At 73.7% G+C, this 56818-nt stretch carries 49 protein-coding genes and 1 tRNA gene (2 of these 50 cut by a window edge); 28 read left to right on the top strand and 22 right to left on the bottom strand.

Annotation, left to right across the window (positions count from 1 at the left end):
* Positions 1-175 carry the 5' end (the start) of a YfjP family GTPase gene (locus ACFV9J_RS04980; protein WP_385349916.1) on the bottom strand. It extends 1829 nt beyond the left edge of the window, so only the first 175 of its 2004 coding nucleotides appear in the window; it begins with the start codon at positions 173-175; the stop codon falls past the left edge of the window.
* Positions 176-814: 639 nt separating this feature from the next.
* Positions 815-2422: a dynamin family protein gene (locus tag ACFV9J_RS04975; RefSeq protein WP_385349914.1), complete on the bottom strand. Its 1608-nt coding sequence runs from the start codon at positions 2420-2422 to the stop codon at positions 815-817.
* Between the two features lie 331 nt (positions 2423-2753).
* On the opposite strand from ACFV9J_RS04975, the gene ACFV9J_RS04970 reads away from it, so the two are divergent.
* Positions 2754-2826: transfer RNA gene (locus ACFV9J_RS04970), tRNA-Arg, on the top strand.
* 69 nt (positions 2827-2895) lie between these two features.
* Here the strand turns inward: ACFV9J_RS04970 and ACFV9J_RS04965 are convergent.
* On the bottom strand, positions 2896-3792 hold the full coding sequence (locus tag ACFV9J_RS04965; RefSeq protein WP_385349911.1) for a LuxR C-terminal-related transcriptional regulator: 897 nt from the start codon (positions 3790-3792) through the stop codon (positions 2896-2898).
* 264 nt (positions 3793-4056) lie between these two features.
* Here ACFV9J_RS04965 and ACFV9J_RS04960 point away from each other — a divergent pair, with 264 nt between their 5' ends.
* The 11 genes from ACFV9J_RS04960 to ACFV9J_RS04910 all read left to right on the top strand — a co-directional run bounded on the left by ACFV9J_RS04960 (position 4057) and on the right by ACFV9J_RS04910 (position 15295).
* Positions 4057-4218, top strand: a complete 162-nt coding sequence (locus tag ACFV9J_RS04960) for a hypothetical protein (protein WP_385349909.1) — start codon at positions 4057-4059, stop codon at positions 4216-4218.
* Between the two features lie 2 nt (positions 4219-4220).
* The gene (gene ribA, locus ACFV9J_RS04955) at positions 4221-4865 is read left to right on the top strand and encodes a GTP cyclohydrolase II (RefSeq protein ID WP_385349906.1); all 645 of its coding nucleotides are present in this window, start codon (positions 4221-4223) and stop codon (positions 4863-4865) included.
* A gap of 55 nt (positions 4866-4920) precedes the next feature.
* Positions 4921-6063, top strand: coding sequence for a bifunctional diaminohydroxyphosphoribosylaminopyrimidine deaminase/5-amino-6-(5-phosphoribosylamino)uracil reductase RibD (gene ribD / locus ACFV9J_RS04950; protein WP_385350119.1), 1143 nt, complete (start codon positions 4921-4923; stop codon positions 6061-6063).
* 13 nt (positions 6064-6076) lie between these two features.
* A complete protein-coding gene (locus ACFV9J_RS04945) occupies positions 6077-7204 on the top strand; it encodes a glycosyltransferase (RefSeq protein WP_385349903.1) in 1128 nt (375 codons plus the stop codon).
* The gene (locus tag ACFV9J_RS04940) at positions 7201-8571 is read left to right on the top strand and encodes an MDR family MFS transporter (RefSeq protein WP_385349901.1); all 1371 of its coding nucleotides are present in this window, start codon (positions 7201-7203) and stop codon (positions 8569-8571) included. Before ACFV9J_RS04945 ends, ACFV9J_RS04940 begins: the two co-directional genes overlap by 4 nt.
* The gene (locus tag ACFV9J_RS04935) at positions 8568-9725 is read left to right on the top strand and encodes a hypothetical protein (protein ID WP_385349898.1); all 1158 of its coding nucleotides are present in this window, start codon (positions 8568-8570) and stop codon (positions 9723-9725) included. Before ACFV9J_RS04940 ends, ACFV9J_RS04935 begins: the two co-directional genes overlap by 4 nt.
* A gap of 121 nt (positions 9726-9846) precedes the next feature.
* Positions 9847-11727 carry a WD40 repeat domain-containing protein gene (locus ACFV9J_RS04930; RefSeq protein WP_385349895.1) on the top strand — a complete coding sequence of 627 codons (1881 nt, stop codon included), beginning with the start codon at positions 9847-9849 and terminating at the stop codon, positions 11725-11727.
* Positions 11724-12725 carry a clavaminate synthase family protein gene (locus ACFV9J_RS04925; RefSeq protein WP_385349892.1) on the top strand — a complete coding sequence of 334 codons (1002 nt, stop codon included), beginning with the start codon at positions 11724-11726 and terminating at the stop codon, positions 12723-12725. The genes ACFV9J_RS04930 and ACFV9J_RS04925 overlap by 4 nt, the downstream gene beginning before the upstream one ends.
* 28 nt (positions 12726-12753) lie before the next feature.
* A complete protein-coding gene (locus ACFV9J_RS04920) occupies positions 12754-13299 on the top strand; it encodes a hypothetical protein (protein ID WP_385349889.1) in 546 nt (181 codons plus the stop codon).
* A 158-nt stretch (positions 13300-13457) separates the two neighbouring features.
* Complete coding sequence (locus ACFV9J_RS04915; RefSeq protein WP_385349887.1) at positions 13458-14246, top strand: formylglycine-generating enzyme family protein; 789 nt, start codon at positions 13458-13460, stop codon at positions 14244-14246.
* Positions 14247-14302: 56 nt separating this feature from the next.
* Complete coding sequence (locus tag ACFV9J_RS04910) at positions 14303-15295, top strand: D-2-hydroxyacid dehydrogenase family protein (RefSeq protein ID WP_385349884.1); 993 nt, start codon at positions 14303-14305, stop codon at positions 15293-15295.
* Between the two features lie 16 nt (positions 15296-15311).
* On the opposite strand, the gene ACFV9J_RS04905 is transcribed toward ACFV9J_RS04910, so the two are convergent.
* Positions 15312-15890 carry a DUF2087 domain-containing protein gene (locus ACFV9J_RS04905; RefSeq protein WP_385350116.1) on the bottom strand — a complete coding sequence of 193 codons (579 nt, stop codon included), beginning with the start codon at positions 15888-15890 and terminating at the stop codon, positions 15312-15314.
* A gap of 292 nt (positions 15891-16182) precedes the next feature.
* Between ACFV9J_RS04905 and chpF the strand changes: the two genes are divergently transcribed.
* Positions 16183-16455, top strand: coding sequence for a chaplin ChpF (gene chpF, locus ACFV9J_RS04900; RefSeq protein WP_385349881.1), 273 nt, complete (start codon positions 16183-16185; stop codon positions 16453-16455).
* 58 nt (positions 16456-16513) lie between these two features.
* Here the strand turns inward: chpF and ACFV9J_RS04895 are convergent, their stop codons facing one another.
* The 6 genes from ACFV9J_RS04895 to chpG form a co-directional block, all read right to left on the bottom strand.
* Positions 16514-17380, bottom strand: coding sequence for a tyrosinase family protein (locus ACFV9J_RS04895; RefSeq protein WP_385349878.1), 867 nt, complete (start codon positions 17378-17380; stop codon positions 16514-16516).
* Positions 17364-17942: a tyrosinase family oxidase copper chaperone gene (locus tag ACFV9J_RS04890; protein ID WP_385349875.1), complete on the bottom strand. Its 579-nt coding sequence runs from the start codon at positions 17940-17942 to the stop codon at positions 17364-17366. The genes ACFV9J_RS04895 and ACFV9J_RS04890 overlap by 17 nt, the downstream gene beginning before the upstream one ends.
* 118 nt (positions 17943-18060) lie before the next feature.
* Positions 18061-18576 carry a hypothetical protein gene (locus ACFV9J_RS04885; RefSeq protein ID WP_385349872.1) on the bottom strand — a complete coding sequence of 172 codons (516 nt, stop codon included), beginning with the start codon at positions 18574-18576 and terminating at the stop codon, positions 18061-18063.
* A gap of 110 nt (positions 18577-18686) precedes the next feature.
* The gene (locus tag ACFV9J_RS04880; RefSeq protein WP_385349870.1) at positions 18687-18995 is read right to left on the bottom strand and encodes a hypothetical protein; all 309 of its coding nucleotides are present in this window, start codon (positions 18993-18995) and stop codon (positions 18687-18689) included.
* Between the two features lie 177 nt (positions 18996-19172).
* Entirely contained in the window at positions 19173-19919 is a 747-nt protein-coding gene (locus ACFV9J_RS04875; RefSeq protein ID WP_385349867.1) for a hypothetical protein, read from the bottom strand.
* 275 nt (positions 19920-20194) lie between these two features.
* A complete protein-coding gene (gene chpG / locus ACFV9J_RS04870) occupies positions 20195-20434 on the bottom strand; it encodes a chaplin ChpG (protein ID WP_007449696.1) in 240 nt (79 codons plus the stop codon).
* 267 nt (positions 20435-20701) lie between these two features.
* On the opposite strand from chpG, the gene ACFV9J_RS04865 reads away from it, so the two are divergent.
* From ACFV9J_RS04865 to ACFV9J_RS04830, 8 genes are all read left to right on the top strand, one after another.
* Complete coding sequence (locus ACFV9J_RS04865) at positions 20702-21991, top strand: glycosyltransferase (RefSeq protein WP_385349864.1); 1290 nt, start codon at positions 20702-20704, stop codon at positions 21989-21991.
* Complete coding sequence (locus ACFV9J_RS04860; RefSeq protein ID WP_385349861.1) at positions 21988-23442, top strand: sugar transferase; 1455 nt, start codon at positions 21988-21990, stop codon at positions 23440-23442. The genes ACFV9J_RS04865 and ACFV9J_RS04860 overlap by 4 nt, the downstream gene beginning before the upstream one ends.
* Before the next feature lie 5 nt (positions 23443-23447).
* Positions 23448-24770, top strand: a complete 1323-nt coding sequence (locus ACFV9J_RS04855; RefSeq protein ID WP_385349858.1) for an O-antigen ligase family protein — start codon at positions 23448-23450, stop codon at positions 24768-24770.
* 695 nt (positions 24771-25465) lie between these two features.
* Positions 25466-27091 carry a murein biosynthesis integral membrane protein MurJ gene (murJ, locus tag ACFV9J_RS04850; RefSeq protein WP_385350113.1) on the top strand — a complete coding sequence of 542 codons (1626 nt, stop codon included), beginning with the start codon at positions 25466-25468 and terminating at the stop codon, positions 27089-27091.
* 31 nt (positions 27092-27122) lie between these two features.
* A complete protein-coding gene (locus tag ACFV9J_RS04845; RefSeq protein ID WP_385349856.1) occupies positions 27123-27812 on the top strand; it encodes a polysaccharide deacetylase family protein in 690 nt (229 codons plus the stop codon).
* Between the two features lie 10 nt (positions 27813-27822).
* Positions 27823-29025: a glycosyltransferase gene (locus ACFV9J_RS04840; RefSeq protein ID WP_385350110.1), complete on the top strand. Its 1203-nt coding sequence runs from the start codon at positions 27823-27825 to the stop codon at positions 29023-29025.
* On the top strand, positions 29022-29741 hold the full coding sequence (locus ACFV9J_RS04835; protein WP_385349853.1) for a lipopolysaccharide biosynthesis protein: 720 nt from the start codon (positions 29022-29024) through the stop codon (positions 29739-29741). Before ACFV9J_RS04840 ends, ACFV9J_RS04835 begins: the two co-directional genes overlap by 4 nt.
* The gene (locus ACFV9J_RS04830) at positions 29738-30886 is read left to right on the top strand and encodes a GNAT family N-acetyltransferase (RefSeq protein ID WP_385349850.1); all 1149 of its coding nucleotides are present in this window, start codon (positions 29738-29740) and stop codon (positions 30884-30886) included. The genes ACFV9J_RS04835 and ACFV9J_RS04830 overlap by 4 nt, the downstream gene beginning before the upstream one ends.
* Before the next feature lie 37 nt (positions 30887-30923).
* On the opposite strand, the gene ACFV9J_RS04825 is transcribed toward ACFV9J_RS04830, so the two are convergent.
* Positions 30924-32192, bottom strand: coding sequence for a glycoside hydrolase family 26 protein (locus ACFV9J_RS04825; RefSeq protein ID WP_385349847.1), 1269 nt, complete (start codon positions 32190-32192; stop codon positions 30924-30926).
* Between the two features lie 155 nt (positions 32193-32347).
* On the opposite strand from ACFV9J_RS04825, the gene ACFV9J_RS04820 reads away from it, so the two are divergent.
* A complete protein-coding gene (locus ACFV9J_RS04820; RefSeq protein ID WP_385349844.1) occupies positions 32348-33658 on the top strand; it encodes an ATP-grasp domain-containing protein in 1311 nt (436 codons plus the stop codon).
* An 87-nt stretch (positions 33659-33745) separates the two neighbouring features.
* Here ACFV9J_RS04820 and chpA read toward each other — a convergent pair whose 3' ends face one another.
* The 3 genes from chpA to rdlA form a co-directional block, all read right to left on the bottom strand.
* Positions 33746-34555 (bottom strand): LAXTG-anchored chaplin ChpA, encoded by an 810-nt coding sequence (chpA, locus tag ACFV9J_RS04815; RefSeq protein ID WP_385349842.1) that lies wholly within the window; start codon positions 34553-34555, stop codon positions 33746-33748.
* A gap of 155 nt (positions 34556-34710) precedes the next feature.
* The gene (gene chpD, locus ACFV9J_RS04810) at positions 34711-34938 is read right to left on the bottom strand and encodes a chaplin ChpD (RefSeq protein WP_302180929.1); all 228 of its coding nucleotides are present in this window, start codon (positions 34936-34938) and stop codon (positions 34711-34713) included.
* A 287-nt stretch (positions 34939-35225) separates the two neighbouring features.
* Positions 35226-35621: a rodlin RdlA gene (gene rdlA, locus ACFV9J_RS04805; RefSeq protein WP_385349839.1), complete on the bottom strand. Its 396-nt coding sequence runs from the start codon at positions 35619-35621 to the stop codon at positions 35226-35228.
* A gap of 261 nt (positions 35622-35882) precedes the next feature.
* Here rdlA and rdlB point away from each other — a divergent pair, with 261 nt between their 5' ends.
* Positions 35883-36275, top strand: a complete 393-nt coding sequence (gene rdlB / locus ACFV9J_RS04800; RefSeq protein ID WP_164271876.1) for a rodlin RdlB — start codon at positions 35883-35885, stop codon at positions 36273-36275.
* A gap of 102 nt (positions 36276-36377) precedes the next feature.
* Here rdlB and ACFV9J_RS04795 read toward each other — a convergent pair whose 3' ends face one another.
* From ACFV9J_RS04795 to ACFV9J_RS04775, 5 genes are all read right to left on the bottom strand, one after another.
* Positions 36378-38306 carry an AMP-dependent synthetase/ligase gene (locus tag ACFV9J_RS04795; RefSeq protein ID WP_385349836.1) on the bottom strand — a complete coding sequence of 643 codons (1929 nt, stop codon included), beginning with the start codon at positions 38304-38306 and terminating at the stop codon, positions 36378-36380.
* Positions 38307-38436: 130 nt separating this feature from the next.
* Positions 38437-40026: a von Willebrand factor type A domain-containing protein gene (locus ACFV9J_RS04790; protein WP_385349833.1), complete on the bottom strand. Its 1590-nt coding sequence runs from the start codon at positions 40024-40026 to the stop codon at positions 38437-38439.
* Between the two features lie 168 nt (positions 40027-40194).
* Positions 40195-41094, bottom strand: coding sequence for an ABC transporter permease (locus ACFV9J_RS04785; protein WP_385349830.1), 900 nt, complete (start codon positions 41092-41094; stop codon positions 40195-40197).
* Positions 41091-43742 (bottom strand): CocE/NonD family hydrolase, encoded by a 2652-nt coding sequence (locus ACFV9J_RS04780; protein ID WP_385349828.1) that lies wholly within the window; start codon positions 43740-43742, stop codon positions 41091-41093. The genes ACFV9J_RS04785 and ACFV9J_RS04780 overlap by 4 nt, the downstream gene beginning before the upstream one ends.
* A 414-nt stretch (positions 43743-44156) precedes the next feature.
* On the bottom strand, positions 44157-45581 hold the full coding sequence (locus ACFV9J_RS04775; protein WP_385349825.1) for an APC family permease: 1425 nt from the start codon (positions 45579-45581) through the stop codon (positions 44157-44159).
* Between the two features lie 344 nt (positions 45582-45925).
* Between ACFV9J_RS04775 and ACFV9J_RS04770 the strand changes: the two genes are divergently transcribed.
* Positions 45926-46843, top strand: a complete 918-nt coding sequence (locus tag ACFV9J_RS04770; protein ID WP_385349822.1) for a hypothetical protein — start codon at positions 45926-45928, stop codon at positions 46841-46843.
* 103 nt (positions 46844-46946) lie between these two features.
* On the opposite strand, the gene mmsA is transcribed toward ACFV9J_RS04770, so the two are convergent.
* Entirely contained in the window at positions 46947-48449 is a 1503-nt protein-coding gene (mmsA, locus tag ACFV9J_RS04765; RefSeq protein ID WP_385349819.1) for a CoA-acylating methylmalonate-semialdehyde dehydrogenase, read from the bottom strand.
* Positions 48450-49256: 807 nt separating this feature from the next.
* Between mmsA and ACFV9J_RS04760 the strand changes: the two genes are divergently transcribed.
* From ACFV9J_RS04760 to ACFV9J_RS04745, 4 genes are all read left to right on the top strand, one after another.
* Positions 49257-49448: an AlpA family transcriptional regulator gene (locus ACFV9J_RS04760; protein ID WP_016326277.1), complete on the top strand. Its 192-nt coding sequence runs from the start codon at positions 49257-49259 to the stop codon at positions 49446-49448.
* 60 nt (positions 49449-49508) lie between these two features.
* Positions 49509-50096 (top strand): GNAT family N-acetyltransferase, encoded by a 588-nt coding sequence (locus ACFV9J_RS04755; RefSeq protein WP_385349816.1) that lies wholly within the window; start codon positions 49509-49511, stop codon positions 50094-50096.
* A gap of 100 nt (positions 50097-50196) precedes the next feature.
* Complete coding sequence (locus tag ACFV9J_RS04750) at positions 50197-50439, top strand: heavy-metal-associated domain-containing protein (RefSeq protein ID WP_016326279.1); 243 nt, start codon at positions 50197-50199, stop codon at positions 50437-50439.
* A 35-nt stretch (positions 50440-50474) separates the two neighbouring features.
* Positions 50475-52805 carry a heavy metal translocating P-type ATPase gene (locus ACFV9J_RS04745; protein ID WP_385349812.1) on the top strand — a complete coding sequence of 777 codons (2331 nt, stop codon included), beginning with the start codon at positions 50475-50477 and terminating at the stop codon, positions 52803-52805.
* A gap of 820 nt (positions 52806-53625) precedes the next feature.
* Here ACFV9J_RS04745 and ACFV9J_RS04740 read toward each other — a convergent pair.
* Positions 53626-54924, bottom strand: a complete 1299-nt coding sequence (locus ACFV9J_RS04740) for a citrate synthase (protein ID WP_385349809.1) — start codon at positions 54922-54924, stop codon at positions 53626-53628.
* 237 nt (positions 54925-55161) lie between these two features.
* Positions 55162-56818: the 3' portion of an ATP-dependent RecD-like DNA helicase gene (locus ACFV9J_RS04735; protein ID WP_385349806.1), read on the bottom strand. The gene runs 605 nt beyond the window's last position; the window shows 1657 of its 2262 coding nt (coding positions 606-2262); its start codon lies beyond the right edge, outside the window; the stop codon is at positions 55162-55164.

Here is a 56818-nt window from a genome sequence, read left to right as displayed (position 1 = left end):
CGCGGCGGTGCGCCCCGGTGAGGTCGTCCGGCACGCGCGCGTGGGAGCCGTCGCCGGAGCGCTCGCTCCCGCGATCCCGCGGACGCGCCCCACGCCCGGCGTCCCCGGCATCCGGGACGTCTCCGGTCGCGTGCTCCCGGCCGACGCGTTTCCACCCGGCACGCTCGCGGAGCACCGCCTTCTCGGCGAGACCCTCCTCGCCCCGACCGTCCCGACCGTCCCGGCGCTCTCGGCGGTCCCGGTCATCCCGTTCGGCTCGGCGGTCCCGGAGGTCCCGGTCATCCCGTTCGGCTCGGCGGTCCCGGAGGTCCCGGTCATCCCGGCTGCCCTGACCATCCCCGCGGTCCCGACTGTCCCGACTGTCCTGACCGCCCCGGCCGTCCCGCCCGTCTCGGCGGTCCCGGCTGCCTCGGCGGCCCCGGTCATCTCGTGGGTCGCGCTGGTCGGTACTACCCTGCGAGCCCCGTCCCTCCCGGTCGCCCTGCTCCTTCTGGGCCTCCCGCTCTTCCCGGCTTCCCCGGCGGCCTCGACGGCCCCGACCGCGCCGGTCATGCCCATCGCCCCGGTCGTCCCCCACGTCCCAGTCATCCCGGTCGCCCCGGCGGCCCCGATCGTCCGGGTCGTCCCCGTCGCCCCGGTCGCCCCGGCCGCTCTGTTCATCCCGGTCGCCCCCGCGATCCCCGCGATCCCGGTCGTCCCGGTCGTCCCGGTCGTCCCAGTCGTTCCGGGGTTCCGAGTCGCCGGTACGGTCCGCCCGCGCCGGCTCCTTCGTCGTGTGCTCGGTGGGGTCCTGGTCAGTGACGGCGGTCACCGGTCACCTCTCCTTCTGCAGTACGGACAGCGCGGCGATGAGCTCTGCCTGCGGCTCGGGGTGCACCTCGAGACCGTCGAGCGGCGCCAGCCTGCGCTCGCGCTCGACGTGCATGACCCGGTCGACGTGTTCCTCGATCAGCCGCCCGCCCCGGTCGCGCAGCCGCAGCGCGCCGTGGGCGCCGATCCGCTCGGCGAGCCGTTCCCCGGCGACGCGTGCGCGCCGCCCGCCGAGCAGCACGGTGGCGACCAGGCCGGCCACCACCCCGGGGTCCGGGGCCAGGTTCCGGTCCAGCTCGCGCACCTCGTCCTCGGCGTACTCCTCCAGCTCGCGCCGCCAGCGCCGTACGGCCACCCCGATGCGTTGCTCGGCGCTCTCCGGCGCGGGAAAGTGGTCCGCGAGTTCGGGGGCGCCCGCGGCCGGTTCGTGCCGCCAGACCTCGTCGACGCTCTCGTCGGCGGCCGTGACGGCGCACAGCAGCAGGGCGCTCAGGCTCTCCACCAGCGAGTCGAGGAGCTCGTCCGGCGAGCAGTCGAGGGGGAAGGCCCGCCAGCGTTTCAGCGCGTCCCCGGCGAGTACGGCGCCCGCCTGCAACCGGCCCCGCACGCGCGCGTGCTCACCGTCGTAGGCGCCCTCGACGGCGGCGGTGAGCCGCAGCGCGGCGGCGTACTGCGCGGCGGTGGCACCGGCCAGCTCGGGCATCCGGGACCTGAGCGAGTCCAGGATGCCGTGCGCCGTGCGGGCCATGGCGTGGTGCCGGGCGTCGAGTTCCTGCGCCCGGTGGACGAGCCAGGACCGCAGCGGTGCCACGGCGCTGGCCGGCAGCAGGCCGCCGCCCCAGGCCGACTCGGGCAGTTCCGGGACCGTGAAGCGGGGGACGTCGCCGAGGCCTGCCTTGGTGAGCAGGGCCCCGTACTGCCGCGACACCTCGGACACCACCTGGTGGGGCACCCGGTCGAGCACGGTGACCAGGGTGGCGTCGTACTCCTTGGCGGTGCGCAGCAGGTGCCAGGGCACCGCGTCGGCGTACCGCGCGGCCGTGGTGACCATCACCCAGATGTCGGCGGCGCAGATCAGTTCGGCCGCCAGGACGCGGTTGTCGGCGACGAGGGAGTCGACGTCGGGCGCGTCCAGGAGGGCGATGCCGGGCGGCAGGGTGTCGGCGGTCTCTACCCGCAGCACACGCGCGGGGTTCTCGCCGGGCAGCAGCAGGTCGTCGTCCGGGTCCCGGTGCGGCACCCACACGCGCGTGAGGTCGGGCAGCACCCGCATGCCGCTGAACCAGTGGTGGTCCTCCGGGTGGCAGACCAGGACCGGCGTGCGGGTCGTGGGCCGCAGCACACCCGCCTCGCTGACCCGGCGTCCCACCAGGGAGTTCACCAGGGTCGACTTTCCGGCGCCGGTGGATCCGCCCACCACGGCCAGCAACGGCGCTTCGGGCTCCTTCAGGCGGGGCACCAGGTAGTCGTCGAGCTGTGCGAGCAGTTCGTCACGGTTGGCACGCGCGCGTGGGGCCCCCGCGAGGGGCAGCGGGAAGCGTGCGGCCGCGACACGGTCGCGCAGGGCGGAGAGTGCGTCGAGCAGCTGAGGCCGTACGTCCAAGGTCACCACATGGGAAGAATGCCCAATTTTGAGGGAATTCTGAAGCATATGAGCATGATGAGCATGTCTGCGCGCCGACCGGACACTCCGGACGGAAGGGACTACTGGGACGCGAGGACAGTCCAGGCATAACGAGTGGACAACACCCGATGCGCGAGACGCCAAAAGCGATGCACGATTCGTAACTGCCTGCGATTATCGGGATCGCTTCACCGAACCTCCACATCGAGCCACGGAGGGGAAGCGTCCGGGACATGGAGCCGGGAGCCCTATCCTTGTCCCCGGCGAGGTCACGGACCGGCCCACACCCGGGCACGCACGACCGAGGCCGCCACACCAGGCCCCCGTAGCTCAGTGGATAGAGCAGGCGCCTTCTAAGCGCTTGGCCGCAGGTTCGAGTCCTGCCGGGGGCGCCGGGACACCCCTCCCTCCAGGAGGGCACCTCCTCCGGCGCGGACTGCGCCTCGCTCCATCGGCGCGGGTCAGTCGGCCGCGAGGGCCGACGGGTCGTCACCCGGCCGCACGGGCCCTTCGTCGAGCACGCCGGTCTTGGCGATGAGGAAGGCCAACTGCGCGCGGCTGCGACTGCCGAAGGCCTCCGACGCCTTGCGCACATGGGTGGCCACGGTCCTCACGCTCATACCGAGCCGCCCGGCGATGGCCTCGTCGGTGTAGCCGTTCACCATCAGCTGCAGGACGGACCGGCGAGTCTCGTCGGCCAGCAGGGGCGGGCGGTGCGCTCCGGGGGAGTACCGGAGCGGGGTAGCCCGCTCCCAGGCGTGCTCGAACATGCCGACGAGGTAGCGGATGAGACCCGGGTGCTCTATCGCCAGGGCGGTCTGGCTCCGCCGTTCACCAGGGTCGGGGACGAAGGCGATGCGCTGGTCGCAGACGATGATCCGGTCGAAGACCTCGTCCAGCGTACGGACTTCCGCCCCGGCGGCGGAGATCTGCTCGACGTAGAAGAGGGTGGGATTGTGGGTGCGGATGGTGTGCTGGTAGATCGTGCGCTGCCGCACCCCGCGCCGGAGCGCCGGCAGGTCGCTGGCGAGGGCTTTGGCCAGGAGTTCCTGCGGCCGGCCGCCGCCGGGCTGGGCGGTGAGGAGTTCCTCCTGGCAGGAGTCCACGGCGGAGGCGAGGGTGGTGCTGATGACGTCCGCTCCGCTGATGACCCGCGCGGCCTGCACCCCGTCCTCGCGGTAGCTGTCGCGGTAGACCTGCTCGGCGCGGTGGATCGACGCGTGGACCGCGTCGAGCGCGTGCTGCTGACGGCCGATGGCCGCCTCCAGGGGCCGTACGATGCCGCCGGCGGCCAGCCCCGGCGGAACGGCGACCATCCCGCCGTCGGGCGCCCGCCGCAGAAGACCCAGACTCGTCAAGCACTCCGGGATTTCCTGATTTATTGAGCGTCCTTTCAAAATTCGCGCATAGAAGTTCAACCCCTTCTGGCAGATCTCAAGCACCTGAATATTGTTCGGTATGTCCAGTTTCACACACATCTGTACATCCTTCAGATTCCGGCAATGCATGATCATGCCACATTTTCCTCTTGGCACAAGGCCGGAGCGGGACGCAAGATCTCCAGCAGACATCACGGCAACTCGACCCGGCATTGACGGCGGGCGAAAACAGGGGGCAGCTGTATGTTCAAGACCGCGCCTTTACGCACGGCGATCGCCGCGTTCACCCTTTCCGCGTTCCTTTCTCTGGGAGCGTTCGCCGCATTTTCTGACACAGCGCAGCACGAATCGCAGTTCGATATCTCTGCCTTCACCGACTCGACGGACGACTCGCAGTGGGGATGACCATGCGCACCGAAGAGAACGAAGACGTGATCGTCGCCCCCTCCCCCGCCGTGCAGGTGAGGGCCCGGGTGGAGGTTCCCATCGATGTCCCCGGCCTGGGACGCCGGGCGAGCACCATGGTCAGTTTCGACGGGCTGCACGACGGCCGCGAACACGTCGCGCTCCTTATGCCGGGCTGGGAAAGGAAGAGCGATCCGCTGGTGCGGGTACATTCCGAATGCCTCACCGGTGACGTCTTCGGATCTCAGCGCTGCGACTGCGGTCCACAACTTCACGAGGCACTCGCCATGTGCTCCCACGAAGGCGGCATCATCCTGTATCTGCGACAGGAGGGGCGCGGTATCGGGCTGTACAACAAGTTTGACGCCTACCTGCTGCAGGACGGGGGTCTGGACACCTTCGAAGCGAATGCAGTGCTCAATTTCGGCCATGATCTGCGGGACTACCGGGTGGCGGCCGAGATGCTGAGCGCCCTGGGCGTGCCCAGAATCCGCCTGCTGTCCAACAACCCGGAGAAGGGAAACCAGCTGCGTTCGCACGGCGTTGTCATATCGGACGTCGTCACGACGGGGACCTTTGTCAATGAGAACAATCAGGCCTACCTGACGGCCAAGCGCGAACGAGCCGGTCATGCACTCGAGGTCTGAGGGACGCGGCCGGCCCGAGGAGCCGACCCCGGTCACCCCGCGGGAACTGGCCGCCATGCGCCGTGCGCTGGAGCTGGCCGGGGCCGAGGTGGGATCGACCGGTTCCAATCCCGCGGTCGGCTGCGTACTGCTCGACGCGCAGGGCACGACGGTCGCGACCGGTGTCCACCGGGGGCCGGGCACCCCGCACGCGGAGGTCGACGCGCTGCGGCGGGCACAGGGGCGGCAACGCGGGACCACCGCCGTGGTCACCCTCGAACCCTGCGACCACCAGGGCCGCACCGGCCCCTGCTCCAGGGCCTTGATCGAGGCAGGGGTCCGCCGCGTCCTGTTCGCGGTGGCGGACCCGAACCGGGTCGCGGCCGGCGGCGCGAGACGGCTGGCCGACGCCGGGGTCGAGGTCGTCGGCGGGGTCCTCCGGGCCGAGGCCGAGGCCGTACTGGAGATGTGGCTCACCGCCGTACGCGCCGGACGGCCCTTCGTCACCTGGAAGTTCGCCGCGACCCTGGACGGCCGCAGCGCCGCCGCCGACGGCTCCGCCCGCTGGATCAGCTCGGCCGAGTCCCGGGCGGACGCCCACGAACTGCGCGCCCGGCACGACGCGGTCCTCGTCGGCTCGGGAACCTGGCGGTACGACGATCCCCGGCTCGACCTGCGTCACGGCGTCGTGGGACACCCTCCCCTGCGGATCGCGCTGGACGCCCGCGGTGAGCTGCCGCCGGACTCCCGGCTGCTGGACGGTGCGGCCCCGACGCTCGTGGTGACCGATCCGGCCACCGGAACCGCCGACCACGGCGAAAACGACAGCGACAGCGACCGCGACCGCGACAACAGCACCAGCACGAGCACCAGCACCAGCACCAGCGGCACCGACGTATTGCGTCTGAAGACCGACGCGCGCGGGCACTTCCCGCCTCTCGACCTGCTCGCCGCGCTGGACGGCCGGGGAGTGCGGTCCGTGCTGGTCGAAGGGGGCCCCGCGCTCGCCGCCTCCTTCGTCCGCGCCGGGCTCGTCGACCGTGTCGTCGCCTATGTCGCGCCCCTCCTCCTGGGCTCCGAGGGAGTCAGCGCCACCGGACCGCTGGGGATCGGGTCGATCCGCGAGGCACACCGGTTCCGCATCGCCTCGGTGGACCGGATCGGACCCGACCTGCGGGTCGAACTACGGCCTCCCGCCAGGACCGGAGTGACACAGTGACCGGAGGGACACAGTGACCGGATTTCTCCTCCCCAACGCCCGTCTCACACCCCGGGAACACCCAGGGGCCGCCACGTCGGCGCTCCCCCCGGTCACGGTCCTCGTCCCCTTCTACCGGGAGACCCCCGCGATCCTGCGGCGCTCCGCCGACATGCTCCGGTCGCTGGACTACCCGCACGACAGGCTGTCCGTGTGCTGGCTCGTCGACGCCCGGTACCCCGAGGACGTGGCGGCCGCCGAGAGCGTCGCCGCGTCGGCGCGGGCGGACTTCGGCGGCGGGCTGCGGGTCGTGCCGGTGCCCTCGATGACGCCGAAGGCCAAGGCCCTGAACCACGCGCTGCGTTCGGTCGACGACCCGTTCGTCGCCCTGTACGACGCGGACACGGTCCCGGACCCGCGCCAGCTGCGGCAGGCCGTGGCCGCGCTCGACGCCCGCGGCCTGGACGTCGTCGACGCCATCGAGCTGCCCGAGGCGGGCGGTGACCTGGTCAACCGGATCACGCTCGCGCAGTCGGCGGCGTTCTTCGGCGCCATGGAGTACGTCAATCGCCGAACCGGCATGCACATGCTTCTCGGCAGTTCGATCTACTTCCGCCGTACGGCCCTGAGCGAGGTCGGGCCGCTGAGCGAGGACGGCGTCGAGGAGCTGTACGAGTGGGCGGTGCGGGCCGCCGCCGCCGGAGTGCGCATGGGGCGCATCGTCTCCTTCTCGTACGGGACCCGCACCTCGGTGGTCGGGCCCGCGCTGCGGCAGCGCACCCGATGGATCCGCGGCCAACTGGACATCGGGGCCCGCTTCCTGCGCGGAAGGCCACTGCCGGCCCGGCCGCGGACCGCCGTGGCGCTGATGACCCTCAGCCTGCTCGGCCAGCTCGGCGTGCTGCCGGTGACGGCCGCGGCCGTGCGCTACCGCGCGCTGCGCCTGCCCGCCGCCGCACTGCTCCTCGGCGAGGCACTGCGCGTCCGCAGCGTCTCGCGCGACCCGGTGTGGGAGGTGCTGCGGATCGGCTCGGGCTGGGCCCTGCTGCTGCCGTTCGAGCTCCTGGAGTCGACGTCGGCCTGGCGCGCGGTCTGGGAGCTGGCGACCGGCCGCGACACCTGGCACAAGGTGCGGCCCGAGACCGGGGAGGGCACGACGTGATCAGTCTGGGCCTGCCCCGCATCCCGCAGCGCGGCCGCATCTTCTCCTCCGTCTTCATCGACACCTTCGGCTGGGGCCTGTTCGCTCCGCTGGCGTTCCTCTACTTCTCCTACAACACCGGGCTGTCCTTCTCGGCCATCGGTTCGGCGGTCAGCGCCGGCACACTCGCCGCCCTGCCGACGGCCCTGCTGGCCGGCTGGCTGGTCGACCGGTTCTCCCCGAAGGCCGTGCTGGTCTCCAGCAACCTGGTCACGGCGCTGGGCTACGGCCTGTACCCGTTCGCCTCCGAGTGGACGCTGATCGCGGTGGCGACGTTCCTGGTCATGGCCGGTGACCGTCTGTACTGGGCGAGTTGGCCGGTGATCGTGGTGGATCTGGCCTCGGGCCGCAAGCTCGACGCCACCTATGCCGCGGTCGGGACCATCAAGAACTTCACCGTGGCCACCGGAGCCCTGGCCAGCTCGGGACTGACCGTCGTCTTCGGCCACGGGGCGGCCGACCTGGTGCTGGCCCTGAACGTGGTCACGTCACTCGTCGCCGCGGTGCTGCTGGCCGGAGTCCGGATCCCGGCGACCCGGCCGGGCCAGAAGCCCGGGGCCACGGAGGAAGAGGAGCAGGAGGAGAACCCCGGCCGGCCGGCCCCCGGCTGGCGGGACGCCTTCACGGATCACGCGTTCACCGGGTTCTGCTTCTTCTTCATGCTCCTCACCTTCGCCTGGGCCCTGCCCTCGACGATCCTGCCGGCCTACGCCGTGGAGATCATGGAGCTGCCCGACTGGACACCGGCCCTCTTCCTCGGGATCAACAGCGTCGCCATCATGCTGGCGCAGATGCCGGTGACGGCGAGGGTGTCCCACGTTCCGCGGCAGCGGCTGATCGTGCGCGCCGGGCTGATCTTCGTCGTGGTCTTCACCGGCCTCTATCTGGTGACCAAGGTGCCCGCCACCACGGCGATCGTGGTGCTCGTCCCCGTGATGCTGACCTTCACGCTGGGCGAGATGATCAGCCTGCCCGCGGCCAACGCGCTGGTGGCGAGCAGCGCTCCGGCGGCGATCCGCGGCCGTTACATGTCGCTCTTCCAGCTCTCCTGGGCAGTCTCCGGCCTCTTCATCCCGCTGCTCGCCGGGTTCGTGCTGGACCGCGGGGCGCTGTGGGTGTGCGCCGCGTTCGGTGGGATCGCCCTGCTCGCGGCGATCGGCATCCAGGCCACCGCGTACCGGATCGCGCCCGCCGACCGGCCCGGCCCCACTCCCCGGGGAGCGAAGACCGGGGCTCCCCCGCCGGACCACCCGAGTGACGAAGCGGCGTCCCTCGACCTGGGGCCGGGCCAGAGCACCCGCCCCGTGTCCACCAAGGATGTGACATGACGCAGACCTCGGCCGGTACCCACGGCCTCTCCCCCGCTCCCGCCCGTACCACCCCCCGCCTCCCCGGCATCAGGGTCATGGCCCACCCCCGGCGACGGGACCAGGCGGAGGCCCTGCTCGCCCGACTGCACGGCGACGACCGCGCGCTCGTCCTCGACCCGGACCCGGAGGGGCCGCCGAGCCCCCTGCGCACCGCGGCCGCCGCGTGGGCCGGCCCGTACGGCGAGGCGCGTCACCGGCTCGTGCTCCAGGACGACGTGGTGCCCGCCGAGAACTTCCTGGACCTGGTGGCGGAGGCCGTCCGCGGCCGCCCGGACGATCCGATCGCCTTCTACAGCAACTGGAACCACTGGAACGGCTCCGCCGTACGGCTCGCCGCACTCAGTGGCGCCGGCTGGGCCCGGGCCATCCCGGACGAGTACGCGCCCTCGCTGGCCGTGGTCCTCCCCCGCGCCCTGGCCGCCGGCTTCGCCGACCACGCACGGCGGCTGCTCGCGCACGGCACGCCCCCGGACGACGAGGCCCTGAGCGCGTTCCTGCGGGAACGCGGCCGAGCGCTCTTCATCGCCGTCCCCAACCTGGTGGAGCACCGGGGCGGTGACAGCCTCGTGGGCAACGACGTGCAGGGGCCCAGGTTCTCGCCGTGCTTCGCGGACGACGCGCCCGGGGGCCACACGGGTTCGTCCACCCTCCAGGCGCTGGACTTCTACCCCCACTTCTTCAAGGGGCACGTCTACGGAATCGTCCCGACGGGCCCCGGCGGCGGCCACACCAAGGCCTACTGGGACGAGACCGTCCAACGGACGGGCGTCGATCCGGTCCTGGTCCGGGAGGCGGCCCGGCGCGAACCGACGCCCGCGGCGCTGCTGCGCGACCTCGCGGGCGCCGGGCTGCACATCCACCACGCGACCGCGGCGTGGACGGCGGCCGTCCTGTACGGCATCACCCTGGAACGCCTTCCCGCCCCCACGGGCGCCGCTTCCCGGGGCCCGGACCCCGCGGTCCGCGCGCGGGCCGTGGAGACCATCCCGCTGGGCGGTCTGGCCCAGGTCGTGGGGCTTCCTCTGCTGCACCGGGTCATGGAGCCGCTGCGCAGGCTGACCGAGGAGGGCCTGCGCGCGGGAGCGGAACTGGCCGCGGCCACCCGCGCCTGACACGGCGGCACACCCCGCCCCTCCCGCCCCCTCTCTCTGCTCTCTCTGCTCTCTCTGCTCTCTCTGTTCCTTCTGTTCCTTCTGTTCCTTCCAACTGCTCTGTCAGGAGTTCGAGAAGACCATGCGGACAGTCGACGTGTTCCACCCGCAGGCCGCGAGCAACAGCGCGGCCGTCCACGCCTCTCCCCAGACCACCGTGGCGTTCAGCCCCGACGGCGCCCACTACGCCAGTGCGGGGTACGACGGCCGGGTGGTCCTGTGGGACCGCTCCGGTACGTCCCCCCGCTGGGTCGGCCGTCACTCACGGCTGGTCAACGGGGTGCGGTTCTCCCCCTCGGGCCGGCTGCTCGCCAGCGGGTCGGCCGACAAGACCTGCCGTGTCTGGGAGGTGGCCACGGGCCGTCAGGTCCAGCTGCTCGCCCGGCAGCCCGACGACCTGAACGCACTGGCCTGGCTGGACGAGAACCGCCTGGTCACCGTCTCGCAGGACGGTACGGGCCGGATCTGGGACATCCGGACCGGTGTGCTCCAGGAGGGCGTCATCTTCCACGCCGACCACTGCATGTCGGTCGACGCCGCGCCCACGGGTGTCCTGGCCAGCTGCGGCGAGGACGCCACCATCCGCCTCTGGGACACCGACGGCTCCCTGCTGCGCGACCTGCCCCAGGCCGGTCACGCGGAGATGTGCCGCTGGTCCCCCGACGGAACCCTGCTCGCCGCCAGCTGCGACGACGGCTTCGTGCACATCGTGCGCACCGACGGCGAGCTGGTCACCAAGGTCGGCCCGTACACCGCCGCCGTGAAGTCGGTCGCCTGGTCCCAGGACGGCTCGCGGATCGTCATCGGCGCCTACGACAGCACGATCACCCTCTGGGACATCGCCGACTGCCGCCCGCTGGTGCGCTGGTACGGCGCGCACCTGTGGCCCCGCGCGGTGGACTGGTCCGCGGACGGCAGGACCGTGGTCGCGGGCACCTTCTCGGCCCGGCCCGCGGTGATCGACGTGCCCGAGATCCCCGCGGACGCCCTGCCCGACGAGGTGCGGGAGATCACGCTGGAGGCGTCGGTGCCCACGCACGGCGTCAATCACGTCTCGGCCGCCGGCGAGGTGCTGGCGGCGGGCGGCGACAACGGCACGATCCGCGTCTGGAGCCACCGCGGCGCCACCGCGACCGAGGTACCGGTGGGCAACGGCAGCCTGGTCAACACGGTCGCCGTCTCGGCCGAGCTGCCGGGGCTCGTCGCCTACGGATCGTTCTCCGGGCGGGTGGGCGTGGCCGATGCCGTGACCGGCCGCGACGTCGCCGCCGTCCAGCGCGAGCACCCGGTGAACCGGGCCGCGTGGTCGCCGGACGGGAAGCGGCTGGCGGTCGCCGACTACGAGGGCGGGCTCGACCTGTACGCCTGGACGGGGCGCGAGCTGGTTCCCGGAGTGCACTACGCGGGCCACGACGGCGCCATCAAGGACGTCTCCTGGGTGGACGCGGACCGGCTGGTCACCTACTCGACCGACCGCCGGGCCCACCTCATCACCACCGAGGGCACACTGATCCGCTCCTTCGGCGGCCACGGCGAGCTGATCAACGGCGGGTCCGTGACCACCGTGGCGGGCAGGGCGCTGCTCGCCACGGTCTCCCGCGACCGCACCAGCCGCATCTACGACCTGGAGAGCGGGGAACTGCTCCAGGTGCTGGTCGGCCATGACGAGTCGGCCAAGTGCGCGGCCTGGCACCCGGGCGGCGAGCCCCTGCTCGTCACGGGCTCCTACGACTTCACCGGCCGGTTGTGGGTCCTCGACCCGAAGACGCTGGCCCCGCTCCACCAGCACGTGCTGGAGGGACACGGCAGCGCGGTGAGCGCGGTCTGCTGGCTCGGCGACGACGCGGTCACCGCCTCCTGGGACAGCAAGGTGTTCACCTGGACGCCGGACGCCGACCCCGCCCGGCCGCCGGCCCCGGCCGAGCCCGCCACGGACTGGCGGGTCCGGGAGGGTTCCCGATGACCTCCCTGAGCCCTTCCCTGAGCCTGCCGGTCGGCACCCCCGCGTCGCTCGCCCTGATCGAGGCCGAGACGGCGGTGGTACGGCATGTCGCGGAGCGCGTGTGCCGCGCCGCGGGCGGCGGCCTCGACGACCCGGAGACGACCGCCGCGGCCCGCGAAGGGTGGGAGGAGCTGCCGGCCCGCCTACGAGCGGCCGTCCGTGCCTTCCGCAGGAACTCGGGCGAGTGCGGGGTGACGCTGGTCACCGGCCTTCCGGTGGACGAGGCGCTGCTTCCGCCCACCCCGACGGCGGACGGCTCCGTCCGCCGGGAGGCGACGGTGCCGGCCGCCACCCTGCTGATGACCGCGGCCGGTGGTCTGGGCGACCCGGCCGCCTACGCCCCGGAGAAGTCCGGCGCGCTGGTGCAGGACGTGGTGCCGGTGCCGGGCAAGGAGGACTTCGAGGGCAACGCGGGCTCCACGCTGCTCTCCTTCCACGTGGAGAACGCCTTCCACGTGCACCGCCCGGACTTCGTGATGCTGCTGTGCCTGCGCGCCGACCACGACGGGGCGGCGGGACTGCGCACCGGTTCGATACGCCAGGCGCTGCCCGTGCTGTCGGAGCGGACCCGGGAGGCGCTGTTCCGCCCGGAGTTCAGCACCCAGCCGCCGCCCTCCTTCGGGACGGCGGCCGGGACCACGCCGCCACGCCCGGTGCTGACCGGCGACCCGGAGGACCCGGACCTGCGGGTGGACTTCTCCGCCACCACGGCTGTGACGCCCGAGGCGCGCCGGGCGCTCGTCGAGTTGGAGGCGGCCGTCGACACCGCGTCCCACACGGTGCGGCTGACGCCGGGAGACCTCGCCATCGTGGACAACCGGGTGACCACGCACGGCAGGACGGCCTTCCGGCCACGCTACGACGGGGGCGACCGCTGGCTGCTGCGCACCTTCGCGGTGGCCGACCTGCGACGCTCGCGTGACCATCGCCCCGGCGACGGTCACGTGCTGAGTCACTGAGCACCGCCGCCGACCGGGAGCCGAGGGCATGTCACCACCCTTGATCACGGGGCTGCACATCAACGCCGTAGCTCTCGGGGGCTCCTGCCGGATCTGCGCGATCTGGCGGGTGAGCAGGCCGGCCGGCCCGCGGCCGGCCTGCGAGCCCGTCTTCGCGCTCCTGCTGCCCCGTCGGGGCACGGAGCAGGACTGGGCCGCCGAGACCGCTCTGCGCGCGCTCGGGGAACACCGGCTGGGCGACGGTCCGGTCTGCGTCGACCTCGCCACCACGGTGGACGGCATCGCCGTGGACGCACTGCGGCCGGGTCTGTGCGAGCCGGGCCTGCTGGAGGCGTCCCGCGCGGCGCTGGGCGAAGGGCACCAGGAGTGGGCCGAGTTGGCGCGCGGGAATCCGTCGGCCTTCCACGCCGCGGCGTCCGACGGCTATGTGCTGCTGCGCCATGCCGCGGTGGTGACCGAATGCGACCCGGCGGGTCCGGGCGGCGGCCGCGTCCCCGTCGTCCACGTGCGGGAGCACCGGGTCCTGCGGGCCTACGGGGCGGCGCTCCTCGCCCACGCGGGGGCGGGGTCCTAGTGCCGAAGTCCCGGTCGGTCTCCGTCCACGGCCGGGTCCGCCCCCGGCGGACAGGGTGGATCATGATGGTCGCGCAGGACGGTTGGGCGTTTGGACGCTTGGACTTTGGGCGTTGGACGGCTGGACGGTTGGACGGTTGGACGGGCCGAGGAGGAGCGATGCGGATCGAACCGGTGGACTGGGTGGAGATCCCGGCGGGGGTGGTGCGCCGGGGCACCCCGGCGGACGACATTCCGCTGGTGGCCGAGCGTTACGCCGACACCGGGGTGCCGGTCGAGTGGTACCTCAAGGAGGCGCCGAGCACGGAGATCCGCCTTCCGGCCTTCCGGCTCGCCCGCACCCCGGTCACGGTCGGCCAGTGGTCCGTCTTCGCCGCGGCCACCGGCCGGCCGGCGCCAACGGCTCCGTACGACCATCCGGTCACCGGCGTCAGCTGGGAGGCGGCGTCGGCCTACTGCCGGTGGCTCGGCGAACGGAGCGGCGATGCGGGCGTCAGGCTCCCCACCGAGGACGAGTGGGAGCGCGCGGCCCGCGGCGACGACGGCCGGGAGTTCCCGTGGGGCGACGAGTACCGCACGGGCCTGGCCAACCTGGTGGACCTCGGTATCGGCACGACCACCCCGGTCGGCTCGTTCCCGGACGGGGCGGGCCCGTTCGGCGTGCTGGACATGGCGGGCAACGTGGACGAGTGGACCTCCACGCTGTACGCCCCGTACCCCGGCGCCCCCACCGGCGTCCCCCTGGTCGAGGACTGGGCCTTCGACCCCCACATCACCCGCGGTGGCGCCTTCCGGCACGACCGCGACCTGGCCAGGTGCGCCCGCCGTCACAGCGCGTACGAGGAGGACCTGGCGGCCATCGGCGTCGGGCTGCGCCTGGCGGCACCGGCCGCCGGGACCGCCTCGGCCTCCGCCTCCCCCTCGGCCTCCGCCTCCGCCTCCGCCTGAGGCCTCGGTAGACTCGGCGGCCGCCACTGCCCCTTCGGCGAGAGGGACCACCCACCGTGCGACTGCGCTGCGCCGTACTCGACGACTATCAGGGGGTGGCGACCGAGGCGGCCGACTGGTCGCCGGTCGCCGACCGGGTGGAGGTCGTGTCCCACGGCACCCACTTCCCGGACGAGGACGCCCTCGCCGCGGCGCTCGCGGACGCCGACATCGTGGTCACGCTGCGCGAACGCGTGCCGTTCCCCGGCTCGTTGATCGCCCGGCTGCCGCGGCTGAAGCTGCTGGTCGCCTCCGGCATGCGCAACAGCGTGATCGACTACGCCGCCGCCGACGCGCACGGCGTGACCGTCTGCGGTACGGCCTCCTCCTCGACCCCGCCCGTCGAGCTGACCTGGGCCCTGCTGCTGGGCCTCGCCCGCGGCATCGTCCAGGAGGGCAACGGACTGCGCGAGGGCGGCCCCTGGCAGCAGACGGTGGGCGCCGACCTGCACGGCCGCCGGCTCGGGCTGCTGGGCCTGGGCAAGATCGGCGGGCGGGTGGCCCGGATCGGCCTGGCCTTCGGCATGCGGGTGAGCGCCTGGAGCCAGAACCTGACCCGGGAACGCACCGACGAGGTCGGCGTCGAACTGGCCTCCTCCAAGGAGGAGTTGCTGCGGACCGCCGACTTCGTCTCCGTCCACCTGGCGCTGGGCGAGCGCACCCGCGGCCTGCTCGGCCCCGCCGAACTGGCCCTGCTCAAACCGACCGCCTACCTGGTCAACACCTCGCGCGCGGCGATCGTCGACCAGGAGGCGCTGCTCGCCGCGCTGCACGAGGGCCGCATCGCGGGTGCGGGCGTGGACGTCTTCGACACCGAGCCGCTGCCCGCCGGCCACCCGATGCGCACGGCCCCGCGGCTGCTCGCGACACCCCACCTGGGCTATGTCTCGCGCGCCAACTACGCCACGTACTACGGCCAGGCCGTCGAGGCGATCGGGGCCTACCTCGCGGGCTCCCCCGTACGGCGGCTGCCCGTCGGGTCCCCGCCGCCGGTCCCGAACCGGGCGTAGGCGGGCTCAGGCGGGCTCAGGCGGTGCCCGTCCGGGCGGAGTCCGCCGGGCGCACGTAGACGCCGTCGCTCCGACGCAGGTGACCGAAGTCCACCAGGTGGCGCCGGAGCGTCACATGGTCGACCTCGCCGTCCTCGCACCACGCGCGCAGCTTCTCGTCGACGGTGCGCTCCGGGTACTCCACGCCGGGTGCGAAGGTCTGCTCGGCGATGTGCCGCAGCACCACCTTCTTGCGCGTCCAGCGTGCGGGGAGACGCACCAGCCGGCCGTTCCTGACGAAGGTCCGCACGATCATGTCGCCCGGTCCGTCGCCGCCCGCCGCGGCGGTGTCCCGGGGCGCCCGCGACTCCGCACGGCCGACGCGGGCCAGCTCCCGGAAACGGCCGTGGGCGACGACGAGTCCGCCGTCGTCCCCGGACGTCACCACGCCCTGCTCCCGCAGTCGGCGCAGCGCGCCGGCCGTCTCCTTCGCGGAGAGGCCGGCCGCCCCGGCCACCTGCGCGGCGTCGCCCGCGCCCAGCGCCACGGCCGCGAAGGCCCGCACCCGGCTCTCCTCGGCGAACAGGGCGGGCAGTGCCGCCAGGGCGGACGGCATGGACGAAGACCGCGAGGTTTCGGCGGCCTCGGTGGACGAGTCGGCTCGGTCGTTCGGCATGCCGGGAGGCTAGTGGACACACCGGTGCGCACGGGAACGGTTTTCCGCCGGAGCCGCCGCTCCGGTCCACGCGTGGACCACGTGTGGACCTCGCGTGGACCTCGCATGGACCGCGTGTTCAAAAAGGGTGATCCACACATTCCCCCCGTGACCCGCTGCGGCCGGATGCGTTGAACCGGCAGTGCGGCGGCGCGTCCTGCCGCCGCGCTCCCCGAGTCAGAAGGAGAACGTGATGTCTCGCATCGCGAAGGCCGCCGGTGTCGCCCTGGGCGCCGGAGCCGTGGTGCTCAGCGGCACCGGCATGGCCATGGCGGACGCGGGCGCGGCGGGCGCGGCCGTCGGCTCGCCCGGTGTCCTGTCCGGCAACGTCGTCCAGATCCCGGTGCACGTGCCGGTCAACGTCTGCGGCAACACCATCGACGTGATCGGCCTGCTGAACCCGGCCTTCGGCAACGCCTGCGAAAACGGCGACGACGACGACAAGAGCGGCGGCTACGGCGGCTGAGTCCGCAAGACGCCCGAGGAGCCCCGGCCTTCCCGGCCGGGGCTCCTCCCGTATTGGCCTAGGCGTAGCGGTAGATCCGGCCGACGTCCTCCAGTTCGTCCGGTGTCACGTCCCACGGCGGCAGCTTCTCGTGCCGTGCGACGATCCGCCCGCGCTGTGCGCTGCCCCGGCCGGGCGGCTCGGCGGGCAGGTAGCGGGCGCCGCGGTGGCGGGCCTGCCAGCGGGACCACTGGAGGTCGATGAAGGCGTGGTGCAGCCAGAACACCGGGTCGTTGACGGAGGCGCCGCCGACCATGGCCCCGCCGACCCAGCGGTGGACCCGGTTGTGGTTGCGCCAGGACACGCTGCCGCGGCCCGCCCCCCACCCCTCCAGCTTGTTGCGGAACCCCTCGCGGACCGTGGAGTCGTAGGGCGAGGTGTCGTACTTCGCATCGTCCAGCGCCCACTCCAGGTCGCTCCTGGAGGGCAGGCCGAGGGGGTCGGCGGAGCGTCCGAGGTCCCGGGTGAGGTACTCGGTGTCGGTGACGTTCTCCCTGATGGTCCAGTTGCCCCCGGCGTGGGCGAAGGGGCCGGTGGTCACCCGGTGGTCGGACCGCCGCCCGGTGCCGCCGAGGAGGTCGGCGGTCCAGGGCGCCGACTTGGCGCTGCGGTCCTTGGTCCAGTCCCAGTACGGCACCGTGACCGACGGGTCGACCCGGCGCAGCGCCTCCTCCAGGTCCAGCAGGAACCGGCGGTGCCAGGGCAGGAAGGACGGCGCCATGTGCGCCGTACGCAGGCCGTTCTCGCCGTCGGAGACGTAGTACTCGATGTGGGTGCGCACGAACTCGTCGTACTCCCCGCGTCGCTTGATCTCCAGCAGCGCGTCGACGAACCGCCGCTTCTCGGTGCGGGTCAGCGTGCTGACGTCCTTACGCGTGTACGCCATGCCGCCCCCCGGAGTGCCGGCCGTGGTCCGTGGACGGGGTGTCGCGCAGGTGCTCGCCGGGGCCGAGTTCGTCGACGGCGCCGCGGGCCGCGGCGAGCGGGGTGGGGTACGACCGGTAGTGGTCGACCATGCTCAGCCAGCTGCCGTCCGCGCGGCGCATCAGGTGCAGCGGCCGGCCGTCCACGGTGACCTGCCAGCTACCGGCGCCCACCGCCCGCCCCGCGGCCGAGCGGATACCCCGGATGCGCCGCCCGCGGTAGGTCTCGTCGAAGGCGCCGCCCTCGGCCCCCTCGGCTGCCCCTTCAACGGACTCGGCGGACTCGGCGGACTCGGCGGCGTGCGGCCCGGGGTGGGCGGAACGCCGTCCGGTGGTGGCGGCCTCCGCGGCCCCGGAGGGTCGTGAGGCGGCGATCAGGGGCGCCAGACCGACGGCGAGGGCCGGGGCGAGCAGCCCCCGCATCACCTGCCGTCGGGTCCCGGACCCCGGCCCGCCTCTCGCCGCGTCCTCCGCCGTGTACTCCCGCTCGGCGCCGTTCGCCGTCGCGCCCGCGTTGCCGACCATGGCTCACTCCTCTTCCGGTTCGGTTGGTCCGCACCGCTAACCGAACGGCGGGCCCCGCGGTCACCGCCCGCAGGGCCACTCGGAGCACGACCTCTCCGGGAGCGAGGCCGTCGGGGGGCTACAGACCCGGTCCGACGCCCAGGTCGGCCACCGGAACCGTCTGGACCACCGGGGCGAGCACGCCGACCTCGGGAAGCTTGGGCGCCGGCAGGCCGAGGGCCTCGGGGTTCGGCGCGGTGAGCGGGGCGTCCAGGGACAGTCCCGGCGCCAGGGTGCGCAGCCCGGCGGCGGGGGCGTCGACACCGGCGTGGTCGAAGTCGTCGCCGAGGACGTGCGGCAGCGGCTGGCGCACGTCGACGCCGGGCAGCCCGCCGCGCACCGGCAGTTGCGGCAGCGTCCGCTCCGGCAGCAGCCGGCCCTCGACGTACCGCGGGCCCTTGGGCGCGCCCGCCGTAGGCACCGGCAGCTCGCCGGCCACCTCGGGCAACTCCATGCCGAGGGCCGTCTCCGCGCCGCCCAGCGGCACCGGCACGGGAACCGCGCGGGCCGCGGCGGCGGGGGTCGCGGCTACGCCGACGGCGGCGGCCACACCGGTGACCACGGCGGCCAGGGTTCGTCTGGTGGTCGGCTTCATGACAGGCACGGTCCCTTTCGAGAAGGCGGGAGGTTCGGCTTCGGGAGGGCGGGAGGTACGGCTTCGGGAAGGCGGAGGCAGGACGGGAGCGGGAGCGGGGGCGGGGTGGTTCAGCCGCCCAGCGGAAGGCCGCCCAGCAGGCCGTTCGCGGAGTTCAGCTTCGTGGTGGCGCCCTTCACGGTGTGCAGGACGGAGTCCTTGTTCTCGGTGTCCAGCGCGTCGGACCGCGCTTCCGACTGGTGCTTGATCGGCATGACGTCGATGGGCTCCGCGGTCAGCGCGTTCACGGCGCCGTTGAGGCTGGTGGGCGTGAGCGCGGCGGCGTCGGAGGCGTCGTAGGCGAACGCGGGCACGGCGGAACCGGCGGCGGCCAGGGAACCGGCGACGACGGCGGCGGCCTTGAGGGACTTCGACTTCATCGTGTTCCTTTCTTCGGCGACCCGTGTCACCGGAGGGTGTGCTGACGCCCTCCCTAACGACCTGCGCCGGGCCCGGAAACTCCGCCGTCCGGAAGACATATGAGATCTCCGGGCACGGAAAGGGCCGCCGCGCCTCCGAATGGGGGAGGCGCGACGGCCCGGGACGCCGTGGGGGCGTCAGGAGGGGTTCGCCGGTGCGGCGGCCTCCGGAGCGGCCGCCTCCGGCGTCGTGGCCTCGGGCGCGGTCGGTACGCCGGGCAGGCCGGCCAGGTCCGCGGCGGGCAGCCCGTTGCCGACCATGGTGGCGGCGACGACGTTGACGATGCCGGTCATCAGGTCATTGACGGCCGGGGTCACCTGCTCGGCGGTGCCGGAGGTGGTGGCCTTGACCAGGGCGTCGATCTGCTTCTGCAGCGCGGCGTTCGCGCTCGCGGTCAGGTCGGAGGCCGCCGCCGTCCCGTCGTCGCCCGGCGCCGAGACGGGCGCCGTGACGGGCGCCGGCAGCGTGACCGGGGTGTCGGTCCCGGCCTCCGGCGCGGTCACGGCCGGCGGCTGGGCCGGGGTGGCCGTGCCGGGGGTGGTCGCCGCGTCGTCGGCGTCCGTGTCCGCCGCGTCCGCCTTGGCGAGGGCGTCCTTGACGGCGGCGGAGAGCTTGTCGGCGTCCGTGGCGGAGAGCTGGCCGTCGTCGGCCTTGAGGACGGCGGTGAGCATGTCGGTGACGGGCGTGAGCACGCCGCCCAGAGCGGCCAGGCTGCCGACCTGGCTCTGCAGTTCCTCGGCGTCGGGGAGGGGTGCGCGGGACGCCGCGTGGGTGCGTTCCCGGACCGAGTCGCCGTCGGCCGCCATCACCGCCGGACCGGAGATACCGATCAGCAGGCCGGCGCAGAGAGCGGAGGTGGCGATTCGCCGTGCGGGCAGACGCATGGGGGTTCCTTTCGGTGGTGCGTCGGATGTTGTGCCCACCGTGGAAGCGCCCTCGGCGCTCTGCAACGCAGGCGGCGGCCCGGGGCGCCCGCCCGCCCTTCTCAGGGGTCGCGTCTTACCTGGTGAGACGCCCTGTCAAGGTCCGTGCGCCGTGTCGCGGCCCGGTCCCCCCATTCGGGGCAGCACAGCGCCGTCCGCCCGGCAACGCGAACCGGCCGCCCGCTCGCGGAGGAACCGCGGTACGGACGGCCGGTGCGGCAAGTGGTGAGCCGACGTCAGTCGTTCTCGCACTCGTTGCCGAACGCCGGGTTCAGCAGGCCGATGACGTCGATGGTGTTTCCACAGACGTTGACCGGGATGTGGACCGGGACCTGCACCACGTTGCCGGACAGGACGCCCGGGGAGTGGGCGGCGGCGGCCTGCGCGCCGCTGTCGGCGGCGGCGACACCGGCGGTGCCCGCCACCGCGGCGGCGGCGACGGAGGTCAGGGCCAGGCCCTTCGCGATACGCGACATGGAGAAGTGCTCCTTGGGGTTGTACACACATCCGGGCGGCTGCCCGGCGCAGTGTCAACGCGTGGCACGGGCGCGAGTTGTGCCGCCAAAGGGGTGATCTCGCGAAATACCGGCGTTCACAAATCCAACACACTTACCCGATTTCGCCGTATTAGTACGGATAGCAGCTAGAGTCCCACACCATTCGACGCACCCATTCGACGCACCCATTCGACGCACCCGTTCGACGTATCCCGTTCGACGCACCCGTATGGCGAGGAAACGCGCATGCACCTGCCACCGACCGGCTTGCGGCCACGGGTTCTGCACCTCACCCAACCGGTGGACGGCGGGGTCGCACGGGTGGTGGCGGACCTGACGCGGGCTCAGCTCGCCGCCGGACTGCGCGTCGCGGTCGCCTGCCCCGCCGGGGACCTCGCCGACCGGCTGCGTGCGCTGGGCGCCGATGTGCGGCACTGGCCGTCGACCCGCTCGCCCGGCCCGGCGCTGGTGGGGGAGGTACGGCGGCTCGTGCGCGTGGTCGAGGACGTACGGCCCGACCTGGTGCACGCGCACAGCGCCAAGGCCGGTCTGGCCGGGCGGCTGGCCGTGCGGGGCCGGATCCCGACCGTGTTCCAGCCGCACGCCTGGTCGTTCGAGGCGGTCGGCGGGCCCGCCGCGCTCCTCGCGCTCGGCTGGGAGCGGTGGGCGGCGCGCTGGACGGCGCGGACGGTGTGCGTGAGCGAGGCGGAACGGCTGCGGGGGACGCGGGCCGGGCTGCGCGGGCCCTGGACGGTGATCCCGAACGGCGTCGACCTCGCCGGCCCGTCCGCCGACGCCCCCGGCAAGACCCCCGCCGACGCCTCCGCCGACGCGGCCGGTGTGCGGCGGCTCCACGGCGTCGGCCCCCACGCGCCGTTGGTGGTCTGCGTGGGCCGGCTGTGCCGGCAGAAGGGCCAGGACGTCCTGCTGAGCGCCTGGGAGTCCGTCCTCGCGCGGGTGCCGGGCGCCCGGCTGGTCCTCGTGGGCGACGGCCCGGACCGCGCCCGGCTGACCGCGCGGGCCCCGGCGTCCGTGCTGTTCACGGGGACCGTCGCCGACGCGGCCCCTTGGTACCGGGCCGCCGACCTGGTGGTCCTGCCGTCGCGCTGGGAGGGCATGGCCCTGGCCCCGCTGGAGGCGATGGCCTGCGGGCGGCCCGTGGTGGTGACCGACGTGGACGGTGCCCGCGAGGGCCTGCCGCCCGCTCTCGTACCGCACTGTGTGGTGCCGCCCGAGGATCCGGCGGCGCTGGCCGACGTCGCCGCAGCCCTGCTGCTCGACGCGCCGCTGCGGGCGTCGCTCGGCCGCCGGGGGCGGGCGCACGTGCGGTCCGCGCACGACGTACGGCACACGGCCGGGGCGGTGGCGGCCCTGTACGGCGACCTCTTGTACGGCGGCCTCCTGGACGGCGTACGTCCCGCGCCCGCGGCGCACACCGACGGCGACGACAGCAGCGGCGACATCGGCGACAGGCCCGCGGCCGTGCGGCGGTCGGCCGTCGTGCCCATCGAGTGCAGGGAGTCCACCTACCCGTGAGCGCGGAAAGCACCGTTCCCTCCCCCGCCGGCCGGTCGCGCGACCTCGGCTCCTCCCCCGTCTCGGTGCTGCCGCCGCGCGACGGCACCGCGGGCCCGCGGCTGCCCGACCGGCGCCCCGCACCACGGCAGGACTTCCCGCTGCCGCTGCTCGTCGCGGACGGCGCGGCGGCCCTGCCGGGCTCGCTGGTCCTCACCGGTACCCCGCACCAACCCCTGCTCGCGGCCCTGCTGGTCGCCGCCTCGCTCCTGCTGCGCCCGCGCCCGGCCCGGCGGTCCTCCGGCGCGCTGGACGACCTGCCCGCCCTGTGCGGCCGGATCGCGGTGGTGTGGCTGGTGCTCGCGGCGCTCCTCGCGGCGTACGCGCCCACGCACGCGCTGTCCGCGCGCACCCTGTGTGCCGGTTTCCTGCTGCACGCGGTGACGGGCTGCGCCGGCCGGGGCGCGGTGCACCGCAGACACCGTACGGCGCTCCTGAACCGCCCCCGCGCCGCCCTGGTCGTCGGTCCCGCCGCGACCGCGCGGCGCGTGGCCTCGGCGCTGCTGCGCCACCCGCGCTGCGGGCTGCGCCCGGTCGGGATCGTCACCGGCGGGCCGGGCGGCACCGCGGGCCTGCCGGTGCTGTCCACGGACGAGGAGGTGCGGCGGGCGGTCGTCCAGAACGGCGTACGGGACGTCGTGGTCGCCGGCTCCCCGGTGAACCCCTCGGCACGGCCCCGGCAGGCGGCGCTGCTGCGGACGCTGGCCGAGTCGGGGTGCAGGGTGTGGGAGTTGGACGCCGAGGCGCCCGAACACGCCGACGCCCCCACCCGCCCGGCCGGGGACCGCATCGCCGGGTTCGCCTGCCGGCGCCTGGAACCGGCGGCACGGCGCCCCGGCGGCGCGGGCAAGCGGATGCTGGACGTCACGGTCTCGGGGGTGCTGTTGCTGCTGCTGAGCCCCCTGCTGCTGACCTGCGCGGCGGTGCTGCGGGTGGTGGGCGGTCCCGGGGTGCTGTTCCGCCAGGAGCGGGTCGGGGAGGGCGGCAGGCCGTTCACGCTGCTGAAGTTCCGCACCCACCGCCCGGCCGACGAGCACGAGTCGGCGACCCGGTGGAGCGTGGCGGACGAACGCCGGATGCCGTGGTTCTGCCGCTTCCTGCGGCGCACCTCGCTGGACGAGCTGCTGCAGCTGTGGAACGTCTTCCGGGGCGACATGAGCCTGGTCGGCCCGCGTCCCGAACGCCCGTACTTCGTGGCCCGGTTCAGCCAGACCCACCCCGGTTACGCGGCCCGCCACCGGGTGCCGGCCGGGATCACGGGCCTGGCCCAGATCAACGGGCTGCGCGGCGACACCTCCATCGAGGACCGGGCCCGCTTCGACAACGCCTACATCGACGACTGGTCGCTGTGGCGGGACGTCTGCATCCTGCTGCGCACGGCCGCCGCGCTCGTACGTCCCACGGGGAGCTGACCCAGGTGGCCCACGCCCTGCCCCTGCCCCTGCCGCCGACGGCGCGCGTACGGCGGCTGCCGCCCGTGCTGGCCGTGGTCGCGGTCGTCGCGCTGCTCGCGCTGCCGCTCGCCCCGGACGACGGGGGCGGCGCGCACCCGGCCGACGCGGTCTCCGCGCTGGCGGTGCTGTACTGCGCGCTGCGGCTGGTGCGGGACCGGCGGCGCCCCCTGTCCCGTACGGCGGCCGTGGTGCTCGGGCTGCCCGTGCTCGGCCTCGCGGTCGCCGCGGCGGGCGCCGTGTCGCCGGGGGCCGGACTCGCGGGCCTCGGCCGCTACCTCCAGGTCTTCGTCCTGGTCCCGGCCGCCGTCCTGCTGCTCGTCCGCGACCGGGCCGACGTACGGCTGCTCACCTGGTCGATGGTGGGGCTGGCCCTGTGGCAGGGGGCGGTCGGGGTGCACCAGTACGCGACCGGGACCGGCGCGTCCTACCAGGGCGAGCGGATCCGGGCCGTGGGCACCTTCGGGCCGCAGGACGTGATGGGGATGGCGACCGTGGTCTCCCTGGGGATGGTCTGCGCGGTGGGTCTTGCGCTGGGCCGGACGCCGGTGCGGCAACGGCTGTTCGCCGCCGGGTGCGCGCTCGTCCTGCTGCTGCCGCTCGCCCTGTCGTTCAGCCGCGGGGCGTGGATCGCGACGGCGGTGACCTGCGCGGTGCAGCTGCTGCTCGCGGGGGTGCGCAGGGCGCTGGCGGTGGGGGCGGCCGCGGTCGCGGCGGCGGTGGTGCTGGTGGGCGGCTTCGGGGTCGGTACGGCGATGCTCCAGGAACGGGTCGGCAGCATCACGCGGGTCACGGACGCCCCCGACCAGTCGGTGACCGACCGGTACACGATGTGGGCGGCGGCGGCCGGGATGTGGCGGGAACGGCCGCTGACCGGCGTGGGGCTGAAGGGCTTCCCCGAACACCGCGACGCGCACGCCTCGCTGGCGCTGTCCTCGGGCAGCGAGACGGACGGCGCGGGTGCCGGGTACCGCAGGCAGCCGCTGCTGTCCCCGCACAACATGTATCTGCTGGTGCTGGCCGAGCAGGGGCTGACCGGGCTGCTGGCGCTCGCCGGGAGCTGGCTGGCGCTGCTCGTGCTGGGCCTGCGCCGACTGCGCGCCGCACGCCGGGAACACGGGGCGGTGCCGGACTGCGCGTTCGTCGCCTGCGGGCTGCTGGTGTGGCAGCTGACCGACTTCGCGTACGCCGACATCGGCGGGCCGTCGACCGTACTGACGGCGGTCTGCTTCGGGCTGGCTGCCTGCTGGGCGCTCGGCCTCCAGACCCAGGAGCTGGCGGAGCGGTGACGGCGCACGGGGCGAGAGGGACGGGCGGCGCGGACGGTACGGCCGGGAACACGGTCCCACCGACCCGCACCTCGGCCCCGGACGCGGGCACGGCGGGCACGGCGGGCACGGCGGGCACGGCGGGCACCGTGGGCACGGCGGGCACGGCGGGCACCGTGGGCACGGCGGGCACGGCGGGCACCGTGGGCACGGCGGGCACGGCGGGCACGGCGGGCACGGCGGGCACCGTGGGCACGGTGAGCACGGTGAGCACTGCGGGCACCGCAGGCACCGCAGGCACCGCAGGCACGGTGAGCACCGCGGCCACAGCCGCCACAGTGGGCACAGCGGGCACAGCGGGCACAGCCGCCGCAGTGGGGATCGCCACCACAGCCGCCACCTCGGACACCGCAGGCACTACAGCCACAGCAGCCACCGCGGACCACGCACCGCACGTCGGCGCCCGGGACGATGCGCCCCGGGCGGTCGCCCGGACCGCCGCGCCCGCCACCGGCACCGCAGGCAACCCGGCCACAGCAGCCACCACGGACCACCCACCCCACGTCGGCGCCCGGGACGACACGCCACCGGCGGTCGCCCGGACCGCCACCCCCGCCACCCGCACCCGCACCCGCACCACCGCACCGCCCCCCGACACCGGGGCCGCCGCCGAGGAGAGCCGGTCCTCAGGGGGATTCCTCGCCCGCGCCGCCCTCGTGACGGCCGTGCTCTCGGTGGCCGGGTCGGTGCTCGGGCTGGTGCGGGACCAGGCGCTGGCCCGGTTGTTCGGGGCCGGCAGCGAGACGGACGCCTTCCTGGTGGCGTGGACGGTGCCGGAGTTCGCGGCGACGCTGCTCATCGAGGACGGGCTGGCCTTCGCCCTGGTCCCGATGTTCAGCCTGGCGCTGGCCCGCCGCGCCCGGGGCGCCCCGGGCGACCAGGTCCGCGCGCTGGTCGCCTCGACGCTGCCCAGGCTGGCCCTGGCCTTCGCCGCCGCCGGCGCACTGGTCGCCGCGGCCGCGCCGGTGCTGGTCAGGGCCCTGGCACCGGGGCTGCCCGACCAGGCCCTCGCGGTGGACTGCACCCGGCTCACCGCCACCTGCGTCGTCAGCTTCGGGCTCGCCGGGTACTGCAGCGCGGCGCTGCGGGCGCACCGCCGGTTCCTGGCACCGGCGGCGATCTACGTCGCCTACAACACCGGCATCGTCACGGCGATGTTCGTGCTGGGCGGGCGCTGGGGGGTGCGCTCGGCGGCGGTCGGGGTCGCGGTGGGCGGTGTCCTGATGGTGGTGGCGCAAGTGCCGTCGCTGCTCGGGCAACTGCGCCGCCGGGGCGGCGGCGAGCGCCCGCCGCCGGGCACCGGTGACGACGCGCGTCCCCTCGCCCTCGCCCTGTTCGCCACCGTCCTGCTGTTCGCTCTGTGCCGCCAGTCCCAGGTGCTCATCGAGCGCTTCCTCGCCTCCGGGCTCCCCTCCGGCGCCATCTCGCACCTGAACTACGCGCAGAAGGTCGCCCAGATCCCCATGACGCTGTCGCTGATGCTGTGCACGGTCACCTTCCCGGTGGTCGCCCGCGCGCTGGCCGACGGAGACACGGAACGGGCCCGCGGCCGGGTCGAGCGGGACGTGGCGCTGGCGGCCGCTCTGGTGCTCCTCGGCGCGGCCACCGTCGTGGCCTGCGCGCCGCAGATCGTCCAACTGCTCTTCCAGCGCGGCGCGTTCACGGCGGCGGACACGGCGGCGACCGCGGGCGTCATGCGCGTGTACGCCCTCGGGCTGCTCGGCCAGACCGTGGTGGGCGCGCTGGCCCGGTCCTACTTCTCCGCGGGCCGCGCCTCCTGGTACCCGTTCGGCGCGATGGGCGTCGGTGTCACCGCCACCGCCGCCGTCGGTGCCGCCGCGGTCGGCCCGTGGGGCGTGACCGGCATCGCCGCCGCCAACGCCACCGGCATCACCGTCACCGCCGCCCTGCTGCTCGCCGGGATGGGCCCGCGCAGCGTGCCGGTGCGGGTCCGGCGGGTCCTGGGCGACCTGGGCCGGCCCGTGCTGGCGGCGGCCGTGGCGACCGGCGCGGGCGCGCTCGCGGCGGAGGGCGTCACCGACGCCGGTGCCGCCGTTTCGCGGGCCGCCCTCCCGCTGGCCGTCGGCGCCGCCACCGTCGCCGGTGTTTTCGTCGTCCTCTGCCTGTCCCTGGGCGTCCGGGACCCGGGCCCCGCCCGTCTCCTACACCCCGTCACCCGAAGGCTCCCTCCCCGAAGGCTCCCTACCCGAAGGCTCCCAACCCGAAGGCTCCCTCATGGCCGTTTCCGCTTCCGGTTCCCCTGCCGCGACACCGACCGTTGACGCCCGCCCCGGCCCCGTCCCCTGGGTGGCGATGTACCACTCCGTCGGCGACCGCTCGGACGACCCGTACCGCATCACGGTCACGCCCGACCGGCTGGACGCGCAGCTGGGCTGGCTGCGGCGGCGCGGGCTGCGCGGCGTGCCGGTCGGCGAGCTGCTGGCCGCCCGCGCCCGGGGCGGCGGCCGGGACCTGGTGGGGCTGACCTTCGACGACGGGTACGCCGACTTCGTCGAGCACGCGCTGCCGTGCCTGCGGCGCCACGGCTGCGGGGCGACCCTCTTCGTGCTGCCGGGGCGGCTCGGCGGCGTCAACTCCTGGGACCCGCTGGGCCCGCGCAAGCCACTGCTGACCGCCGACGGCATCCGGCGGGCCGCCGCCGAGGGCGTCGAGATCGGCTCGCACGGCCTCACGCACGTCGACCTCACCACCGCGGACGACGCCGTGCTGGGCGCCGAGACCGCCGGGAGCAGAGCACTGCTCTCGGAGCTGGCCGGCGCTCCGGTCACCGGCTTCTGCTATCCGTACGGCACGGTCGACGCCCGCGCCGCCGACGCCGTGCGCGCCGCCGGTTACACCTACGCCTGCGCCATCGACCCCGGCCCGCTGACCGGCCCGTACGCCCTGCCGCGCGTGCACGTGGGCCAGAGAGACACACCCGTACGGCTGTTGCTGAAGACCCGGCTGCACCGCCTGCGCCGCCGGGCCGCGGCGGGGGTGTGAGGTGACGGACGTGAAGGCCCTGCACATCATCACGGGTCTCGGCGTCGGCGGCGCCGAGCAGCAGCTGCGGCTGCTCCTGCGTCACCTGCCCGTCGACTGCGACGTGGTGACGCTCACCAACCCCGGCCCGGTCGCCGACGGGCTGCTGGCCGACGGCGTGCACGTCGTCCACCTCGGCATGACCGGCAACCGCGACCTGGCCGCGCTGCCCCGCCTGGCCCGGCTCATCCGCACCGGCGGCTACGACCTCGTGCACACCCACCTCTACCGCGCCTGCCTCTACGGCCGGATCGCCGCCCGGCTGGCCGGGGTGCGGGCGGTGGTCGCCACCGAACACTCCCTGGGCGACTCCCAGATGGAGGGCCGCCCGCTCACCCCGGGCGTCCGCGCCCTGTACCTGGCCGGGGAGCGCCTGGGGAGCGCCACGGTCGCCGTCTCCCCCACCGTCGCCGACCGGCTGCGCCGCTGGGGGGTGCCCGCGCCCCGCATCGAAGTGGTGCCCAACGGCATCGACCTGGCCCGCTTCCGCTTCGACCCGGTCCGGCGGCTGCGCACCCGGCGCCGCCTCGGCCTGCCCGAGGGCGCGTACGTCGTCGGCGGCGTCGGCCGGCTGGCGGCGGCCAAACGCTTCGACGTCCTGGTCCGCGCCCTGGCCCTGCTCCCGCCCGACTGCTGGCTGCTGCTGGTCGGCGGCGGCACCCAGGAGCACCTGCTGCGCCGCACCGCCCGCGAGGCCGGGGTCGCCGACCGTGTCCTGCTCACCGGCGAACGCCCGTGCCTCTCCGACGGCTCCCCCGGCCCCGACCTGCCCGCCCTCGCCGCCGCGATGGACGTCCTCGCGTCGCCGTCGCCGGAGGAGGCCTTCGGCCTGGCCGCCGTGGAGGGGCTCGCGTCGGGGCTGCCGGTGCTGTACGCCTCCTGCCCGGCGATCGAGGACCTGCCTCCCGAGGCGGCGCCCGCGGCACGACGGGTCGCCGGTGGTGCCGCGGAGTTCGCGCGCGCCCTGGCCGAGACCCGCGCGTTGCACGGTCCGGTCCCCGGCATGCGCACCGCGCCCGAGGCGGCCCGCCACTACTGCGTCACCCGCAGCGCCGCCCGGCTGATGGACGTGTACGCGACCGCCCTCACCCGACCGCTGCCCCCGCCCCCGCCCCCGCCCCCGTCACCGTCATCGTCATCGTCACCGGCATCCCAGGGAGTCAGTTCCGCATGACCGAGCCCCTCACCCACTCCCCGGCCGCACCCGCGACGGACGACGGGCCCGCACCCCCCGCGCGCCCGCACCGTGTCCGGGCCGCCCTGCGCCGGGTCCCGCGCCGCCTGCGCTCCCTGCCGCCGTGGTCCCCGCTCGCGGCCGGCGTCCTCGCCGGCGGGCTGCTCGGCGCCGGGTACGGCCTGGTCGCCACCCCGCGGTACACGGCGACGAGTTACGTCGTCGCCGTCCCCGCCGACCAGTCCGACCCGGCGTCCGCGCTGGGCTTCGCGCAGGCCTACGGCCGGGTCGCCACCCAGCTCGCGGTGCTCGGGGACGCCCAGATGTGGGCCCACGTGCCGGTGGCGACCCTGGAGCGGAGCGTGCGCACCGCGACCTCGCCGGACGCGCCGATGGTCTCGGTGACGGCCACCTCCGCCGACCCGGAGGAGGCCGCCGACATGGCCAACGCCGTCGCCCGCGCCCTGACCCGGCACGCGGCGGACTCCGCCGCCGACACCCACGTGGAGCTGCGGCAGTTCGCCCGGGCCACCGAGCCCACCGAGCCGTCCTCGGCGTCCGCCGCCGTGACGGGCCTGGTGGGCGCGAGCGCGGGCGGACTCCTCGGCGGGCTGGCCCTGCTGGTCCGGCCGCGCCGCGCCGCTCGGGGGCCCGGCCGCGCGGCGGCGCCCGTACCCGGACCGGCGCCGGCGGCCGACGTCCGCGGACAGCTGTGACGCACCGCAGGCCGCCGCACCCGGGCCCGCTCCCGCCCGGTCACACCCTCGAACTGGTCACCGACGAGGGCGCCTTCGCCGAGCTGGCCACGCAGTGGCGGCGGCTGTACGGCCGGTGCGCCGCCGCGACCCCGTTCCAGAGCCACGCCTGGCTGCTCTCCTGGTGGCGTTCGTACGGTTCGGCCGGGCGGCTGCGGCTGGTGCTGGCCCGCGAGGGCGGCGAACTGGTCGGCGCGGCGCCACTGACGCTCGTACGGCGCCCGGTTCCGGCGCTGGTGCCGCTGGGCGGGGCGATCTCGGACTACGGGGACGTCCTGCTGGACGACGAGCGCGGCCCGCAGGCGGTGGCCGCGCTCGCCGCGGGCCTCGCGGCGGCGGCCCGCACCGCGCTGGTCGACCTGCGCGAGGTACGGCCGGGTGCCGCCGCCGAACGGCTCTACGCGCACTGGCACGGGCCCCGGCAACGGCTCGCGGACTCGCTCTGCCTGGAGCTGCCCGCCCTCCCGATGGACGAGCTGGTCGCCCGGCTGCCCTCGGCCAAGGCCAGGCAGCGGGTCCGCGCCCAGCTGCGCCGCCTGGACGCGCTCGGCGTCAAGGGCCGTCCCGTGCTGCCCGACGAGACGGAGGCGGCACTGCACCGGCTCCTCGACCTGCACCGGTTGCAGTGGCGGGGGCGCAAGGTGACCGGCGAGCACCTGCGGACCCGCTTCCGCGAGCACCTGGTGGGGGCGGTGGGGCCGATGGTGCGGTCCGGGGACGCGGTGGTCACCGAGTTCCGGATGGCCGACGAGGTGGTGGCCGTGGACGTGACGCTGCTGGCCCACCGGTCGGCCGGGGGCTATCTGTACGGCGCGCATCCCCGGCTGCGGGAGCGGAAGGCGGACGTGGCGGTGATGCTGCTGGACACCTGCGCCGAGTACGCCCGTGCCCCGGGGCGCTCCACGCTGAGCCTGCTGCGCGGCAACGAGCCGTACAAGCACCACTGGCGCCCGCGGCCGGTGCCGAACCAGCGGCTGCTGCTGGCCCGCCGGCGCACGGCCCCGCTGCTGGCGGCGGCGCTGGCCGACGCCGCCGCCCGACGGCGGGGCAAGGAGCTGCTGCGGCGGCGGGCCGAGCGGAGGGAGCGCGACGGTGGCGGCAGCTGACCGGGCCGGCCGCCACCGCGGCACCCTCCGCCCGCCGCTACTTGTTCCGCTGCTTGTCCCGCGCGTACCAGTCCAGGCGCATGCACAGCTTCCCGCCGAGCCAGTACTCGACCCAGTCGCCCAGCTCCAGCGGCGAGCAGCTGGCCGGGGGCTCGGGCACGGTGGACGGCACCGGGGGCACGGGCGGCGCGGTGGGAGTGGTGGGCGGGGTGGGAGTGGTGGGCTCCGGGGGTGTCGGGGCCGTCGGCTCGACCTCGTCGCTGCGGCCGAAGAGCACGGACCGGTAGACGGCCGTGGAGCGGGGATTGTCGTCGCACTGCCACACGCCGTGCGGGCAGTAGTCGGTGACCGTGTTGTACACGGGCTTGTGCTCGTCCATCCAGGCGAGCATGCGCCGCATGTAGGCGGCGTTGTCGCCGTTGCGGAACAGTCCCCATTCCGGGTAGGAGACGGGCTTGCCGTGCGCCTTCGCGAAGTCCACGTGCGCCTGGAGCCCGTACGGCTCCTTCACCTGTTCGTCGAAGGACATGCCGCGCGGCTGGTCGTAGGAGTCCATGCCGATGATGTCGACGGTGGCGTCGCCGGGATAGCACCGCGTCCAGGGCACGGCGTCCCGGCCGCGGCTCGGCGCGAAGTCGAACCGGAACTTCTGCCCGGGCACCGCGCGCATGGTGGTGACGATCCGGTTCCAGTACGTCTTCCACGCCTCGGGGTCCGGTCCGCAGCGGTGGGTGTAGGTGGTGCCGTTCATCTCCCAGCCGAGCACCAGGACCGTGTCCGGCACCTTGAGGGCGACCAGGCGTTCGGCGAGGGCGCGGAAGTGGTGGTCGAAGCGTCCGGCGGCGCCCTGGCGCAGCAGGTCGCGCACCTCGTCGTCGTCGACGTGGTCCTCGTTGCGCTCCATCATGGGCACGTTGAGGACGAGCATCCGGTCGGCCTTGCGGGTGCGCCAGTCGGCCCACACGTCGAGGAAGCCGGGGGCGCCCTCGATGTTGCTCCAGCGGTCGCCGGGCAGGTAGGTGTGGCCGACGCGGAGTTCGGCGCCGCCCAGCCAGTGACTCAGCGCGGCCATCCGGGCCACGCCGCGGGGGCCGTAGTCGAGGTAGGCGCCGAACGCGGGTGTCTTCGCCGGGGCTCCGTGCGCCGGGGCCGCGGGTCCGTGTGCCGGGGCCGCGGGTGCGGGCGCCGGCGGGGTCGGTTCGGCGGCGGCCGTGGAGCCCGCCGCGGCCACCAGCGCCGCCGCCGCGACCGCCGCCGCGACGCCTGCCGGCCGCCTGGACCGGTTCCGTGACTGCCGTACGGGCATGCTGGCTCCTTTCCTCGCCGTGAATTCCGCTTGCCTACTGACACCCAGTCACATGAGTCACCATCACGCCACCGCCGTTACGGCTTTCGAGTGCGCCGATCGCCCGCACCGGTGAACCGGTCCGAGAACCGGTCCGAAGACGAAGGAAGTCTCCCGTGTCGCTGTTCGACACCCGTGTCCCCGCCGTACTGCTGCGGATCGACCGGAATCCCTTTCACCACGGAACGCTGGGTGCCGTGCGCTCGCTCGGCCGCGCGGGGGTGGACGTGCACGTGGTCGCCGACTGCGCGGACAGCCCCGTCCGCGCCTCCCGCTACGTGACCGGGCTGCACACTCCCCCGCCGCCCGGCGCGCCGCCCGCCGAGATCGCGGCGGCCCTGCGCCGTGTCGCCGCGCGGATCGCGCGCCCCGCCGTGCTGATTCCGATGGACGACGCGTGCGCCGTCGCGGTGTCCCGGGCGCGGGCGGAGCTGGCCCCCTTGTATCTGCTGCCGGACCAGCCGGGGGACCTGCCCGCACGCGTGGCCGACAAGGCCGAACTGGCCCGTGTGTGCGCGTCGCTGGACGTCCCGCACCCCGAGACGCTGGTCCCGGACGGCGCGGCGGAGGCGGCGCGGGCGGCGTGGCGGCTGGGCCTGCCGGTGGTGGCGAAGTGGAGCCGCCCCTGGCTGGTGCCCCCGGGCGGCGGGCTGCGCAGCACGGTGCTGGTGCGCTCGGCGCGGGAGGCCGGGGAGCTGTACCTGCGGGCCGAGGAGGCGGGCAGCCGGCTGCTGCTCCAGGCGTTCCTGCCGCCGGGCGCCGACCGGGACTGGTTCTTCCACGGCTACGCCGACCGCTCGGGCGCGGTCCGGGCGGGCGGTCCCGGCCGCAAGACGCGGGCCAGACCGCGCGGCGCCGGTCTGACGGCGGTGGGCCGCTGGACGCCGAACCCGCAGGTCCAGGCGCTCGCCGAACGGGTCACCGCGGAGCTGGGCTACCGGGGCGTCTTCGACCTCGACTTCCGTCGCTGCGGCACGACGGGCCGCTATCACCTGCTCGACTTCAATCCGCGCCCCGGCGCCCAGTTCCGGCTGTTCGCCGACACCGCCGGACTGGACGTCGTACGGGCCCTGCACCTGGATCTGACCCACCGCCCGCTGCCGCAGGGGGCGCCGCGGCCGGGGCGGGCGTTCGTGGTGGAGAACTACGCGCCGCTGAGCGCCCTGCGTCCGGCCCGCGCGGGACACGGGGGGCGCGAGCTGGCCTGGCACGCCCGGGACGACCGGGCGCCGGGCCGGGCGCTGTGGGCCCTGTGGGGCCGCCATGTGAGCGCCCGGCTGCGGGACCGCGCGCTTCGGGGGCGCGCTGCCCGGCCGGACGCCGCGGCCCCGGCCCGCGCCCGCGTCGTACGCCAGGGCTCCGCCCCCGCCGCGGACCGCACCGGTGTCTCCGACCGCCCGGAGGAGGACCGGGCCGGCCGCCACTGAGGTGCCCGGGCGCGACGACGGACAGCACATCGCCCCCGGCGGGCCGTGGGAGGGCCGCCGGGGGCGACGGGACGAGCGGGGGTGGGCTCAGCGGCCCGAGAGGGCCCGGCCCCTGCGGTACAGGATCGCTCCGCCCGCGATCAGCACGGCACCGGCGGCCGCGGCGCCCAGCGTGCCCTCGCTGCCGGTCTCGGCCAGGACGGGCGGCTGCTCCGTCTGGGGAGCCGGCGGGGTGTGCTCCTCCTCGGACGGCGGCGGGGGCTCCTCTTCGCCCGAGGGCGGCGGCGGCTCCTCGTGGGTGGGCGGCGGGGGCTCCTCCTCGCCGTAGCCGGGCGGCGTGGTGGGGGGCGGCGGCTCCTCCTCGCCGTAGCCGGGGGGCTCCTCCGCGTCGTTCTCGCACTTGTTGCCGAAGACCGGGTTCAGCGCGGCGATGACGTCGACGGTGTTGCCGCAGAGGTTGACCGGTACGTCGACCGGGACCTGCGCGTTGTTGCCGGAGCCGACGCCGGGCGAGCCCTCGGTCGCGCCGTCCGCGTGGGAACCGGACGACGAGGCCGAAGTCGAGGACGATGAGGAGGAAGAGGAAGAGGACGAGGACGAGGCGTCCGACGCTTCCTCGCCGTACCCGCCGCCGTTGCCGTCGGTCTTCTCGTCCGAGGTGTTCTCGCACTCGTTGCCGAAGGCCGGGTTCAGGGCGGCGATCACGTCGACGGTGTTGCCGCAGGCGTTCACGGGCACGTCGACGGGGAGCTGGAGGGCGTTGCCGGACACGGCGCCCGGGGAGTTCGTGGCGGCCCCGTCCGCATGCGAGTCGGCAAGGGCGGGGCTGCCGCACAGGGAAAGGATGCCCGTCGCGGCGGCAGCCGCGACCATCCCCCTGCTCAGGGTCTGTCGCACTCTGGTTGTCTTCCTGCTTGGAGAGATGAGAGATGAGAGATGACCGGAGAACGCTCCGGGGGGACTGGCTGCAGAAAGGGGAAAAGCCGGCCCCGAACCAAACGAGTTGGCCAAGGCCGGCCGTGACGCAGCCGGTCGGCTGGTACGGAACGACGTCAGTCGTTCACGCACGTGTTGCCGAACGCGGGGTTCAGCAGACCGATCACGTTGATGCTGTTGCCGCACACGTTGACGGGAACGTGCACGGGAACCTGGATGACGTTGCCGGACAGGACGCCCGGGGAGCCTACGGCGGCACCCTCGGCGCCGGCGTCGGCGAAGGCCGGGGCGGCCATGCCGAGGGCCATGATCGCGCCCGCGACGACAGCAGCGCTCTTCTTCATGAACTTTCCCTTCTCTGCGGTCATGCCTGAATGACGGCCGAAACCGCGCGAGCACAGCATTGACGGCTCGCACCATGACCTGCAGCCTGCAAACGAGGAATTGACGGCCGGGGAAACTGACGAACGTGGGACACCCGGAAATTCACTCAAATGCCTCACGATCCGGTCCGGCCGTTCCCCCAGGAGAGCGACGACGTCGATCCGCTCCCCGGCGAAATCCCGTCCCGTTCACGGCCGGGCGGCCCACGCGGAAGTCAGCGGGCCGCCCGTACCGGGCTGGGCTGGGCTCAGCGGCCCTCGCCGTTCGCCGACAGCACCGACAGGTCCTCCAGGACGTGCGACACGGCGCCGTCACGCTTGGCCTGCGTGGAGTTGTCCGCGCACTGCTGGTTCAGGTCGTCCGCCAGGACGTTGATGTCCTGGATCGGCACGAGGTTGATGACGGCGACGTTGACGTCCTCGACACCGAGGCACGGCTTGTTCAGCGTGCCCTCGACCAGCGAGAGCTGGGGGCTCATGTCGCCGTCGGTGGCCGAGTTGCCGAACGCCGAGGTGGCGCCGTTGCCGTTGGCCACGGCCGGCCCGTTGTCGTCCCCGATGGCCAGGGCCTGGGGAGCGGCGGCAGCCGACATGCCGATCACAGAAGCGGCAGCCGCCGCGGCGACCATTGCCTTCTTGAGCACTTCGCGTTCCTTTCGTCGTAGCGACGCACTGTCCTACGGCCTCATCAACCCGGTGGGCGATGATTGGTTGCGGGCGTTCACCCGGTTGGCCCGCACGGGATCTCAAAAACGCCGCAAAAATCCCCGGAATCCCGGGGGAAACGCGGACCCGTACACATTTCCCGTTGTCCGCCGACGGAGTGAACGGGAGAAACCCGGCCGGACCCACGGAGTTGACCAGTGAGCTCCGGTGGACGGGGTTTCCTCAGAAAGGACTGGCCAGTGATCAAGAAGGTAGTTGCCTACGCGGCGATCGCCGCCTCCGTCATGGGTGCCTCCGCTGCCGCGGCCCCGCAGGCGATGGCGATCGGCGACGACAGCGGGCCCGTCTCGGCCAACGGGAACGGCGCCTCGCAGTACTTCGGCAACTCGATGACCACGGGCAACATGAGCCCGCAGATGGCGCTCATCCAGGGCTCGTTCAACAAGCCGTGCATCGCGGTCAGCGACATCCCGGTCAGTGTCATCGGTCTCGTGCCGATCCAGGACCTCAACGTCCTGGGCGACGACATGAACCAGCAGTGCGCCGAGAACTCGACGCAGGCCAAGCGCGACGGTGCGCTGGCCCACCTCCTGGAGGACGTCTCGATCCTGTCCTCCAACGGCGAGGGCTGACGGCGAGGGCCGGCATCGCCCCGGGCGGGCCGCCGAGCACATCGGCGGCCCGCCCTTCCGCATGCCCGGGGACGCCGGGACGCCGGGATGCCGGGACGCGCGTCAGCGGCCCGGCGTGGCGTACAGCGCTTCGATGTCGTCCGCGTACGCCGCGACGGCCGCGTGCCGCTTCACCTTCAGGGACGGGGTGAGCAGGCCGTTCTCCTCGGTGAACTCGCCCTCGACCAGCCGGAAGGCGCGGATCGACTCGGCCCGGGAGACGGCCGCGTTGGCGTGGTCCACGGCCTTCTGGACGTCCGCCCGCATCCTTTCGTCCCGTACGACCTCGGACATCGGCGTCTGCGCGGGCAGCCCGCGCACCGCCAGCCAGTGGGCGACGGCGTCCGGGTCCAGGGTGATCAGGGCGGCGACGAAGGGCCGGTTGTCGCCGACGACCAGGCACTGGGCGACGGGTGGGCGGCTGCGCAGGCGGTCCTCCAGGACGGCCGGGGAGACGTTCTTGCCGCCGGAGGTGACCAGGAGGTCCTTCTTGCGGCCGGTGATGGTGAGGTAGCCGTCGGCGTCGAGGGAGCCGAGGTCGCCGGTGGCGAACCAGCCGTCGGTGAGGGCCGCGTCGGTGGCCTCGGGGTTGCCCCGGTAGGCGCCGAAGACGATGCCGCCCTTGACGAGCACCTCGCCGTCGTCCGCGAGGCGCACGGCGGTGCCGGGGACCGGCGGGCCGACGGTGCCGGGGCGGGGGCCCAGCGGCGGGACGATGGTGGCGGCCGCGGTGGTCTCGGTCAGGCCGTAGCCCTCGTAGATCATGATTCCGGCGGCGTAGAAGAACAGGTTGAGTTCGCTCTCCAGCGGGGAGCCGCCGCTGATGGCGTAGCGCATCCGGCCGCCCAGTTCCCTGCGCACCCGGCGGTAGACCAGCAGGTCGTACAGCGCCCAGCCGGCCCACAGGCCGGGGGTGGGGCCCTTGCCGCGGCCGAGGAAGCGGTCCAGGTGGGCGGCGCCGAAGCGGACGGCGAGGCGGTGGGCGCGTTCGAAGGAGGCGCCGCGGCCGATCCTCTCGGCGGTCGCCCGGCCGGTGTCGTGGATCTTCTCGAACAGGTACGGGACGCCGACCAGGAAGGTCGGGCGGAACGACTTGAGCGCGGGGCGCAGTTCGTCCGGTCTGATGCTCGGGAAGTGGCCGATCTCGATGCGGGCCAGCAGGCAGGAGATCTGGATGGTGCGGCCCAGGATGTGGGCGAGGGGGAGGAAGAGGAGGGTCGAGGCCCTCTGGCCGGTGACCTCCTTGAAGATCGGGTGCAGCAGCTCGACGGTGTTGGCGGCCTCGGCGTGCAGATTGGCGTGGGTGAGGACGCAGCCCTTGGGGCGGCCGGTGGTGCCGGAGGTGTAGCAGACGGTGGCGACCGTGTCCGGGGTGAGGGCGGTGCGGCGCTTGGTGACCTCTTCGTCGCTCACCCCCCGGCCGAGGGCGGTGAGGTCGGCGAGCGCGCCGGCGTCGAGTTCCCAGAGGCGCGGGCGCTCGGGGTGGCCGGCGGTACCGGCCCGGACGGTGGCGGTGTTGGCGGCGGTCTCGGTGACGGCGTACCGGGCGCCGGAGTCGCGGACGATCCACTCGACCTGGTCGGCCGAGGAGGTGGCGTACACCGGGACGGTCTGGCCGCCGGCCGCCCAGATCGCGAAGTCCAGGACCGTCCACTCGTAGCGGGTGCGGGACATGACGGCGACCCGGCCGCCCGGTTCCAGGCCGGCGGCGATCAGCCCCTTGGCCACGGCGGTGACCTCGCGGGCGAACGTCTCGGCGGTGACGGGCCGCCAGGCGCCGTCCACCTCGCGGCGCAGGACGACGGCGCCGGGGGCCTCGGCGGCGTTGGTGAACGGGATGTCGGCGGTGCTGCCCGTGGCGGGGCGGGACGCGAGGGCGGCAGTGCGGGCCTCGCGGACGGTGCCGTCCGCGTCCCTGACGGTCTCGGTCCTGGTGCGGGACGCCAGGTTGCCGCTCTCTCTCGCCCGTTTCAGGTCCCTGCGTACGCCCATGACGGCTCCCGGTCGCGGTCGGACTGCTGCGCTGTCGCGTGTGCTCGGCTGCGAACTCACCTACGAACTTACTTGGGAGTAAACTTACTCACGCGTAAGGAAACGTCAATGGGCACACCCACCCCGCGGGTCAGGCCAGCCGGTCGGCGTCCTCGATCGCCTCGGCCAGTTCGCGCAGATCCTCGTTCTCCGTGCGGTCCGCCAGGCCGTCGGCCCGCTCGGAGAGTTCGGACAGGCCCGGTGCGCCCGGCAGGGAACCGCCGTCGCCGCCCGGGGACCGGAGCGCGTCGGCGAAGTAGGCCGCGGTCGCCGTGACCCGCAGCCCGCGGTCCGACTCCCAGACGGAGTCGTCGAGGGCGTCGCTCTCCACGTCGCCGGACTCCTCGTGCGGGGTGCGGCTGTCGGGGTCGAGCCAGCGGACGGTGGCCGTGGCGAGGTGGCCGTCGGCGCCGGGCCTGGTGCGGACGGCGTAGAGCGCGGTGACCGTGTGGCCGGGGCCGACCTCGCCGCCGTCGACGCGGTCGTCGCGGAAGTCCTCGTCGGCGACCTGGCGGTTGTCGTAGCCGACCAGGCGGAACTCGGCGACGGTCTCCGGGTCGAAGGCCACCTGGGCCTTGGCGTCGCGCGCGGTCAGCTCGATGTGGCGCGGGAGCTGCTCGCTGAAGACCTCACGGGCGTCCTCGCTGGTGGAGACGTACGTGGTGTGGCCGTCGCCCTTGTCGGCGAGGCGTTCCATCAGGGCGTCGCCGTAGTCGCTGCCGACGCCGACGCCGAAGAGGGTGATGCCGTGTTCGCGGCGCTCGGCGGCGATGCGTTCGAGGATGGTGTCCGCGTCGGTGTCGCCGGTGTTGGCGAGGGCGTCGGAAACGAGGACGACGCGGTTGGTGACACCCTCGCGGCGGCCCTCGACGGCGGTCTCGTAGCCGGTCTCCATGCCCGCGCCGAGGTTGGTGGAGTCGGTCGGCTCCAGGCCGTCGATCGCGTCGTGCACGCGGCCGCGGTGGTCGCCGAGCCGGGTCATGGGCAGGACGGTCTCGGCCTCGTCGCTGAAGGTGACGATCGCCACCGAGTCGTCGTCGCGCAGCCGGTCGGTCATGGTGCCGAGGGCCTCCTGGGCGAGGTCGAGGCGGCCGGGTTCGCCCATGGAGCCGGAGACGTCGATGACGAAGGTCAGGGCGGCCGGCGGGCGTTCGCTCTGCCGCTCGGCGGGGCGGGTGGCGAGGCCGACGCGGACCAGCGACCAGTCCTCGTCGTCGGTGCGGGCACCGTCCACGGTCACCGAGAAGCCGTCGCCGTCCGGGCGCTCGTAGTCCTGGCGGAAGCTGTTGACGAACTCCTCGGGGCGGACCGTGGAAGGGTCGGGCAGCCGGCCCTCGGACAGGGTGCGGCGGGCGTAGCCGTAGGAGGCGGTGTCGACGTCGAGGGCGAAGGTGGAGAGGTAGTCGGGGTCGGGCGCGATCTCGCGGGAGTCGCCGTTCTTCTCCCCCTCGCCGGCGCTCGTGCCGCCGTCGTAGCGCTGCTCGCCCTCGCCGCGCGGGCGGTCGGGTACGGGCATCGGGCCCGAGCCGCCCCGCGAGTCGGCCGCGGTGTCCTTCGCCCCGTTCGACGCGTCGTCCGTCCCCCCGCAGCCGGTGAGCAGCAGCCCGCCCGCCAGGGTGAGCGCGAGCAGCGCGGTCGCGCCGCGCCGCCCCCGCTTCCCGTCGGTCCCGTACCGGTTCATCGTCCGTCCCCCTGTGCTTGTTCGGCGCCGGTGTACGTGACTGTGACGGGGCGGCGGGGCGAAACGTGCGGCTCGGGGTGTTACGGCTGTGTCTCGAAGCGGGCACGGGGCGGGCTCCCGAGACCGGTGGGTGCTCCTCCGTTGACCTACGACTGACCTACGACTGACCTACGACACGATGTCCTTGCGGGCGAAACCGCGGAAGGCCAGGGCGAACAGCACCAGCGCGTACGTGACCGAGACCGCCGTACCCTGGATCATGCCCGACCACTCGGGGTTCGGCTGGACGGCGTCCGCCCAGGCGAACTGCCAGTGCGCGGGCAGGAAGTCGCGCCAGTGGCCGAGCGCGGTCACCGCGTCCAGGACGTTGCCGACGATGGTGAGACCGACGGCGCCGCCGACCGCGCCGAGCGGGGCGTCGGTCCGGGTGGACAGCCAGAACGCGAGCGCGGCGGTGACCAGTTGGGACACGAAGATGTACGCGACGACCACCACCAGGCGCTGGGCGGCCGTGCCCGGGGCGAGCGAACCGCCGGTGGGGATGGCCAGCGGCCCCCAGCCGTAGGCGACCGTGCCCACGGCCAGCGCCACCAGCGGCAGCAGCACCATCGCGGCCAGGCTCAGCCCGAGCCCGACGGCCAGCTTGGACGCGAGCAGCCGGGCGCGCGGCACCGGCGCGGCGAGCAGGTAGCGCAGGGAGGACCAGCTCGCCTCGGAGGCCACGGTGTCCCCGCAGAACAGGGCGACCGGGACGACCAGCAGGAAGCCCGCCGACACGAAGAGGTTGACGGCGGCGAAGTTGGCGCCGGAGGCGGTGGCGGTGTCCATCAGGGTGATGCGGTCGCCCGGGCCCTCCGGCTCGCCGCCGATCGCGAAGGCGACGACGAGCACGAACGGCAGCACGGCGAGGATCGCGCCCATGACCAGGGTGCGGCGCCGCTTGAGCTGGCGCACCAGCTCCACCCGCAGGGGCAGCGTGCGGCCCGCCCGGTAGCCGTACGCGGAGTCGGACGCCGGCGCCGGTTCGGGCGCGGGTCCGGTCGTGGCCGGCTTGGTGGGCGTGCTCATGCGGAACCTCCGATCAGGGTGAGGAAGGCGTCCTCCAGGCGGCGGTGCGGGCCGACCGACGCCACCGGGATCTCCAGCCGGACCAGTTCGGCGACCAGGACGGGCGCGGTGCCGCCGGGGTCGAGGCGGACCAGGAGCCCGTCGTCGGTGTGCACGACCGAGGCGACGCCGGGCAGGGCGGCGACCTTGTCCACCAGCGGCTCGTCCACGGGCAGGCCGGTGCCGACGAGGAGGGTGTCGCCGGAGCCGATGATCTCGGCGACCGGGCCGGCCTGGACCAGCCGGCCCCGGTCCATGACCACGAGGTGGGTGCAGGACTGCTCGACCTCGGCCAGCAGGTGGCTGGAGACGATCACGGTGCGGCCGGCCGCCGCGTAGCGGATCATCACCTCGCGCATCTCGCGGATCTGCGGCGGGTCCAGGCCGTTGGTCGGCTCGTCGAGGATGAGCAGGTCGGGCAGGCCGAGCATGGCCTGGGCGATGGCGAGCCGCTGGCGCATGCCCTGGGAGTAGGTGCGCACCGCGCGGGCGAGCGCGTCGCCGAGCCCGGCGATCTCCAGGGCCTCGTCGAGGTGGGCGTCCTCGGGCGGGCGGCCGGTCGCCCGCCAGTACAGCTCCAGGTTCTCCCGGCCGGACAGGTGCGGCAGGAAGCCCGCGCCCTCGACGAAGGCGCCGACCCGGGACAGCACCGGGGCGCCGGGCCGGATGGCGTGGCCGAAGACCCGGATCTCGCCGTCGTCCGGCTTGATCAGGCCCATCAGCATCCGCAGAGTGGTCGTCTTGCCCGCGCCGTTGGGCCCGAGCAGGCCGAGCACCTGCCCCTTCTCCACGCGGAAGGACAGCTCCCGCACCGCGTACCGCTCGGCGGACCCGGCGTAGCGCTTGCCGAGGCCGGTGATCTGCAGGGGCACGTCGGCCAGCGCCGGGTCGGGGGCGGGCGCGGCGGTACGGCGGCGGCCCGTCCACAGCAGGACCAGGGCCACGGCGGCACCGGCCAGGGGCAGCCACCACACCCAGGCGGGCAGCGGGGCGGCGGCGGTCGTGACGCCGGGGGCGGTGGGCACCTTCAGGTCACCGTCGAGGGAGACGGTGTACGTCGCCGGGGCGGCCGGGGAGGCGTAGCCGAGGTCGGTGGAGGCGAGGACCAGGCGCAGGCGGTGGCCCTTCTCCACCTCGTGGTCGATCGCCGGGAGGGTGAGCGTGACGTCCTTGCCCGCCTTGGCGTCCTCGACGCGCACGGGGGTCACCAACTGCGAGGGCAGTACGGGTGCGGTGCCGCCGGGGCCGACGTCGTACACCTTGGCGAACAGGACGGCGTCCTCGGTGGTGGAGCGGACGTGGACGGTGGCCGTCGGCGAGCCGGTGATCCGCAGGTCGTCGCCGACCGGGGCGGACTCGAACGCGGCGTACTGGCCGGGGAAGTCCAGGGAGACGCCGACGCCGAGCGAGGAGAGCTGGGAGAGACCTCCGGCGCCGCCGATGCCGGGCAGGGCGGAGACGGCGGGCGGGTTGGCCCCGGCCGGGTTGTCGACGCGCTGCTCCCGGCCGCGCAGGGGCACGGAGCGCTGTCCGTTCGTCAGGCCCGGGTACTGGTCGGCGCTCGCGCCGCGCAACTGGGCCTGTCCGTCGGTGGAGTCGACGCCTCCGGTGCGGGTGACGCGGAAGGCGGGACCGGTGTCGGCGGCCTTGTCGTCCTTCAGGTAACGGTCGAACCAGTCGTCGATGCGGGCCTGGACGCGGTCGGTCTCCAGGTCGCCGCCGTCGTGGCCGCCCGCGATCCAGTCGACGTCCACGGGGGCGCCGTTCGCCCGGATCGCCTTCGCCGCGGCGTCGGCCTGGCCGAGCGGGAAGAGGGAGTCGGTCTGGCCCTGCACGAGCAGGGTGGGCACCTTGATCCGCTCGCCCACCGCCTGCGGGCTGCGCTCCTTGAGGAGCTTCACCGCCTCGGCGTCGGGCGTGCCGGACTCGGCGACCCGCTGGTACATGCGGCACAGGTCCGCCTCGAACCGGTCGCAGCCGCCGCCGGAGTTGACGAAGATGCCGGCCCACAGCTTCTTGAAGACGCCGTTCGGGAACAGGGCGTCCGCCAGGTTCCAGTACGTGATGGCGGGGGCGACGGCGTCCACCCGGGTGTCGTGCCCGGCGGCGAGCAGCGCGACGGCGCCGCCGTAGGAGCCGCCCGCGATGCCCACGCGGGGGTCGCCGTCCTTGTCCAGCTCGACCTGGGGCTGCTCCGCGAGCCAGTCGATCAGCCGGGACACGTCGGCGACCTCACCGTCCGGCGCGTTCAGCCCGATCTTCCCGGTGGACCGGCCGAAGCCGCGCGCCGACCAGGTGAGGACCGCGTACCCGTCCCGGGCGAGGTCCTCGGCCTGCTCCCGTACGTCGTCCTTGCTGCCGCCGAAGCCGTGCGCGAGCAGGACGGCCGGGCGGCGGCCGCCGGAGCCCGCCGTGAAGTACGAGGTGTCCAGGCGCACGCCGTCGCCCACCGCCACGACCCGGTCGGCACGGCGCACCGGGGCCGGGTCGTCACCGGCGACGGCCGTCCACGTCCCGGCGCCGGCGAGCACGACGACGGCGGCCGCGGCGGAGAGCATCCGCCGCGGCCCCCGTAGCAGCCCTCGCACGCGGGGCAGTCGAAGATCCATGGGTCAACGGTACGGTCCGCCGCCGACAACGGGGGCCGCCCCGGGGCTGAACCGGCGGCCCTCCCACGGAAGTACGGGGCCGCTCCCGCGTACCACGGGCGCGGTAGGCCGGGCGGAGCCCGGCGGGCCGGTCAGAGTCCGGCGGACTGCCGGGCACCCGGGCTGCCGGGCTGCCGGGCTGCCGGGCTGCCGGGCTGCCGGGCTGCCGTCACGGCCCTGCGGGCCGTCCCGGCCGGTGAGCGGTCCCGGCCGGTGAGCCGTCACGCCCAGCGGGCGGTCCCGGCCCGGCGGCGTCGTGGTCCGACGGTCGGCGGTCGGCGGCCAGCGGCCAGCGGCCGGGGGTCGGCGGCCAGCGACCGGGGGTCGGCGGCCAGCGGACCATCACGCCCGCGGACGGTCGCGCCCCGCGGGCCGTCACGCCCCGGCGGGCTCGTGGACGTCCTGCGGGACGGTGACCAGCCAGCGGGTGGCGCGGCGCGGGCGCAGGTACAGGGCCCAGTACAGGGTGGCGACGGCGGCGATGGAGCCGGTCAGCAGCAGGTGGCTCGCCTCCTGCTGGGTCAGGACGTAGGCGAGGACCGCGATCAGCAGGACCGGCACCACCGGCCACAGGGGCATGCGCCACGCGTGCGCGTGCCGGTGTGCGCCGCGCCGGGACAGCAGGGCGGCGACCGCGACCAGCAGGTACATCGCGGTCACCGAGACGCCGGTGACGCCGTACAGGGTGTCGAGGTTGACGTAGCACAGCGCCGCGCCCGGCACGCCGACGGCGAGGGTGGCGACCCACGGGGAGCCGAACCGGCCGAGCCTGGCGAGGAGTCCGTTGACCGGGGCGGGCCAGGCCTTGTCACGGGCGGAGGCGAACAGCACGCGCGAGTTCTGGATGACCATGACGATGCCCGCGTTGACGATGGCGAGCGCCACGCACAGGCTCACGAAGGTGCCGACCGCGGAGTTGGACCAGGCGGTGACCATGGCGCCGATGTCGCCGCCGGTCAGTTCGGCCAGGTCGGCGGCGCCGAGGGTGATGGCGGCGACCGGGACCAGGATGATCACCGTGGAGATGGCGAGGGTGGCCAGCACCGTGCGGGCCACGTTGCGGCGCGGGTTCTCCAACTCCTCGGAGAGGTAGACGGCGGTGGAGAAGCCCTGCGTGATGAAGAGGGCGATGGCGAGCCCGGAGACGACCAGCATGGCCGTCACGGGGTCCGCGCCGCCGCCCGTGCCGCCCACCTCCATCGACACCAGGCTGCCGGGTCCGCGCTCGGCGTGGGCGAAGCCCAGCACCGCGACGACGGCCGCGGCGATGACCTCCAGGACCAGGAAGACGCCGGTGATCCAGGCGTTGGCACGCAGGTCGAGCAGCCCGGCGAGGGTGGCGAGCAGCATGACACCGGCGCCCGCCAGGGACGGGTCGAGGTGCAGGACCGGTTCGAGGTAGTCGGCCGTGCCCATCGCGATCACCGGGGGCACGATCATGACGACCAGCAGGGACAGCACGAAGACCAGCCAGCCCGCCAGGCGCCCGGCCATGGTCGACACCATGGCGTACTCGCCGCCCGCGCTGGGGACCAGGGTGCCCAGCTCCGAGTAGCAGAACGCCACGGCGACACAGAGCAGGGAGCCGATGGCGATGGTCAGGGCGGTGGCGGTACCGAGCGAGCCGAAGAGGTCGGGGACGACCACGAACAGCGTGGAGGCGGGGGTCACGCACGACAGCGTCAGCAGAGTGCCGCCGACGACCCCGATGGAGCGCTTGAGCGTCCGGGAATGAGGAGGCGCCGTGACGGCGTCCGAGGGCGCGGCGGCGGTCTCTGCGGGGCGGAGCGTGTCGGTCATGGAGCGGTTCCGATCGACTCGTGCGGCGTGGGTCGCGAGGGAGCGCTATCGCCTCCGGAGGCTGGGTCGTACGTCGTTCTGGTCCGCTCCCGACGCCAGATGGAATCCCGACGAAAACCGCCGCGTCAATGGGTGTTTACCTACGGAAACCGTTGATCAAGGCCGTCCGTACATCCGGAAACAGCAACATGACCCTTGACGCAACGGGAGTTTGAGCCGTGCGGGAACCGTAGGGGACGGGCCAAAAAAACGTGCCGTCGTTTGGTATCCGGACGCTGTCGGTGGGGGCCGGTAGAGTCCTTCGCACAGTTGAATCACAGGATCTCAGCAACGGGTGGGGACTCATGAAGCTGAAGTACGGGGCGGCCTGGGTGGGGCTCACGGCGGCCGCGATGGTCGCGGCGACCGCGTGCGGCTCGGACGACGCGAAGACGGAGACGACGGCGACGGAGACGGCGGCGACGGCGACGGAGACGGCGGCGACGGAGACCACGGCGACGGGGACGGGCGACCAGGCCGGGGAGAAGGGGACCGCGGTCATGTCGGCCCTCACCCGGGCCACCGACCGGACCGAGGAGCTGGGCTCCGCCGAGGTCAGGACGACGACCGAGCTGTCGGCGACCGGCGGCGAGCCGATCTCGATGGACGGCACGTACTCCTGGGGGGACGGCGCGGCCATGGACGTCGAGATGGACACCGCCGCCGCGCAGATGAGCGCCCTCCAGGACGACCCGACGACGCGGGTCATCATGGTCGACGGCGCCTATTACTACGACGTCGATCCCCAGCCGAGCGGCCCGATCGCGGGCAAGGAGTGGATGCGCGTCGACGTCGCCGCCGTGACGGGCGAGGCGGGCGCCGACAACATGGCGGCCAACGCCGACCCGACGGCGACGCTGCGCTACATGACGGCCTCCACGGAGGTGGAGGACCTCGGCGAGGAGACCGTCCTCGGCAAGAAGACCACCCACTACCGGGGCAGCGTCGGCGCGGAGCACATCGAGAAGTCCAAGCTCACCGAGGCCGAGAAGAAGGCCGCCGTCGCCGCCCTGGAGGCGAACGGCGGCGAGCTGACCTGCGACATCTGGGTCGACGGCAAGGACCTGCCGGTGCGGATCTCGCAGACCGGCGCCGGGATGACCGTGAACATGGACTTCGTGAAGTTCGGTGCCACCGAGAAGATCACGGCTCCGCCCGCCGCCCAGACCGGCGACCTCACCGAGCAGGTCAGGAAGCAGCGGGACGCGGCCATAGGCCAGTGACCCGCCGGTGACGCGCCGACGCCCCCGGCCCGCCGTACCGTTCGGCGGGCCGGGAGCGTCTGCACGGCCTTGGTCGTTGCGCGACCCAAGTGACGGCGCGGCCTCAGTGGTTGCGCGGGAAGCCCAGGTCCACGCCCGCCGGGGCGTCGGCCGGGTCGGGCCAGCGGGTGGTGACGACCTTGCCGCGGGTGTAGAAGTGCGTGCCGTCGTTGCCGTAGATGTGGTGGTCGCCGAAGAGCGAGTCCTTCCAGCCGCCGAAGGAGTGGTAGCCGACAGGGACCGGGATCGGGACGTTCACGCCGACCATGCCGGCCTCGATCTCCAGCTGGAAGCGGCGGGCCGCGCCGCCGTCCCGGGTGAAGATCGCGGTGCCGTTGCCGAACGGCGAGGCGTTGATGAGGGCCACCCCCTCCTCGTACGTGTCGGCGCGCAGCACGCACAGGACGGGGCCGAAGATCTCGTCCTGGTACGCCTTGGCGGTGGTCGGCACCCGGTCGAGCAGCGAGAGGCCGATCCAGTGCCCGTCCTCGTGGCCGTCGACCGTGTAGCCGGTGCCGTCCAGGACGACCTCGCAGCCCTCGGCCGCCGCGCCCTCGACGTAGGAGGCGACCTTGTCGCGGTGCGCCTTGGTGATCAGCGGGCCCATCTCGGAGGACGGGTCGGTGCCGGGGCCGATCTTGATCTTCTCGGCGCGCTCGCGGATCTTCTGCACCAGTTCGTCGCCGACGGCACCGACCGCGACAACCGCGGAGATCGCCATGCAGCGCTCGCCGGCCGAGCCGTAGGCCGCGCTGACCGCCGCGTCGGCCGCCGCGTCGAGGTCGGCGTCAGGCAGCACCAGCATGTGGTTCTTGGCGCCGCCGAGGGCCTGCACGCGCTTGCCGTGGGCGGAGGCGGTGGTGTGGATGTAGCGGGCGATCGGGGTCGACCCGACGAAGGAGACCGCCTTGACGTCCGGGTGCTCCAGGAGGCGGTCCACGGCCACCTTGTCGCCGTGCACGACGTTGAAGACGCCGTCCGGCAGACCCGCCTCGGAGAGCAGCTCGGCGACCTTCACGGCGGCCGACGGGTCCTTCTCGCTCGGCTTGAGCACGAAGGTGTTGCCGCAGGCGATGGCGATCGGGAACATCCACAGCGGCACCATCGCCGGGAAGTTGAACGGCGTGATGCCCGCGACCACACCGAGCGGCTGCCGGATCGAGGACACGTCCACGCGGGTGGCGACCTGCGTCGACAGCTCGCCCTTGAGCTGCACGTTGATGCCGCAGGCCAGGTCCACGATCTCCAGGCCGCGCGCCACCTCGCCGAGCGCGTCGGAGTGCACCTTGCCGTGCTCGGCGGTGATCAGCTCGGCGATCTCGTCGCGGTGCGCGTCCAGCAGCGCCCGGAAGCGGAAGAGGATCGAGGTCCGCTGCGCCAGCGAGGACTGACCCCAGGTCAGGTACGCCTCCTTGGCGGCGGCGACCGCGGCGTCCACCTCGTCGACGGAGGCGAAGGCGACCTTGGTGGTGACCTCGCCGGTCGCCGGGTCCGTCACCGGCCCGTACGTGCCCGAGGCGCCTTCGGCGGTCTTGCCGCCGATCCAGTGGTTGACGATGTTCGTCATGACCGAGAACTCCTTCACAGATGGCGGCGACGGGTCGAGACGTGCCGTGGGTGCAGCTGACGCAATTCGTGCTCGTGCAGCAGACGCTGTTCGCGCTGCTCACGGGCCGGGACCGGGGACGGTCGGGTCGCGGCCTCGGCCATGACTCCATCCCAGCAGCCGGGCGCCGCGGGCGCGCCCGACACTGTGTCTGCGGTTTGGGTGTCCGCGTAGACACGTGGGGCAGTGTGGGCGGCCCGCGCCGGGGCGCGACGCGGGAACCTCCGGCGCGGAGCCGGTACGAGCGGGGAGTTGGCGCTCGTGCCTCGCTCCTGCCAGGGCGAGGCCGCCTTCCCGCGCCGGAGGCGTTCGGTGGGGGAACCGGCGCCCCGGCCGTGTGCCGTCGGGTCGTGCGCCATCGCGTTCCCTCCTTGCCCGCACCCTTGCGTCACCCCGGTTTCTAGCCCCGCGCGTGCGGCCTGTCAATGTTTTGTCCGGACATTCGGACGACGTAGTCCGAGTGGCGGCCGAGTGGCGGCCGAGGCGCGGCCGAGGGTCGTACGGCGGAACACCTCCGTCCGCCGCAGTCAACGCGCCGCGCCTGAACGACGGCGTACGCCTGTGTGGCACTCGTGTCACAAAAGCGCCCTCCGCGTCACACATGTCACGCGCACGCGGGTCTTCCGTCACACCCGGGAACGGGCCCTGACCGTCCGTCACCCCGCGTCGTTCACCCGGAACAGGCTTGGTGATCGCCAGCGCAGCGCCCGGCTCCCCCCGGCGGCCGTCCCCGGTCGCCGCCGCGGCGCGCGCAGGGAGGTGCGACTAGTGACCGACCGAAGGCTCTGGTCCTACAAGGACATCGCGGCCCACATCAAGGTCCAGCCGGACACCGTTCGGTCGTACCGCAAGCACGGGCTGCTGCCCCCGCCCGACCACGTGGAGGGCGGAAAGCCGTACTGGTACGCGGAGACGGTCCGGGCCTGGGTGGCGTCCCGCCCCCGCAACCGCAACCGGTAGCGGCGGGACCGCGCGAAAACCGTTCTGTGCCCCACCGCCGGGTGGGGCACAGTGCCGTGCATGGACTTCTCCGAGAAACCCGTGCTCACCGGCGACAAGACCGTCCTTCGGCCGTTCACCGCCGAGGACGCCGACGTGATGTGGGAGATCGTCAACGACCCGGAGGTGGTCCGCTTCACTTTCGAACCCACCACCGAACTCACCCTCGACAGACTGCGCTCCTGGTACGGCGTGCGCACCGCCGATCCCGACCGCCTCGACCTCGCCGTCACCGACCGCGCCACCGGCGAACTCGTCGGCGAGGTCGTCCTGTACGAGTGGGACCCCGCGGCCCGCGGCTGCACCTTCCGGACCCTCGTGGGGCCCCGGGGACGCGGCCGCGGGCTGGGCAGCGAGGCTACGCGGCTCATCGTCGGGCACGCCTTCGAACGGGTCGGCCTGCACCGGGTCCAGCTGGAGGTCTACGCCGACAACCCGCGGGCCCGGCGGGTGTACGAGAAGGCCGGCTTCGTGGTGGAGGGGGTGCGCCGGGAGGCCGCCCTGCGGGGCGGCGTATGGGTGGACGACGTACTGATGGCGGTTCTCGACCACGAGTGGGAGGCGCGGACGCGCACGGACGCGCACGGACGCGACGCAGGTGACGGGTGAGCCTCGCCTTCATACCCCCTAGGGGTAAGGTGGGGGTGAGTGGTCCGGGACCGGGCCACGGGTACCCGCCCTGTGCACACCCCCGACGAGGAGTAACGACATGACCGCCCAGACCGACACCACCCAGGACTCCGTCACCACCGTCTACAAGGTGAGCGGGATGAGCTGCGGCCACTGCGAGGGCGCCGTCTCCGGCGAGATCTCCGAGATCGCGGGCGTCGCCTCCGTGCAGGCCGTCGCCTCCACCGGCGAGGTCACCGTCGTCTCCGGGGCACCCCTGGACGACGCCGCCGTACGCGCCGCCGTGGACGAGGCGGGCTTCGAGCTCGTCGGCCGGGTCTGAGCCCGGCGCACCCACCCCGTTCTGGAGTCCGGACCATGACCAGCACCACCGCGGACACGCGCACCTCCACGACGGCCACCGGGCCCGATCCCGGTCTCGCCGAGGTCGAGCTGCTCATCGGCGGGATGACCTGCGCCTCCTGCGCGGCCCGCGTCGAGAAGAAGCTCAACCGCATGGACGGTGTCACCGCCACGGTGAACTACGCGACGGAGAAGGCACGGGTGAGCCACCCGGCGACCACCCCGGTCGCCGACCTGATCGCCACCGTCGTGAAGACCGGGTACACGGCCGAGGAGCCCGCGCCGCCACCGGAGCCCGCCGACGAGGCCGACGCCGGGGAGCGCGGCACCGGGGGCGGGGACGGCGACGGCGACGGCGACCCGGAGCTGTCGGCCCTGCGTCAGCGCCTGCTGGTCTGCGTCCTCCTCGCCGCCCCCGTCGTGCTGCTCGCGATGGTCCCGGCGCTCCAGTTCGACAACTGGCAGTGGCTCTCGCTCACCCTGGCCGCGCCCGTCGTGGTCTGGGGCGGGCTGCCCTTCCACCGCGCCGCCTGGACGGGCGTGCGGCACGGCGCGGCCACCATGGACACGCTGGTCTCGCTCGGCACGCTGGCGGCGTTCGGCTGGTCCCTGTGGGCGCTGTTCTTCGGGGACGCGGGCATGCCGGGCATGCGGCACGGCTTCGACCTCACCGTCTCCCGCACCGACGGCGCCTCCGCGATCTATCTGGAGGCCGCCGCCGGGGTCACTGCCTTCCTGCTCCTGGGCCGCTGGCTGGAGGCCCGCTCCAAGCGCCGCGCGGGGGCCGCGCTGCGGGCGCTCATGGAGCTGGGCGCCAAGGACGTGGCCGTACTGCGCGAGGGCCGCGAGGTGCGGATACCGGTGTCCCGGCTGGCCGTGGGCGACCGGTTCGTCGTACGCCCCGGCGAGAAGATCGCCACCGACGGCACGGTGGCCGAGGGCGCCTCGGCCGTGGACGCCTCGCTGCTGACCGGCGAGTCCGTGCCGGTGGACGTCACCGTCGGCGACACCGTCACCGGCGCCACGGTCAACGCGGGGGGCCGGCTGGTGGTGGAGGCGACCCGGGTGGGCGCGGACACGCAGCTGGCGCGGATGGCGAAGCTGGTGGAGGACGCGCAGAGCGGCAAGGCCGAGGTGCAGCGGCTCGCCGACCGGATCTCGGGGATCTTCGTCCCCGTCGTGCTGCTGATCGCGTTCGCCACCTTCGGCGGCTGGCTCGGTGCCACCGGTGACACGGTCGCCGCGTTCACCGCGGCCGTCGCCGTCCTGATCATCGCCTGCCCGTGCGCGCTGGGTCTGGCCACCCCGACGGCGCTGCTGGTCGGCACCGGTCGCGGCGCCCAGCTCGGCATCCTCATCAAGGGCCCGGAGGTGCTGGAGTCCACGCGGCGCGTCGACACGGTCGTCCTGGACAAGACCGGCACCGTCACCACCGGCCGCATGACCCTGCACGAGGTGTACGCCGCCGAGGGCACCGACGAGGAGGAGCTGCTGCGGCTCGCGGGCGCCGTCGAGCACGCCTCCGAGCACCCGGTGGCCCGCGCGATCGCCGCCGGCGCCGAGATGGGGGTCCCCCCGCTCGAGCGAAGCCGAGAGTGGGGGAGGCTCGGCACGCTGCCGGGCGCCGAGGACTTCGAGAACGTCCCCGGGTGCGGCGTACGCGCGCGCGTGGAGGGCCGCGAGGTGACCGTGGGTCGCCTCCACGACGCCCTGCCGCCCGAGGTGTCCCGGGCCAGGGACGAGGCCGAGCAGCGGGGCCGTACGGCCGTCGTCGTCGGCTGGGACGGTGCGGCGCGCGGAGTCCTCGCCGTGGCCGACGCGGTCAGGGAGACCAGCGCCGAGGCGGTGGCCGGACTGCGCCGGCTGGGGCTGACCCCGGTCCTGCTGACCGGCGACAACCGCCGGGTGGCCGAGTCGGTCGCGGCGGCCGTCGGCATCGACGAGGTGATCGCCGAGGTGCTGCCCGAGGACAAGGTCGCGGTGGTGGAGCGGCTGCGGGCCGAGGGCCGTACGGTCGCCATGGTCGGCGACGGCGTCAACGACGCGGCCGCCCTCGCCGCCGCCGATCTGGGCCTGGCGATGGGTACGGGTACGGACGCGGCGATCGAGGCGGGCGACCTGACGCTGGTGCGCGGGGACCTCAGGGTGGCGGCGGACGCGATCCGGCTCTCCCGGCGCACCCTGGCCACGATCAAGGGCAATCTCGTGTGGGCCTTCGGCTACAACGTGGCCGCGCTGCCGCTGGCCGCCGCCGGGCTGCTGAACCCGATGATCGCGGGGGCGGCGATGGCCTTCTCCTCGGTCTTCGTGGTCACCAACAGCCTCCGGCTGCGCGCGTTCCGATAGCCCCGCACCGGTCCACGCACCGCCCGCCGACCGGGCCCGCCGCACCTTTGCTCACATGCTGCGCGCGCCGGCCGTGAAGGGCCGAGGTGAGCAGCCGGGGCCCGGTCAGGTCGTAGGTGCGGCCGGTGTGCCCGCCTTCGGCCAGGACGGTGGCGGCGATCTCGGCGATGTCCGCGCTGTGGCGGGGGCGGACGAGCCGCGACGAGTGGTCCGCATTTCATGCAGGTCGAGGGGCTGCGCCTCTGGAGTCCGGCACGCACCTCACATAAGCTCTTCACAAGGCTCGCGCATCTTCCTTACGCTTGAGGCCCGTGCGTCGTACGGGGCTCTTGCGCACCTAACGGACATATGCAAGAGACGCAGATCACAGTGATGCGAACGTAACCATCGAAGGGGTTCGAAGGTCTAAGTTGGCGATGTCAGGCAGCGTCTTGGGGGGCGCCACCTGGCATCTGGGGATGTCTTGGGGGACTTTCCCAGAGCTGCGTTGCCGGGACACGTACACCGGGAAGCTTTGAGCGGCCCTCCCGGGCGTGCGCTGTCCCGGCAGACCGCGCGGCAGGCACCACCAGCAGGACCAGCACGACACAGCGAATTCAGGCGCTGTCCTCACAGACGCCCGGCCGGATCCCGTGGGGGGAATCCGCACCGGGACATGGGAAGGCGCCCTGGATCGTCGGCCCGTGGGGGGACCGGCGCCAGGGCGCCTTCTGCTGTCCGGACACGAAGGCCCCGGCACGGATGTCCCCGCACGGAAAAGTCCCGTACCACTCGGGGCGGTACGGGACTCACCAGACGCGCTGCGGGGGTGCCGTGCGGCTCAGCGCTCCTCGACGGGGATGAAGTCGCGCTCGACGACGCCCGTGTAGATCTGGCGCGGGCGGCCGATGCGGGAACCCGGCTCCTTGATCATCTCGTGCCACTGGGCGATCCAGCCCGGCAGCCGGCCGAGGGCGAACAGGACCGTGAACATCTCGGTCGGGAAGCCCATGGCCCGGTAGATCAGACCGGTGTAGAAGTCGACGTTCGGGTAGAGGCTGCGCGAGACGAAGTAGTCGTCGGAGAGCGCGTGCTCCTCCAGCTTCAGGGCGATGTCCAGCAGCTCGTCGGACTTGCCGAGCGCGGAGAGCACGTCGTGCGCGGCGGCCTTGATGATCTTGGCGCGCGGGTCGAAGTTCTTGTAGACCCGGTGGCCGAAGCCCATCAGGCGGACGCCGTCCTCCTTGTTCTTCACCTTGCGGATGAAGGAGTCGACGTCGCCGCCCGCGTCGCGGATGCCTTCCAGCATCTCCAGCACCGACTGGTTGGCGCCGCCGTGCAGCGGGCCCCACAGGGCGTTGATGCCGGCGGAGATCGAGGCGAACATGTTCGCCTGCGAGGAGCCGACCAGGCGGACCGTGGAGGTCGAGCAGTTCTGCTCGTGGTCCGCGTGCAGGATCAGCAGCTTGTCGAGGGCCGCGACGACCGTCGGGTCCAGCTCGTACTCCTGCGCCGGGACCGAGAAGGTCATGCGCAGGAAGTTCTCGACGTAGCCGAGGTTGTTGGCCGGGTAGACGAACGGGTGGCCGATCGACTTCTTGTACGCGTACGCCGCGATCGTCGGAAGCTTCGCGAGCAGCCGGATCGTGGAGAGGTTGCGCTGACGCTCGTCGAACGGGTTGTGGCTGTCCTGGTAGAAGGTGGACAGCGCCGAGACCACCGACGACAGCATGGCCATCGGGTGGGCGTCGCGCGGGAAGCCCTTGTAGAAGTTCTTGACGTCCTCGTGCAGCAGAGTGTGCTGCGTGATCTCGCCCTTGAACGCGGACAGCTCGTCGACCGTCGGCAGCTCGCCGTTGATCAGCAGGTAGGCCACCTCCACGAAGGAGGAGCGCTCGGCCAGCTGCTCGATCGGGTAGCCGCGGTACCGGAGGATGCCGGCTTCGCCGTCCAGATAGGTGATGGCGGATTTGTAGGCGGCGGTGTTGCCGTAACCGCTGTCCAGCGTCACCAGACCGGTCTGGGCGCGGAGCTTCCCGATGTCGAAGCCCTTGTCACCGACGGTGCTGTCGATCACCGGGTAGGTGTACTCGCCGTCGCCGAACCGCAGTACTACCGAGTTGTTGGTGTGCTCGCTCACGTCTTCCCTCACCGACGTAGTGCCTCATCTTCGAGGTGCCCTGACTGTCTCTACCATCCCCCACTTGGCTCAGGAGAGTGCACTCGGGGTCGACCATCGGGCCTATTGGCGGCACTCAGTGCCGCCAACTTGCTCATCCTGCCCCCTCCGGGGCCCATCCGGAAGTGCTGTGTGACCTTTCCGACTCGTTTGATCGATCATTTATTTCACACGGTCCGGGAGGTTTACCGGAAGGTTTCAGGTCCGGGGCCCCGCCAACCGGAAGTCGAGCGCCGTACACCGCCTCCCGGCCGACACCGTCCGCACCGCCTGCCCGATCGCCTTGCGCGACCCGACGAGGACGACCAGCCGTTTCGCCCGGGTGACCGCCGTGTACAGCAGGTTCCGCTGGAGCATCATCCAGGCCCCGGTCGTCACGGGGATCACCACGGCCGGATACTCGCTTCCCTGGGACCGGTGAATGGTGACCGCGTAGGCGTGGGCCAGTTCGTCGAGTTCGTCGAAGTCGTACGGCACCTCCTCGTCCTCGTCCGTCAGCACGGTGAGGCGCTGGTCGACCGGGTCGAGCGAGGTGACGACGCCCACGGTGCCGTTGAAGACGCCGTTCTCGCCCTTCTCGTAATTGTTGCGGATCTGGGTGACCTTGTCGCCGACCCGGAAGACCCGGCCGCCGAACCGCTTCTCCGGCACGTCCGGGCGCCCCGGGGTGACGGCCTGCTGGAGCAGCCCGTTCAGCGTCCCGGCCCCGGCGGGTCCCCGGTGCATGGGCGCCAGCACCTGCACGTCCCGGCGCGGGTCGAGCCCGAACTTCGCGGGGATGCGCCGCGCGGCGACGTCGACGGTGAGCCGCCCCGCCTCCTCGGTGTCGTCCTCGACGAAGAGGAAGAAGTCCTTCATGCCGTCGGTGACGGGGTGCTGCCCGGCGTTGATCCGGTGCGCGTTGGTGACGACACCCGACTGCTGGGCCTGCCGGAAGACGCGCGTGAGCCGGACGGCGGGCACCGGGCTGCCGGGCGCCAGCAGGTCCCGGAGCACTTCCCCGGCCCCGACGCTGGGCAGCTGGTCGACGTCCCCGACGAGCAGCAGATGGGCCCCCGGCGGTACGGCCTTGGCGAGCTTGTTGGCGAGGAGCAGGTCCAGCATCGACGCCTCGTCCACCACCACCAGGTCGGCGTCGAGCGGCCGCTCCCGGTCGTACGCCGCGTCGCCGCCGGGCTTCAGCTCCAGCAGCCGGTGCACGGTGGACGCCTCGGCGCCGGTCAGCTCGGCGAGCCGCTTGGCGGCCCGCCCGGTGGGCGCGGCCAGCACGACCTTCGCCTTCTTGGCCCGCGCCAGCTCCACGATGGACCGCACGGTGAAGGACTTGCCGCAGCCGGGCCCGCCGGTGAGCACCGCGACCTTCTCGCTGAGCGCGAGCTTGACGGCCTCCTCCTGCTCGGGCGCGAGATCGGCGCCCGTGCGCCGCTTCAGCCACCCGAGCGCCTTGTCCCAGGCCACGTCCTGGAAGCCGGGCATCCGGTCGTCGTCGGTGTGGAGGAGACGCCGCAACTGCCCGGCGAGGGCCTGCTCGGCCCGGTGGAAGGGCACGAGATAGACGGCGGTGATCGGCTCACCCCCCTCCGGATGCGGCACCTTCTCCCGCACGACCCCGGGGTCCTCGTCCGGCTCCTCCGGCTCGGCGGCCAGCTCGCCCAGGCACTCGATGACGAGCCCGGTGTCCACCTGGAGCAGCTTCACCGCGTCGGCGATCAGCTTCTCCTCGGGGAGGTAGCAGTGCCCCTGGTCGGTGGCCTGGGACAGCGCGTACTGCAGCCCGGCCTTGACCCGCTCCGGGCTGTCGTGCGGGATCCCGACGGACTGGGCGATCTTGTCGGCGGTGAGGAAGCCGATGCCC

The organism is Streptomyces sp. NPDC059906 (genome assembly GCF_042730645.1).
Lineage (GTDB): Bacteria > Actinomycetota > Actinomycetes > Streptomycetales > Streptomycetaceae > Streptomyces > Streptomyces rubrogriseus.
Note: the sequence above shows the minus strand (reverse complement) of the source record. Positions and strands in the feature narration are given on the sequence as shown.

Coding starts and splice junctions, on each gene's coding strand:
- ribA (WP_385349906.1), top strand. CDS start 4,221: ATGCGCACCGAAGAGAACGAAGACGTGATCGTCGCCCCCTCCCCCGCC.
- ACFV9J_RS04935 (WP_385349898.1), top strand. CDS start 8,568: ATGACGCAGACCTCGGCCGGTACCCACGGCCTCTCCCCCGCTCCCGCC.
- ACFV9J_RS04790 (WP_385349833.1), bottom strand. CDS start 40,026: ATGAACCGGTACGGGACCGACGGGAAGCGGGGGCGGCGCGGCGCGACC.
- ACFV9J_RS04885 (WP_385349872.1), bottom strand. CDS start 18,576: ATGAAGCCGACCACCAGACGAACCCTGGCCGCCGTGGTCACCGGTGTG.
- mmsA (WP_385349819.1), bottom strand. CDS start 48,449: ATGACGAACATCGTCAACCACTGGATCGGCGGCAAGACCGCCGAAGGC.
- ACFV9J_RS04845 (WP_385349856.1), top strand. CDS start 27,123: ATGTACCACTCCGTCGGCGACCGCTCGGACGACCCGTACCGCATCACG.
- ribD (WP_385350119.1), top strand. CDS start 4,921: ATGCGCCGTGCGCTGGAGCTGGCCGGGGCCGAGGTGGGATCGACCGGT.
- ACFV9J_RS04915 (WP_385349887.1), top strand. CDS start 13,458: ATGCGGATCGAACCGGTGGACTGGGTGGAGATCCCGGCGGGGGTGGTG.
- ACFV9J_RS04825 (WP_385349847.1), bottom strand. CDS start 32,192: ATGCCCGTACGGCAGTCACGGAACCGGTCCAGGCGGCCGGCAGGCGTC.
- ACFV9J_RS04960 (WP_385349909.1), top strand. CDS start 4,057: ATGTTCAAGACCGCGCCTTTACGCACGGCGATCGCCGCGTTCACCCTT.
- chpG (WP_007449696.1), bottom strand. CDS start 20,434: ATGTCGCGTATCGCGAAGGGCCTGGCCCTGACCTCCGTCGCCGCCGCC.
- ACFV9J_RS04780 (WP_385349828.1), bottom strand. CDS start 43,742: ATGGATCTTCGACTGCCCCGCGTGCGAGGGCTGCTACGGGGGCCGCGG.
- ACFV9J_RS04930 (WP_385349895.1), top strand. CDS start 9,847: ATGCGGACAGTCGACGTGTTCCACCCGCAGGCCGCGAGCAACAGCGCG.
- ACFV9J_RS04895 (WP_385349878.1), bottom strand. CDS start 17,380: ATGGCGTACACGCGTAAGGACGTCAGCACGCTGACCCGCACCGAGAAG.
- ACFV9J_RS04905 (WP_385350116.1), bottom strand. CDS start 15,890: ATGCCGTCCGCCCTGGCGGCACTGCCCGCCCTGTTCGCCGAGGAGAGC.
- ACFV9J_RS04920 (WP_385349889.1), top strand. CDS start 12,754: ATGTCACCACCCTTGATCACGGGGCTGCACATCAACGCCGTAGCTCTC.
- ACFV9J_RS04880 (WP_385349870.1), bottom strand. CDS start 18,995: ATGAAGTCGAAGTCCCTCAAGGCCGCCGCCGTCGTCGCCGGTTCCCTG.
- ACFV9J_RS04755 (WP_385349816.1), top strand. CDS start 49,509: ATGGACTTCTCCGAGAAACCCGTGCTCACCGGCGACAAGACCGTCCTT.
- ACFV9J_RS04785 (WP_385349830.1), bottom strand. CDS start 41,094: ATGAGCACGCCCACCAAGCCGGCCACGACCGGACCCGCGCCCGAACCG.
- ACFV9J_RS04865 (WP_385349864.1), top strand. CDS start 20,702: ATGCACCTGCCACCGACCGGCTTGCGGCCACGGGTTCTGCACCTCACC.
- chpD (WP_302180929.1), bottom strand. CDS start 34,938: ATGAAGAAGAGCGCTGCTGTCGTCGCGGGCGCGATCATGGCCCTCGGC.
- chpF (WP_385349881.1), top strand. CDS start 16,183: ATGTCTCGCATCGCGAAGGCCGCCGGTGTCGCCCTGGGCGCCGGAGCC.
- ACFV9J_RS04750 (WP_016326279.1), top strand. CDS start 50,197: ATGACCGCCCAGACCGACACCACCCAGGACTCCGTCACCACCGTCTAC.
- ACFV9J_RS04875 (WP_385349867.1), bottom strand. CDS start 19,919: ATGCGTCTGCCCGCACGGCGAATCGCCACCTCCGCTCTCTGCGCCGGC.
- ACFV9J_RS04925 (WP_385349892.1), top strand. CDS start 11,724: ATGACCTCCCTGAGCCCTTCCCTGAGCCTGCCGGTCGGCACCCCCGCG.
- ACFV9J_RS04770 (WP_385349822.1), top strand. CDS start 45,926: ATGAAGCTGAAGTACGGGGCGGCCTGGGTGGGGCTCACGGCGGCCGCG.
- ACFV9J_RS04775 (WP_385349825.1), bottom strand. CDS start 45,581: ATGACCGACACGCTCCGCCCCGCAGAGACCGCCGCCGCGCCCTCGGAC.
- ACFV9J_RS04835 (WP_385349853.1), top strand. CDS start 29,022: ATGACCGAGCCCCTCACCCACTCCCCGGCCGCACCCGCGACGGACGAC.
- ACFV9J_RS04890 (WP_385349875.1), bottom strand. CDS start 17,942: ATGGTCGGCAACGCGGGCGCGACGGCGAACGGCGCCGAGCGGGAGTAC.
- ACFV9J_RS04795 (WP_385349836.1), bottom strand. CDS start 38,306: ATGGGCGTACGCAGGGACCTGAAACGGGCGAGAGAGAGCGGCAACCTG.
- ACFV9J_RS04745 (WP_385349812.1), top strand. CDS start 50,475: ATGACCAGCACCACCGCGGACACGCGCACCTCCACGACGGCCACCGGG.